At 63.0% G+C, this 57671-nt stretch carries 45 protein-coding genes, 4 tRNA genes, 4 pseudogenes and 1 riboswitch (1 of these 54 running past the window's edge); of the genes and pseudogenes, 19 read left to right on the forward strand and 34 right to left on the reverse strand.

Features of this window, described 5'->3' with window-relative positions:
- From N430_RS20905 to N430_RS20925, 5 genes are all read left to right on the forward strand, one after another.
- A partial coding sequence (locus N430_RS20905) for a type VI secretion system Vgr family protein (RefSeq protein WP_116583656.1) occupies positions 1 to 895 on the forward strand: 895 nt, incomplete at its 5' end.
- Entirely contained in the window at positions 892 to 1806 is a 915-nt protein-coding gene (locus N430_RS20910; protein WP_110638766.1) for a hypothetical protein, read from the forward strand. The genes N430_RS20905 and N430_RS20910, both read left to right, overlap by 4 nt.
- On the forward strand, positions 1803 to 4988 hold the full coding sequence (locus N430_RS20915; protein WP_110638767.1) for a T6SS effector BTH_I2691 family protein: 3186 nt from the start codon (positions 1803 to 1805) through the stop codon (positions 4986 to 4988). Before N430_RS20910 ends, N430_RS20915 begins: the two co-directional genes overlap by 4 nt.
- Entirely contained in the window at positions 4988 to 5818 is an 831-nt protein-coding gene (locus tag N430_RS29760; RefSeq protein WP_256592163.1) for a DUF6708 domain-containing protein, read from the forward strand. Before N430_RS20915 ends, N430_RS29760 begins: the two co-directional genes overlap by 1 nt.
- Entirely contained in the window at positions 5815 to 6072 is a 258-nt protein-coding gene (locus N430_RS20925; protein WP_110638768.1) for a PAAR domain-containing protein, read from the forward strand. The genes N430_RS29760 and N430_RS20925 overlap by 4 nt, the downstream gene beginning before the upstream one ends.
- A 47-nt stretch (positions 6073 to 6119) precedes the next feature.
- Here the strand turns inward: N430_RS20925 and nirD are convergent, their stop codons facing one another.
- The 3 genes from nirD to N430_RS20940 form a co-directional block, all read right to left on the reverse strand.
- Entirely contained in the window at positions 6120 to 6482 is a 363-nt protein-coding gene (gene nirD, locus N430_RS20930; RefSeq protein WP_110638769.1) for a nitrite reductase small subunit NirD, read from the reverse strand.
- Complete coding sequence (gene nirB, locus N430_RS20935) at positions 6482 to 9031, reverse strand: nitrite reductase large subunit NirB (RefSeq protein ID WP_110638770.1); 2550 nt, start codon at positions 9029 to 9031, stop codon at positions 6482 to 6484. The genes nirD and nirB overlap by 1 nt, the downstream gene beginning before the upstream one ends.
- A 282-nt stretch (positions 9032 to 9313) precedes the next feature.
- A complete protein-coding gene (locus N430_RS20940; RefSeq protein WP_110638771.1) occupies positions 9314 to 13324 on the reverse strand; it encodes a bifunctional nitrate reductase/sulfite reductase flavoprotein subunit alpha in 4011 nt (1336 codons plus the stop codon).
- Between the two features lie 339 nt (positions 13325 to 13663).
- Between N430_RS20940 and map the strand changes: the two genes are divergently transcribed.
- Positions 13664 to 14434: a type I methionyl aminopeptidase gene (map, locus tag N430_RS20945; protein WP_110638851.1), complete on the forward strand. Its 771-nt coding sequence runs from the start codon at positions 13664 to 13666 to the stop codon at positions 14432 to 14434.
- A gap of 151 nt (positions 14435 to 14585) precedes the next feature.
- Here the strand turns inward: map and N430_RS20950 are convergent.
- The 4 genes from N430_RS20950 to N430_RS20965 form a co-directional block, all read right to left on the reverse strand.
- Positions 14586 to 14662, reverse strand: a tRNA-Asp gene (locus N430_RS20950).
- 13 nt (positions 14663 to 14675) lie between these two features.
- Positions 14676 to 14751, reverse strand: a tRNA-Val gene (locus N430_RS20955).
- 170 nt (positions 14752 to 14921) lie between these two features.
- Positions 14922 to 14998 (reverse strand) — tRNA-Asp (locus tag N430_RS20960).
- 13 nt (positions 14999 to 15011) lie between these two features.
- Positions 15012 to 15087 (reverse strand) — tRNA-Val (locus N430_RS20965).
- Positions 15088 to 15303: 216 nt separating this feature from the next.
- Here N430_RS20965 and rdgC point away from each other — a divergent pair.
- The 3 genes and pseudogenes from rdgC (at position 15304) to sugE (ending at position 17779) form a co-directional block, all read left to right on the forward strand.
- Positions 15304 to 16224 carry a recombination-associated protein RdgC gene (gene rdgC, locus N430_RS20970; RefSeq protein WP_103449541.1) on the forward strand — a complete coding sequence of 307 codons (921 nt, stop codon included), beginning with the start codon at positions 15304 to 15306 and terminating at the stop codon, positions 16222 to 16224.
- 186 nt (positions 16225 to 16410) lie between these two features.
- Positions 16411 to 17366: pseudogene (locus tag N430_RS20975) on the forward strand (bile acid:sodium symporter family protein).
- A 95-nt stretch (positions 17367 to 17461) separates the two neighbouring features.
- Complete coding sequence (gene sugE / locus N430_RS20980; protein WP_103449539.1) at positions 17462 to 17779, forward strand: quaternary ammonium compound efflux SMR transporter SugE; 318 nt, start codon at positions 17462 to 17464, stop codon at positions 17777 to 17779.
- A gap of 9 nt (positions 17780 to 17788) precedes the next feature.
- On the opposite strand, the gene N430_RS20985 is transcribed toward sugE, so the two are convergent.
- Positions 17789 to 19666 carry an MFS transporter gene (locus N430_RS20985; protein WP_110638772.1) on the reverse strand — a complete coding sequence of 626 codons (1878 nt, stop codon included), beginning with the start codon at positions 19664 to 19666 and terminating at the stop codon, positions 17789 to 17791.
- 266 nt (positions 19667 to 19932) lie between these two features.
- Between N430_RS20985 and N430_RS30055 the strand changes: the two are divergent.
- Together N430_RS30055 and N430_RS30060 are read left to right on the forward strand one after the other, a co-directional pair.
- A pseudogene (locus N430_RS30055) lies at positions 19933 to 20997 on the forward strand (methyl-accepting chemotaxis protein); the annotation flags it as partial.
- Entirely contained in the window at positions 20989 to 21852 is an 864-nt protein-coding gene (locus tag N430_RS30060) for a methyl-accepting chemotaxis protein (RefSeq protein ID WP_371922787.1), read from the forward strand. The pseudogene N430_RS30055 and the gene N430_RS30060, both read left to right, overlap by 9 nt.
- Before the next feature lie 159 nt (positions 21853 to 22011).
- Here N430_RS30060 and N430_RS20995 read toward each other — a convergent pair whose 3' ends face one another.
- From N430_RS20995 to N430_RS21005, 3 genes are all read right to left on the reverse strand, one after another.
- Positions 22012 to 22845, reverse strand: coding sequence for an amidohydrolase (locus N430_RS20995; RefSeq protein WP_110638852.1), 834 nt, complete (start codon positions 22843 to 22845; stop codon positions 22012 to 22014).
- A gap of 21 nt (positions 22846 to 22866) precedes the next feature.
- Positions 22867 to 24141, reverse strand: coding sequence for an MFS transporter (locus N430_RS21000; protein ID WP_110638774.1), 1275 nt, complete (start codon positions 24139 to 24141; stop codon positions 22867 to 22869).
- Between the two features lie 140 nt (positions 24142 to 24281).
- Entirely contained in the window at positions 24282 to 25013 is a 732-nt protein-coding gene (locus N430_RS21005; RefSeq protein ID WP_110638775.1) for a GntR family transcriptional regulator, read from the reverse strand.
- 219 nt (positions 25014 to 25232) lie between these two features.
- On the opposite strand from N430_RS21005, the gene N430_RS21010 reads away from it, so the two are divergent.
- A complete protein-coding gene (locus tag N430_RS21010; protein ID WP_133248867.1) occupies positions 25233 to 26264 on the forward strand; it encodes a hypothetical protein in 1032 nt (343 codons plus the stop codon).
- 65 nt (positions 26265 to 26329) lie between these two features.
- Positions 26330 to 27526, forward strand: a complete 1197-nt coding sequence (locus N430_RS21015; protein ID WP_110638777.1) for an MFS transporter — start codon at positions 26330 to 26332, stop codon at positions 27524 to 27526.
- Here the strand turns inward: N430_RS21015 and N430_RS21020 are convergent.
- Positions 27467 to 28051 (reverse strand): annotated as a pseudogene (locus N430_RS21020) (type II secretion system protein GspD); the annotation flags it as partial. The gene N430_RS21015 and the pseudogene N430_RS21020 overlap by 60 nt on opposite strands.
- A gap of 1216 nt (positions 28052 to 29267) precedes the next feature.
- Between N430_RS21020 and N430_RS21030 the strand changes: the two are divergent.
- Positions 29268 to 32744: a hybrid sensor histidine kinase/response regulator gene (locus tag N430_RS21030; protein WP_110638779.1), complete on the forward strand. Its 3477-nt coding sequence runs from the start codon at positions 29268 to 29270 to the stop codon at positions 32742 to 32744.
- Here the strand turns inward: N430_RS21030 and rmuC are convergent.
- Together rmuC and N430_RS21040 are read right to left on the reverse strand one after the other, a co-directional pair.
- The gene (gene rmuC, locus N430_RS21035; RefSeq protein ID WP_165837372.1) at positions 32716 to 34089 is read right to left on the reverse strand and encodes a DNA recombination protein RmuC; all 1374 of its coding nucleotides are present in this window, start codon (positions 34087 to 34089) and stop codon (positions 32716 to 32718) included. The genes N430_RS21030 and rmuC overlap by 29 nt on opposite strands.
- A gap of 172 nt (positions 34090 to 34261) precedes the next feature.
- Positions 34262 to 34603 (reverse strand): annotated as a pseudogene (locus tag N430_RS21040) (sel1 repeat family protein); the annotation flags it as partial.
- 953 nt (positions 34604 to 35556) lie between these two features.
- On the opposite strand from N430_RS21040, the gene N430_RS21045 reads away from it, so the two are divergent.
- From N430_RS21045 to N430_RS21055, 3 genes are all read left to right on the forward strand, one after another.
- Entirely contained in the window at positions 35557 to 35781 is a 225-nt protein-coding gene (locus tag N430_RS21045) for a hypothetical protein (RefSeq protein WP_012313162.1), read from the forward strand.
- Between the two features lie 248 nt (positions 35782 to 36029).
- Positions 36030 to 36512, forward strand: a complete 483-nt coding sequence (locus tag N430_RS21050) for a hypothetical protein (RefSeq protein WP_110638781.1) — start codon at positions 36030 to 36032, stop codon at positions 36510 to 36512.
- A 146-nt stretch (positions 36513 to 36658) separates the two neighbouring features.
- On the forward strand, positions 36659 to 37939 hold the full coding sequence (locus N430_RS21055; RefSeq protein WP_110638782.1) for an OmpP1/FadL family transporter: 1281 nt from the start codon (positions 36659 to 36661) through the stop codon (positions 37937 to 37939).
- 43 nt (positions 37940 to 37982) lie between these two features.
- Here the strand turns inward: N430_RS21055 and N430_RS21060 are convergent, their stop codons facing one another.
- Complete coding sequence (locus N430_RS21060) at positions 37983 to 38912, reverse strand: LysR family transcriptional regulator (protein WP_110638783.1); 930 nt, start codon at positions 38910 to 38912, stop codon at positions 37983 to 37985.
- 114 nt (positions 38913 to 39026) lie between these two features.
- Between N430_RS21060 and N430_RS21065 the strand changes: the two genes are divergently transcribed.
- On the forward strand, positions 39027 to 39287 hold the full coding sequence (locus N430_RS21065; RefSeq protein WP_110638784.1) for a DUF2798 domain-containing protein: 261 nt from the start codon (positions 39027 to 39029) through the stop codon (positions 39285 to 39287).
- A gap of 122 nt (positions 39288 to 39409) precedes the next feature.
- Here N430_RS21065 and N430_RS21070 read toward each other — a convergent pair whose 3' ends face one another.
- From N430_RS21070 to cobO, 15 genes are all read right to left on the reverse strand, one after another.
- Positions 39410 to 39961 carry a glutathione peroxidase gene (locus N430_RS21070; protein ID WP_110638785.1) on the reverse strand — a complete coding sequence of 184 codons (552 nt, stop codon included), beginning with the start codon at positions 39959 to 39961 and terminating at the stop codon, positions 39410 to 39412.
- A gap of 46 nt (positions 39962 to 40007) precedes the next feature.
- The gene (locus tag N430_RS29765) at positions 40008 to 40130 is read right to left on the reverse strand and encodes a hypothetical protein (RefSeq protein WP_256592168.1); all 123 of its coding nucleotides are present in this window, start codon (positions 40128 to 40130) and stop codon (positions 40008 to 40010) included.
- On the reverse strand, positions 40127 to 41329 hold the full coding sequence (locus N430_RS21075; protein ID WP_110638786.1) for an MFS transporter: 1203 nt from the start codon (positions 41327 to 41329) through the stop codon (positions 40127 to 40129). The genes N430_RS29765 and N430_RS21075 overlap by 4 nt, the downstream gene beginning before the upstream one ends.
- Positions 41330 to 41392: 63 nt before the next feature.
- On the reverse strand, positions 41393 to 41797 hold the full coding sequence (locus N430_RS21080) for a MarR family winged helix-turn-helix transcriptional regulator (RefSeq protein ID WP_110638787.1): 405 nt from the start codon (positions 41795 to 41797) through the stop codon (positions 41393 to 41395).
- Between the two features lie 42 nt (positions 41798 to 41839).
- Positions 41840 to 42952, reverse strand: a complete 1113-nt coding sequence (locus N430_RS21085) for a glycoside hydrolase family 5 protein (protein WP_256592170.1) — start codon at positions 42950 to 42952, stop codon at positions 41840 to 41842.
- A 212-nt stretch (positions 42953 to 43164) separates the two neighbouring features.
- Positions 43165 to 43893: an adenosylcobinamide-GDP ribazoletransferase gene (locus N430_RS21090; RefSeq protein ID WP_110638789.1), complete on the reverse strand. Its 729-nt coding sequence runs from the start codon at positions 43891 to 43893 to the stop codon at positions 43165 to 43167.
- Position 43894: 1 nt separating this feature from the next.
- A complete protein-coding gene (locus tag N430_RS21095; protein ID WP_110638790.1) occupies positions 43895 to 44452 on the reverse strand; it encodes a histidine phosphatase family protein in 558 nt (185 codons plus the stop codon).
- Positions 44449 to 45504: a nicotinate-nucleotide--dimethylbenzimidazole phosphoribosyltransferase gene (cobT, locus tag N430_RS21100; RefSeq protein ID WP_110638791.1), complete on the reverse strand. Its 1056-nt coding sequence runs from the start codon at positions 45502 to 45504 to the stop codon at positions 44449 to 44451. The genes N430_RS21095 and cobT overlap by 4 nt, the downstream gene beginning before the upstream one ends.
- Positions 45501 to 46022, reverse strand: a complete 522-nt coding sequence (gene cobU, locus N430_RS21105) for a bifunctional adenosylcobinamide kinase/adenosylcobinamide-phosphate guanylyltransferase (RefSeq protein WP_110638792.1) — start codon at positions 46020 to 46022, stop codon at positions 45501 to 45503. Before cobU ends, cobT begins: the two co-directional genes overlap by 4 nt.
- A gap of 1 nt (position 46023) precedes the next feature.
- A complete protein-coding gene (locus N430_RS21110) occupies positions 46024 to 47478 on the reverse strand; it encodes a cobyric acid synthase (protein WP_110638793.1) in 1455 nt (484 codons plus the stop codon).
- Complete coding sequence (gene cobD / locus N430_RS21115) at positions 47475 to 48467, reverse strand: threonine-phosphate decarboxylase CobD (RefSeq protein ID WP_110638794.1); 993 nt, start codon at positions 48465 to 48467, stop codon at positions 47475 to 47477. Before cobD ends, N430_RS21110 begins: the two co-directional genes overlap by 4 nt.
- A complete protein-coding gene (gene cbiB / locus N430_RS21120) occupies positions 48460 to 49368 on the reverse strand; it encodes an adenosylcobinamide-phosphate synthase CbiB (protein WP_110638795.1) in 909 nt (302 codons plus the stop codon). The genes cobD and cbiB overlap by 8 nt, the downstream gene beginning before the upstream one ends.
- On the reverse strand, positions 49365 to 50015 hold the full coding sequence (gene bluB / locus N430_RS21125; RefSeq protein WP_110638796.1) for a 5,6-dimethylbenzimidazole synthase: 651 nt from the start codon (positions 50013 to 50015) through the stop codon (positions 49365 to 49367). The genes cbiB and bluB overlap by 4 nt, the downstream gene beginning before the upstream one ends.
- Entirely contained in the window at positions 50012 to 51307 is a 1296-nt protein-coding gene (locus tag N430_RS21130) for a cobyrinate a,c-diamide synthase (RefSeq protein ID WP_110638797.1), read from the reverse strand. Before N430_RS21130 ends, bluB begins: the two co-directional genes overlap by 4 nt.
- Positions 51304 to 51915 carry a cob(I)yrinic acid a,c-diamide adenosyltransferase gene (gene cobO, locus N430_RS21135; RefSeq protein WP_110638798.1) on the reverse strand — a complete coding sequence of 204 codons (612 nt, stop codon included), beginning with the start codon at positions 51913 to 51915 and terminating at the stop codon, positions 51304 to 51306. Before cobO ends, N430_RS21130 begins: the two co-directional genes overlap by 4 nt.
- Before the next feature lie 118 nt (positions 51916 to 52033).
- Positions 52034 to 52254: riboswitch (cobalamin riboswitch) on the reverse strand.
- A gap of 165 nt (positions 52255 to 52419) precedes the next feature.
- On the opposite strand from cobO, the gene N430_RS21140 reads away from it, so the two are divergent.
- Entirely contained in the window at positions 52420 to 52998 is a 579-nt protein-coding gene (locus N430_RS21140) for a hypothetical protein (protein WP_110638799.1), read from the forward strand.
- A 69-nt stretch (positions 52999 to 53067) separates the two neighbouring features.
- On the opposite strand, the gene N430_RS21145 is transcribed toward N430_RS21140, so the two are convergent.
- The 4 genes from N430_RS21145 to hda all read right to left on the reverse strand — a co-directional run.
- Positions 53068 to 55614: a dermonecrotic toxin domain-containing protein gene (locus N430_RS21145; RefSeq protein ID WP_110638800.1), complete on the reverse strand. Its 2547-nt coding sequence runs from the start codon at positions 55612 to 55614 to the stop codon at positions 53068 to 53070.
- A 96-nt stretch (positions 55615 to 55710) separates the two neighbouring features.
- On the reverse strand, positions 55711 to 56244 hold the full coding sequence (locus N430_RS21150; RefSeq protein WP_110638801.1) for a C40 family peptidase: 534 nt from the start codon (positions 56242 to 56244) through the stop codon (positions 55711 to 55713).
- 135 nt (positions 56245 to 56379) lie between these two features.
- Positions 56380 to 57018, reverse strand: coding sequence for a C40 family peptidase (locus tag N430_RS21155; protein WP_110638802.1), 639 nt, complete (start codon positions 57016 to 57018; stop codon positions 56380 to 56382).
- 127 nt (positions 57019 to 57145) lie between these two features.
- A protein-coding gene (gene hda, locus N430_RS21160; RefSeq protein WP_003252443.1) for a DnaA regulatory inactivator Hda crosses the window boundary here: on the reverse strand, positions 57146 to 57671 show its 3' portion. 182 nt of this gene lie beyond the right edge of the window; 526 of the gene's 708 nt are visible here — the last part of the coding sequence; the start codon falls outside the window, past its right edge — the gene reads right to left on this strand; it ends in the stop codon at positions 57146 to 57148.

Raw genomic sequence — 57671 nt, forward strand, 5'->3', positions numbered from 1 at the left:
GGTCGGTCCGCCCGGCGAGGAGATCTTTTGCGACCAGTGGGGCCGGGTCAAGGTCAGCTTTCCCTGGGACCGGGAGAGCAAAAGCAACGAGTTCAGTTCCTGCTGGGTACGCGTGTCACAAGGCTGGGCTGGCGGCAGCTGGGGATCGATGGCCATCCCACGCATCGGCCAGGAGGTGATCGTCCAGTACCTCAACGGCGACCCGGATCAGCCGATCATCACCGGTCGCACCTACTGCGGTAACCAGCTGCCGCCATACGACCTGCCGGAACACAAGACCCGCATGACCATCAAGAGCCAGACCCACAAGGGTGATGGCTACAACGAGCTGCGTTTCGAGGATGAACTGGGGCGGCAGGAGGTTTTCATCCATGCCGAGCGGGACCAGAACAATGTGGTCAAGCACGATGAGACTACTCGCGTCGGGCGTAACCGCGTCGAGCAGGTTGGTAATGACGAGCAGCTGAAAGTGGGTAATGACCTGCTCCAGGAAACCGGGCGCGACTGTGCTCAACGGGTCGGGCGTAGTTGCCAGGTGAACATCGGCAAGGATCTGGTCGAGCAAGTCGAAAATGACCATCGCGAGACCACAGGTGCCAACCACCATATCGCCATCGGTGGGCAGAGCGAACTGCACATCAAAGGACGACAGCAAATCACCATCGGCGGGGGCGTGAACCAGCAAACCACCCTCTACCAACTGCAGGCCAGTGAGCGCATCGAATTCAGAAGCCCCGGTGGCAGCATCGTGCTGGATCAGCAAGGCATCACCTTGAACGGCCTGACACTCACATTGCTCGGCCCGACCAAAGCGGCCATCGAGGGATCGGCAAACACACTGGCCCTGGATCTGCTCGCCAATGACAGCGATGGGTGTGAGGAAAAAGGCCGATGAACAGCAAAGCCTTGGTCGAACTCATCAACGAGCACCACCGCCCCGGGCAGTACAGCTATGTGCTGCTGGACCCGCTGGCAGTCTCAGAAGATAGCGAGCACTCAGCACTCGCTAGGCTGAAGTCGGTATTGGGCGACAGTGCGATGACGCGCGTGGTTCGCCCTGACCTGCCCCTTGCACCTGGATTGCATCCCGTGCTCGTGTGCCTTGGCTCACCCGGCAGCTTGCCTGACGCGGCGCTGCTGGCGCTGACAGCACAGGCTGCAGAACACGACATGCATCGGCGCAAGCGCCAGGTCTGTGGCTGGCTGCTCAGCGAAGCGCCGCCCTCTGCTATTGCTTCCCACCTGACGGCGCTGTGCCGTTTGCCCGAGGCATCCGGAGCGACGTCGATTCACCCTGTTTACGAACCGCTGCGCCTGGAACTGCTCGCCGCGTTGTACGAGCGTGCAGAACAGGGTCCGTGGTGGCCGATCGAGCGCTGGGTGTTCGTGACCAGTGGCGGCAGCCTGGCGAGCCTGAAAGGTCAGCCTCGCAACCGGCGTGGTCTGCCTGCAGGCGCCATCGGTGTACAGCAGGACGCCGCGCTGATCGAGGCCGTATTAGCCGCATGGAGGACATTGCCTGCGCTCCCCGGCGCCCGCGAATTCCCTCCTTTTGCCGCCGTGCGTGCGTCCAACCATATCGATGACGCTCGCGGACTCGGCCTGAAGGTTGAGCAGGACATCCTGGTAATGGCTTTTCACCTGCTGCGGCTGCACCCGCGGCTGCACACCCAGAAAGCCGTGCGCGAAATGATCGAGGTGGCCATCCGTCAGCAACGGCCACTCGCCGAGATGTTTGCGCATTTTTCCGATTCGAGCTGGCAACGCCTGGTTGCAGCCACACCCCAGCCAGAGGCCTATCCATGAGCATCACTCAAGACATCGCCAATGCAGTCGCTGAAGTCGACTTTCTTCTCACCCCCTGCAAAGCCTGCCAGCGCCAGGGCTTACCCATCCTCCCCCTTCGCCACGCCGTAGTCCCCGATACCCATCCCGCCAGCGACCCCGCCACACAAACCCGGATGGGCCTGCGCACCTTGCGCAGCGGATACCTCTACGTGCTGCTCGACCAGCGCATCTGGCACGCCTATGAAGTCACCGCGCAAGGCCACCTGCGCCGCTTCAACCCCTACGAACCTAATCCAGGACCGCCACCGTCCCTCCCCGAGCACTGTGTACATGAGGATCACGACATCCCCTCGTCCTTCCTCAACATCGACACCGACACCTACGGTTCGGCCTGGCTGGCCTTCTCCAGCGATCCCTGGCCGGTCAGCGTGTTGCAAGCCTACAAAACTGGTCAGGCGCCTGCGCATCGCTTCGAGGGTCTGGACCTGATCCAGGCGCGCAACAATCCCGAACTGCTGGGCCTGGCCATGACCCCGGACAACCTTCAGGTCGACCGCCAGGTGTTCGAATACGCCCAGCAATTGAACGGCCCGTTCGACAGCGCCCATGGTTTTCATAGCCGGTTCCTGCGCAAGACCGCCCTGCGCGGTTATGTGGTCAACGCCATGGCCCGCCACCAGCTGGAAAACGGCGTGCTGGCAGTGGTGCTTGACGACACCGTAGGCCTGATCCAGGAGTACAACCATCAGCGCCTGAACTGGGTGGTCAAGCGCCAGGCCTGGCGCGAAGACCCGCTGCGCGCCTACCAGCTGCAGACCTCGCAGATCCTGCAGATCATCCGAGCGACCCAGCGCGAATGGGCTGCGCAGAAAGTGTTCACGTTCGAAGCACAGACCGGTGATGGTCCGCCTGTGTTCACCGATCCCGAAAAGCAGCGCCAGACGGTGGTCGAGATGCGCCAGCAAGAGAGCGACGAAAAGCTCGAGGAGCGCTATGACGAGCCTCGGCGTGCGGCGTTCCAGGCGGAGTATGAACAAGAGGAAGCCCGGTTTCAGGCCTACATTGATCGGCATGCTGGCACCTATGCGCAACTCTGCGAGAGCGCGGCCTTCGCCCTCATCGAACGGCACGACTACGACGGCCGGAACCGCGAATCAGGCATCGCTTACAGCAAGACCATCGCTGCCTGCCTCTCCGGTGGCATCACCGAGGCGCCCGCCGCCAGCGCCGAACCGTCCCCGCCTGCCCCCGGTACCAGCGAAGCGCTGTGGCTGAGGTGGCTGCAGGACCCGAACAGCCCACCTTACCGCGCTTTGATGCTGCGCGATGGCCCTCTGATGGCAGCGCTGCTGCCAAGTTTCTCGGCGACCGAGCCGACCCACTGGAACGACAGCGAAAAGCTCTACAACGCGTTGAGCAAGCTCATCGCCAGTGATGACGTCGGCTTCAAGCTGCGTGACTCGGTCAAGCAAGCCATCACCGAACTGCAGGGGTCGGTCAACGCCGCCAGCCAGCGCCTGCAAACGCTGCTCGATCCTGGCATCCAGCAAGCCGTGCGGCACCTGAACAATGCCAGCCAGCGGGTCTACAACGGCGTGCATCTCATCGAATTACAGGTGCAGATGAAGCTAGGCGAGTACTACGCCCTGCAGAGCGCGCACCTGCGTGAAATGCAGAACAGCGCCAGCGAAAAACTGGCCAAAGCGCGCGCGGAGATGATGCCGTCTCTCGATGAACTGAAAGCCGGCGTGCAGAACGAAGCGCGCAAGGTAAAACCGATCATCCAGACCGGCCTGCTGAGCCTGGCCGTGCTCGACCCGAAAGTGGCGCATACCGTGATCCAGATCAGCGTCTGGGTCGAGGGTACGGCGCATGAGCTGCATGAACGATTGGCCAGGGAAGTGAAGTTGAACGTCAACCAACTGAATGACGCCGCGAAGATGGCGTTGGTGGAAATCAAGGTGGCAGCGGGGACGCTGGAACTAGATGCGCGGAAATCACTGAATGGCATGAAGATCAGTGCGGGCCAAGCATCGCAGTTGGTGCGGGACAGTTTTAAGGGGCTGCGGGGAACGGGAAAAGGCTGGGAGTTGCTGCTTTCCTTGGGCGGTCTGTATTTACTGAACGATAGTCTTGGCAAGAGCCTGAAGAGTGCAGAAGAGGCGATGGGGCCTAAGGCCGCTGAAGCCATGCTGGCGCTGTATGGAGCCAAGCTGGGAATTATCGGCGGAGGTATAGAGTTGGTTGGGCTTCTGATGCCGCGCAAGGCAAGTACAAACAGTCAAATTTCTCTTGGCCGTAGCGTTGCCAGAATTGGCGGAGTACTTAATGCCGCAGCAGGTATATTTGAGGCTGCGCAGGCATTGACTGCTTACGGCCGCACTGAAAAAGCCGGAGATAAAAGGGCTGCCAGACATTATATTATCGCTTCACTGGCTAGTTCAGTTGCCGCTAGCGCAGGTGCCTTGGGAGTGTTCAACCCACTGGCTCTAAAAGCCATAGGAATCGCCATTATATCAAGCTTGGCTGCATACATATCCAACAAGATAGCCGAGAAAAACGAGTCAACCGCACTGGAGTTATGGGCTCGCCGTTGTTATTTCGGCCATGCTGATGAAACACCTCGCACACACTGGAACTCTCCAAACCACGCAGACATAGCGCTAGCAGCGCTAAACGCAGCAACACTGGGTGCAACGGGCGGACTCAAGTTTGACACCGTCATTGCAAGCGAACTCAGCAATACTAAAATTGGAGTACCCATTGACCTGCAGAGTTTCTTGAAGTTCCGGATAACACTCCCCAATTTCAACAGTTCATCCGCTGGCTATCAATGGGCAGTCCTGATCCACAGACACGGCGACGGCGCCCCTCCCCATTACACTGGCGGCGAAGTTATCGTGTCACAAGAGTACTTCCCTCCAGCACTTACGCCCGCTGCCTCAAAGAGGGTTTCGCTGAACCCCTCAAAATCGACAAACAAAGCGGATTACAAACGTGAAAGCTTAGAAATCACAGAGAGCCATCAACCTCTCCAACCCAGAGCCAACCACTCGATAAAAACCTTTACCGGAAAAATAGAACTAACTCAAGACACAGGCAGACATAACATCCTGTCAGCCTCCTTGACTATTACTTACTGGCCGGACCGCAGCATCCCTCAGGCCTATGCCGAAATTTCGCTTCAGGAGAATAAATAATGGAGAGTCCTGATCGAGGCCTAGGTTGGAAGTACGACCTACCCGCCCCTAATGCCGAAGCGAATATTGACCCTAGCTTTAAAAATCCGCCTCGCGCCTCAATCGAAATAAATGAAAACCATCTCGAACTATCCCGAGTCACCATGAAGCTGAGAGGTGGCTGGATTGTAATAGGCGTGATCATATCAATCATGGCCCTGTACTTCACAATTGATTATTTCAGCCGCTTCCCGCTCAAGCTAAACTCGGCAGGAATAGAAGAGCTCTCTTGGTATATTTTCTTTCATGTCTGCATCTTCTGCCTCCTCACTCCTTACATCCGAATGGATTTTGGCTTTCCTCGAAATGAACCCATCCGTTTCAACAGACAACGTCGAAAGGTCTATTTCTATCAATACAGATTCAACCTCCTAAACCCATTCAGTAAAAAGAACTGGGGCGTGATACCCGTAGCGTATGACTGGGATGATCTCACACTTGAGGCTTACCGAATTTATGCTCCCATGGGTAACGGTGGACTCAAGGAAGAAGTGAAAGTCTCGATCTGCAAACCCGGCACCAACGAAGTAATCGACCGAGTCTTCTTTACCGACGACATAGAGGAAGGCGAGCAGTACTGGGCCATCGTCAGGCTTTTCATGCAACAAGGCCCTGAAGCGCTTCCCGAGTTCCTCCATCCTTCCAATAGCAAGGACGAGACCCCGAGTCCTAGCACTGAGGGAAAAATAGTTTTCCGTAATCCGTTCGACCGCCTGGCCCCCGAAGTCAATTGGCCCGCCGAAATGGACCTGGAATCCCGCACCGCCCCCGCCCCAGGAGAACAACCATGAAACCTGTGGTACTCGTCGGCCACTCCCATGCCTGCCCGATCCACGGCAAAAGCGTCGTGGAAACCGGCAGCCCCAACTACACCTTCAACGGCAAGGCCGTGGCCAGGGTCGGTGACCGGACAAGTTGCGGGGCAGTGATCGTCAGCGGCTCGGCGGCTTACCAGATCGAAGGCAGGGCCGTGGCGCGCCAGGGTGATCGTACTGACCATGGCGGGTATCTGGAAGAAGGCGATGCAGGCTGGCAACTTGAATGATCTGCCTGGCCATACATGAAGGGGCGCAAAGCGCCCCCAGCGATTGATCAGGCCACTGCCAGCTCCACCGCCCCACCATTCAACCGCACCGGCCACACCCGCAGCCGCTGCCCGGCATCTTCCAGGCATTCTCCGCTCTGCAAGCTGAAGTGCTGCTTGTACAACGGCGCCGCCACCACCAGTTCGCCCTGCACACTGCCAACCAACCCACGTCCGATAATATTGGCCCCCGACCGCGGGTCACGGTTGTCCACCGCATACAGGCTCTGCTCCAGGCCCGGCAGGTAGAACAACGCCACCTGCGCCCCCTCAAGCCACACCACCACGCCAGAGTCGGCCACCAGGTCATCGGCCTGGCACACCGCCTGCCAGTTCACTTGGTTCTTCACAGCAGCATTGGACAGGTTCATCAGACAGCCTCCTCGACGGTTGGGATCAGGTGCAGCGCTGCAGCCGGCCGGCGTTGTTCGCGTTCGCGCACGAAGTGCACGTCCGGGTCGGCGCGCTTGTCGTTGACGAAGGTACGGAAGCGCTTGAGCTTCTCGGGGTCGTTGAGGGCGTTGGCCCATTCGCATTCATACTGGTCGACCACATGCTGCATCTGCGCCTCCAGCTCGACCGCCAGGCCCAGACTGTCGTCGAGGATCACCTGCTTGAGGTAGTCCAGGCCGCCTTCCAGGCTTTCACGCCAGACCGAGGTGCGCTGCAGCTTGTCGGCCGTGCGGATGTAGAACATCAGCACGCGGTCGATCAGGCGCACCAGGGTTTCGTCGTCCAGGTCGGTGGCGAACAGTTCGGCGTGGCGCGGGCGCATGCCGCCGTTGCCGCAGACGTACAGGTTCCAGCCCTTGTCGGTGGCAATCACGCCGATGTCCTTGCTCTGCGCCTCGGCGCACTCGCGGGTGCAGCCAGAGACAGCAAACTTGAGCTTGTGCGGGCTGCGCAGGCCCTTGTAGCGGTCCTCCAGGCGCAGGGCCATGGCGACGCTGTCCTGCACGCCGTAACGGCACCAGGTGCTGCCCACGCAGGATTTGACCGTGCGCGTCGACTTGCCGTAGGCATGGCCGGTCTCGAAGCCGGCTTCGATCAGCTCGCCCCAGATCAGCGGTAGCTCATGCAGCTGGGCGCCGAACAGGTCGATGCGCTGGCCGCCGGTGATCTTGGTGTAGAGGTCGTACTTTTTCGCCACCTGGCCGATCACGATCAGTTTGTCGGGGGTGATCTCGCCACCCGGGATGCGCGGCACCACCGAGTAGGTGCCGTTCTTCTGCATGTTGGCCATGAAGGTATCGTTGGTGTCCTGCAGCGGCACCAGCGCCGGGTCCATGATCGGCTGGTTCCAGCACGAGGCGAGGATCGAGCCCACCGCCGGCTTGCAGATGTCGCAGCCGACATGGCCCTTGCCGTGACGTTCGAGCAGTTCATTGAAGGTGCGGATACCCTCCACTCGCACCAGCCCGTAAAGCTCCTGACGGGTGTAGGCGAAGTGTTCGCACAGGCTCTTGTCGACGGTCACGCCGCGGGCGGTGAGTTCGTGCTCGAACACCTGCTTGAGCAGCGCTGCGCAGCCACCGCAACCACTGGCCGCCTTGGTGCAGCCCTTGACCGCAGCGAGGTCGCCGCAGCCACTGTCGATGGCCGCGCATACCGCGCCCTTGCTGACGTTGTGGCAGGAACAGATGGTCGCGCTGTCGGGCAGCGCATCGGCACCGAGCGCAGGCGCACCGCCACTCTGCGGCAGGATCAACGCTGCTGGGTCGGCCGGCAGGGCAATGCCGTTCTGAGCGTACTGCAGCAGGGTGTCGTAGTAACTGTTGTCGCCTACAAGCACCGCGCCGAGCACGTGCTTGCCGCTGGCATCCACCACCAGCCGGCGATAGGCGCTGTTGGCCTCGTCGATGAAGCGGTAGCTGCGCGAACCCGGCGTGGCGCCGTGGGCATCGCCGATGGAGCCGACATCCACGCCCAGCAGCTTGAGTTTGGTCGACATGTCGGCACCGGTGAAGGCGCTGGCAGCTTCGCCCATCAGCAGCGCAGCCAGGTTGCGCGCCATGCTGTAACCCGGAGCGACCAGGCCGAACACGCTGCCATTCCACGAGGCGCATTCACCGATGGCGAAGATGCGCGGGTCGCTGCTGCGGCAGTCGTTGTCGATCACCACGCCACCGCGTGCAGCGATCTCCAGGCCGCAGGCACGGCCGAGAGCATCCTGTGGGCGGATACCGGCAGAGAACACGATCAGGTCGGTTTCCAGGTGCTCGCCGCCGTCGAAATTCATGCGGTAGCGGTAGGCTTCTCCCGCGCTGATCGACTGGGTGGCACGCGACAGGTGCACGCCCACACCCAGCGCTTCGATCTGCGCCTTCAGTGCGGCGCCGCCCTCGCCGTCCAGCTGCACCGGCATCAGCCGTGGGGCAAACTCCACCACGTGTGCTTCCAGGCCGAGGGACTTCAGCGCGTTGGCGGCTTCCAGGCCGAGCAGGCCACCACCGACCACCACGCCACGGCGCGCCTGGCCGGCAGCAGCGCGAATCGCATCAAGATCATCGAGGGTGCGGTAGACCAGGCGGGCGTTGCCGCTGGAGCCTTCGATCGGAGGCACGAACGGGTAGGAACCGGTGGCCAGGACCAACTGGTCATAGCTGTAGCGGCCCTCGGCAGTCACCACCTCGCAGCGTTCGCGGTCAATCTCCAGCACCGCTTCGCCGAGGTGCAGGTGCACGCCGCTGTTGCCGTAGTAGTCCTGCCCACACAGTGCCAAGGTCTCGGCACAGCTGCCGGCAAAATACTCCGACAGGTGCACGCGGTCGTAAGCCCGCTGGCGCTCTTCACCGAACACGTGCAGCTCGAAACGCTCGAGGGCGCCGCGTTCGACCAGTTGCTCCACACAGTGGTGGCCGACCATGCCGTTGCCGACGATGACCAGTCGCTCTCGTTGCCCGCTCGCTGTTGCCTTCATAAGCCGATCCTCGATCAAAAAAAAAGCGCCTGGAGCCGAAGCTCCAGGCGCCTTTGCCTGTATTCATCACGGTGGGTGGCCCGGGTTGATCGCCGTTGATCAGTGGGCTTTGTTGTATCAGGGATAAAGCAGGGACTGTGCCAATTGGTTTGCCTGTACTGGCCTCTTCGCGGGCAAGCCCGCTCCCACAGGGACCGCACAGGGTTCAGCAGCGAGGGCCCGCGAAGAGGCCGGCACTGACAACGCACATTTAAAGTGCAGCGCTCCCCATCCTGGAGCACATCAATACACATCACGCCGGTACCGCTTGGCCTTGCTCAACGCTTCGACATAGGCATCGGCATCCACGCCCCCGTGCACGGCGATGACCTCACGCAACGCCGCATCCACATCCTTGGCCATGCGCTGCGCATCACCACACACATAGAAGTACGCCCCCGCCTCCAACCACTGCCACAGCAGCGCACCCTGTTCGAGCATACGCTGCTGCACATAGACCTTCTCGGCCTGGTCCCGCGAGAACGCCGTGTCCAGGCGCAGATGCCCGCTCGCCTGCCAGGCCTGAAGCTGCTCCTGATAATAGAAATCCGTGGCCGCATACTGTTCGCCGAAGAACAGCCAGTTACCCCCTTTGGCACCCTGCGCCTCGCGCTCTTCGAGGAAGGCACGGAACGGCGCGATGCCCGTGCCGGGCCCGACCATGATCACCGGCACGTCGTTGTCCTCGGGCAGACGAAAGTGTTTCGATACCTGCGGGAAGATTGCCACCTTCAGTGACTGCGCACGATCGGCGAGGAAGGTGGAGCACACGCCCTTGCGCTCGCCATAGCGCACCGTGGAAACGGTCAGGTGTACCTGGTCCGGATGAGCCAATGGGCTTGAGCTGATCGAGTACAGGCGCGGCTGCAGCGGCTTGAGCAGATCGAGCCAGGTGGCCAGCGGCAACTGCTGAGGGAACGCCCGCAGCACGTCAACCAACTGCCGGCCCCACAGCCAGTCCTGCAGTTCGCCCTTGCACTCGGGTTGCAGCAGCCGTTGCAGGTCAGCGGCATGCGTGCTGAACACCTGCAGTTGCTGCGGGGTGACTTTGGCGATTTCCAGATGGCTTTCCAAGGCCTCGGCCAGTGGCATCGCCGGCAGCCCTTTCAATTCCACCGACGCCTGGCCATCGAGATGCATCAGCGCCAGCAGCTCCTCGACCAGCGCCGGGCAGTTGCGCGGCCATATGCCCAAGGCATCACCGGCGGCATAGCTGAAGCCGCTGCCGGACAAGTCGAACACCAGCTGGCGGGTTTCCTTGCTGGCTCCGGGGCCGTTGAGCAGGTGATTTTCCCGCAGCGGGGCCAAAAACGGTTGCTGCTTGCTGTAGCTCGCGACTGGCGCAGGTTCACTGAGCGGTGCTGGTGAGCTTGCGCTGCCGAGCTCCGGCAGCAGGGCTTCGAGCCAACCGGTGAAGGCCTCATCAAAATCCGGCTCGCAATCGACCCGCTGCAGCAAGCGGCGCCCGCCCAGTTCGGCCAGACGCTGGTCGAGCTTGCGGCCAAAGCCACAGAACTGGTCGTAGCTGGAGTCGCCTAGGGCCAGCACCGCGTAAGGCAACTTTGCGCAGCAGGCGCCCTGCTCACTCTGCAGCGCCTGCCAGAATGCCGTGGCGCTGTCGGGCGCATCACCGTCGCCGAAGGTGCTGGTGATCAGTACCACGCTGGCGGCGCCTTGCAACTGGCTGGGGCTGACCGCCGCCATGCAGCTGAGCTGTACCTCCAGACCCGCGCTGCGCAAGCGCTCGGCACAACGCTCGGCAAGCGCCTCGCCATTGCCCGTCTGCGAAGCCCACAACACTTGGTGGCGCGGCGCGGCGATGGCCGGTACGGCGGCTGGCTGCGCAAACAACCCTGCCAGCAAACCATCGACGAACAGCCGCCGCGAAGCAGCCAGTGGCGCGCTGGCCGGCAAACTGGGCACGCCCTCGGCACGCGCCTGGTCGAGGCCGAGCAGGAAACCCTGCAGGTAATGACGCTCGTCATCGGCCAGCACCGGGGCTGGCAGGGTGTCCAGGCCAAGCAGGCGGGACAGGGTCGCGGTCGGCATGCGGGCAGGCTCCGGGATGGCAGTGTTCAGTTCAAGGGCATCGATGCGCTCGCCAACAACCCGTTCCAGCGCCACCGCGCAATGTTTGAACGCCGGCTGCAGCGACAGCGGGTCGACTGCATCGCAGGTGACGGCATTGATCGCCAGCTGTTCGCCGATCAGGTCATTCCAGTGGAACGGCGCAAAGCAGTTGCCGGGCATGACCCGGTCGCTGATGCGCGCCGGCAGCACGGCCTGGCCGCGACGAGAGCGAATGGCGACCTGGTCCTTGTCGGCGATGCCCAGGCGGGCAGCATCTTCAGGGTGGAGCTCAACGAAGGGCCCAGGCTCCAGCTTGTTAAGCGCCGGCACCTTGCCGGTCTTGGTCAGGGTGTGCCACTGGTGTTGCACGCGGCCGGTGTTGAGCACCAGCGGGTAGTCGGCGTCGGGCAGTTCGGGTGCAGGCAGCCAGGGCCGGGCGAAGAAGCGCGCCTTGCCGCTGGCGGTGGGGAATGCCAGGGCAGGCGCATTGCCTTGCGCATCGCGCAACAGAGGCTGGCTGTTGCCGTCGTTGAGGTAACGCAGCGGGCTGCGGTCATCTTCGCGCCCCGGCGCGCAGGGCCATTGCCGTGGGCCCTGGCGCAATTGTTCATAACCGATGCCGCGCAGATCGTAGCCGGTCGCCGGGTTCCAGAAACGCCGAATCTCGTCGTACACCGCCTCGGCGTCGGGGTAATCGAAGGCCTCGGCGTAGCCCATGGCGCAGGCGACCCGGGCAATGATCTGCCAGTCCGCCAGGCTCTGGCCCGGGGCCTGGACCGCACGTGGCATCAGCGTCAGGTTGCGTTCGCTGTTGATCATCACGCCCTCGCCTTCGGCCCACAGCGCGGCGGGCAGGAGGATATCGGCGTAGCGGTTGGTCTCGGTGTCGAGGAAGGCGTCCTGGGTGATCACCAGCTCGGCCTGGCGCAGGCCGTCGATCACCTGCTGGCGGTTGGCGACGCTGGCCACCGGGTTGCTGCAGATCACCCAGCAAGCTTTCACCTCGCCGGCCTTCATCTGCTCGAACAGCGCGATCGTGCCCTCGCCGCCTTCGCTGCGCAGGGTGCCCGGTTGCAGGCGCCATTGCGCCTCGACGAAGGCGCGGTCTGCCGCCACCAGCGCCGAACGCTGGCCCGGCAGGCCGGGGCCCATGTAGCCCATCTCGCGGCCGCCCATGGCATTGGGCTGACCGGTCAGCGAAAACGGCCCGCTGCCGGGGCGGCAGATGGCGCCAGTGGCCAAGTGCAAGTTGCACAGGGCGTTGCTGTGCCAAGTGCCGTGAACGCTCTGGTTGAGGCCCATGGTCCAGCAGCTCATCCACTCCCCGGCCGTGCCGATCCATTCGGCTGCCTGGCGGATGTCGGCTTCGCTCAAGCCGGTGATGGCGGCCACGCGCTCCGGGGTGTAATCGTCGAGGAAGGCCGGCAACTCGTCCCAGCCTTCGGTGTGACGGGCGATGAAGGCGGGGTCGGTGTGGCCGTTGTGGTGCAGCAGGTGCAGCAAGCCGTTGAGCAGGGCCATGTCACTGCCGGGGCGCACCTGTAGGAACAGGTCGGCCTTGTCGGCCGTGGCGGTGCGCCGTGGATCGACGACGATCAGCTTGGCGCCGGCCTTGACCCGGTCGAGCAGGCGCAGGAACAGGATCGGGTGACAGTCGGCCATGTTCGCGCCGATCACCAGGAACACCTCGGCGCGCTCGAAATCCTGGTAGCTGCCGGGCGGGCCGTCGGCGCCGAGCGACAGCTTGTAGCCACTGCCGGCACTGGCCATGCACAAGCGCGAGTTGGACTCGATATGCCGGGTGCGGATAAAACCCTTGGCCAGCTTGTTGGCCAGGTACTGGGCTTCCAGCGACATCTGCCCGGACACATACAGCGCCACGGCGTCCGCGCCATGCTGGTCGATGATGCCGCGCAGGCGCTGGCCGGCCTGGGCAATGGCCTGGTCCAGGCTGCTGCGCGCCGGCTGCTGACTGCGTTGCTGGCGCACGTAAGCGTCCTGCATGCGCCCGGCGGCAGTCAGGGGCAGGTGCGCGGTGAGGCCCTTGGTGCACAGGCGGCCGAAGTTGCTCGGGTGCTGCTTGTCGCCGCTGATCTTGCTGACCTTGCCGTCGGCAACGCTCATGACGATGCCGCAACCGACGCCACAGTAGGGGCAGACGCTGCGTACTTCGCGGGTGGTCATGGGCGGTCTCCCCTTTCAGGAACGCAAAAAGGCGCCGGCTGCCCGGGCTTGCAAAGCAAGCGGGGCAACACGGCGCCTTTGTCGTGAGGTTTCTGGGCTGTCGACGTTGATAGCCCTAGATAGCAGTCAGTCAGCAATTTGTGGGCCAGCTGTACCGGCCCTTTCGCGGGCACGCCCGTTCCCACAGGTACTGCGCAGTCTTCAAACCTGTGGAGGTCCTGTGGGAGCGGGCGTGCCCGCGAAGAGGCCGGTACAGGCAACCGCACCATGCGGTGGCAGCAACAAGGCCCATGGCGCTATGCTGGGGCAATTTCCAGCAAGAGCTACAGCCCGCATTCCATGTCCAAGGTGATCCTCAAGACCCCTGCCCAACTCGAACTGATGCGCAACGCCGGCCAGCTGTTGGCCCAGGTGTTCGCCGAACTCGACAGCTTCATCCGCCCCGGCATCACCACGATGCAGATCAACGACCGCGCCGAGGCCTTCATCGTCGATACCCTCAAGGCCCGCCCGGCCAGCAAGGGCCAGTACGGCTTCCCTTACTCGCTCAATACCTCGGTGGACCATGTGGTCTGCCACGGCATCCCCAAAGTCGATGAAGTACTGAAGGAAGGTTCGATCATCAACGTCGACATCACCCTCGAACAGGGCGGCTACATTGCCGACTCGTCGAAGATGTACAGCATCGGGCCAATCAGCGAAGACGCGCAGCGGTTGGTCGACACTACGTACGATGCGCTGTGGAAAGGCATCGAACAGGTACGCCCCGGGGCGACGCTGGGTGATATCGGCCATGCCATCCAGGCCCATGCCGAAGCGGCTGGCTACAGCGTGGTACGCGAGTATTGCGGCCATGGCATCGGCCAGCAGATGCACGAAGGGCCGGAGGTGTTGCACTTTGGCGCGCGCGGTATGGGCATGAAGTTGCAGCCGGGGATGGTGTTCACCATCGAACCGATGATCAACCAGGGCGGGCGCGGGACGCGGACGCTGAAGGATGGCTGGACGGTGATTACCCGCGACCACTGCCTGTCGGCGCAGTGGGAACATACGGTGGCGGTGACCGAGGATGGGGTCGAGGTGCTGACGTTGCGGGAAGAAGAGCGTTAGAGCTGATACTGCTGGGACCGCTTTGCGGTCCTTTCGCGACACGAGGCCGCTCCCACAAGAAGGGCGCGCATGGCGTAGAAACAAAAAAAGCGACCCGAAGGTCGCTTTCTTTGTGGCTTCCGGGTGTTCAGTGGGCCCTGGAAGCGGAATATGGCGCAGCGGACGGGACTCGAACCCGCGACCCCCGGCGTGACAGGCCGGTATTCTAACCGACTGAACTACCGCTGCGCTATTCAACGAGTGGTGGGTGATGACGGGATCGAACCGCCGACCCTCTGCTTGTAAGGCAGATGCTCTCCCGGCTGAGCTAATCACCCATTCGTCTCGGTGAGGCGCGCATTCTACGGACGAACCAGCAGCCTGGCAAGCCATTGATGCAACTTTTTCGCAAAAATTATCAATCGCAAATTTCAGGCACAAAAAAAGCGACCCTAAGGTCGCTTTCTTTGTTACTTCCGGGTGTTCAGTGGGCCCTGGAAGTGGAATATGGCGCAGCGGACGGGACTCGAACCCGCGACCCCCGGCGTGACAGGCCGGTATTCTAACCGACTGAACTACCGCTGCGCTATACATCGAGTGGTGGGTGATGACGGGATCGAACCGCCGACCCTCTGCTTGTAAGGCAGATGCTCTCCCGGCTGAGCTAATCACCCTTCGTCTCGGTGTGGCGCGCATTCTACGGAGGGCCTGCCACCCTGGCAAGCACTTTTTTAAAATTTCTCAAAAAAAATTCCAAGCCTTTCAAAGACCTAGCGCAGCCGGGGCTTTTCTTCCCTTATAAACGGCTACTGGCCCTCTGACAGGGTTGGCCTGCGGGCACTGCTCGGAGAATAATGCCCGCCTTATGCATTAAGGAGAGATTGCCCCCCATGTGGTTCAAGAACCTGCTGTCCTACCGCCTGACCCAGGAAGTACCGTTCGAGCCTGAAGCGCTGGAAGCCGCGCTGGCCACCAAGCCAGCCCGCCCCTGCGCCAGCCAGGAGCTGACCACCTACGGTTTCATCGCGCCGTTCGGCAAGGGTGAAGACGCTCCCCTGGTGCACGTCAGTGGCGAGTTCCTGCTGGTTGCCGCGCGCAAGGAAGAACGCATCCTGCCGAGCAGCGTGGTCAACGATGCGGTGAAGGAAAAGGTCGAAGAGATCGAGACCGAGCAGATGCGCAAGGTCTATAAAAAAGAGCGCGACCAGATCAAGGACGAAATCATCCAGGCCTTCCTGCCGCGGGCTTTCATCCGCCGCTCGATGATCTTCGCCGCCATCGCCCCGCGCCTGGGGATGATCCTGGTCAACTCGGCCAGCGCCAAGCGCGCCGAAGACCTGCTGTCGACCCTGCGCGAAGTGATGGGCTCGCTGCCGGTGCGCCCGGTCACCGTGAAGATCGCACCGACCGCGACCATGACCGACTGGGTCAAGTCGCAACAGGCTGCCGAAGGCTTCTACGTGCTGGACGAGTGCGAGCTGCGTGACACCGCCGAAGACGGCGGCATCGTGCGCTGCAAGCGCCAGGACCTGACCAGCGAGGAAATCCAGCTGCACCTGAGCACCGGCAAGGTGGTCACCCAGCTGGCCCTGGCCTGGCAGGACAAGCTGTCGTTCGTGCTCGACGACAAGATGGTGATCAAGCGCCTGAAGTTCGAAGAGCTGCTGCAGGAGCAGGCTGAACAAGACGGTGGCGAAGAGGCCGCGCAGCAGTTCGATGCCAGCTTCCAGCTGATGATGATGACCTTTGCCGAATTCCTGCCAGCGCTGTTCGAAGTGCTCGGTGGGGAAGAGATCCCGCAAGGGGTCTGATTCGGTTTGAAATGCCGGTGCTGGCCTGAGAATCATTTTATTGCCTGCACCGGCCCTTTCGCGGGTGAACCCGCTCCCACAGGTACCGCGCCACATTTGAGGCCTGCGCAGTTCCTGTGGGAGCGGGTTCACCCGCGAAAGGGCCCTCGAAATTCATATAGCTATAAATAGAAAAGGAATTGCCCCATGCGTGCCCTCGCCGCCCTCAGCCGCTTCGTCGGCAACACCTTCGCCTTGTGGGTGCTGGTGTTCGCCGTGCTGGCCTTCCTGATGCCCCAGTGGTTCATCGCCCTCAAGGTCGCCATCGTGCCGCTGCTGGGCCTGGTGATGTTCGGCATGGGCCTGACCCTCAAGCTCGACGACTTCGCCGCCCTCGCCCGCCAGCCCTGGCGTGTGGCCCTGGGCGTGGTGGCGCACTTCGTGATCATGCCGGGCATGGCCTGGCTGCTTTCCACCTGCCGGCGGAAATCGCCGTGGGCGTGATCCTGGTCGGCTGCTGCCCGAGCGGCACGGCGTCGAACGTGATGGTCTGGCTGTCCAAGGGCGACCTGGCGCTGGCGGTGGCAATCGCCGCGGTAACCACCCTGCTCGCTCCGCTGCTGACTCCGGCACTGATCTGGTTCTTGGCCTCGGCCTGGCTGCCGGTGTCCTTCATGGACATGTTCTGGTCGATCCTGCAGCTGGTGATGCTGCCGATCATCCTCGGCGTGCTGGCCCAGCGCCTGCTGGGTGCGCGGGTGCAAATGGCGGTGCAGGTGCTGCCACTGGTGTCGGTGGTGAGCATCGTGATGATCGTCTGTGCAGTGGTGGCGGCCAGCCAGGCCAAGATCGCCGAGTCCGGTTTGCTGATCATGGCGGTGGTGGTGCTGCACAACACCTTCGGTTACCTGCTGGGCTACCTCACCGGCCGGCTCTGCAAGCTGCCGCTGGCCCAGCGCAAGTCGCTGGCGCTGGAGGTGGGCATGCAGAACTCGGGGCTGGGGGCGGCACTGGCGGCAGCGCATTTCTCGCCGCTGGCAGCAGTGCCGAGCGCGCTGTTCAGCGTCTGGCACAACATCTCCGGAGCACTGTTGTCGACCTGCTTCCGGCGGATGGAAGAGCCTTCGACCGAGGCTGCAGAGGTTGAGCCGGCCAGGCATTGATGTGTACCCTGATGGCCACGGTGAGGACGACCTCACGACGCACCGCGTGACCATCCCGGGGACGGCCCCATCATTCGCAACGATGGAGACGCATCATGTCCTGGATCATCCTGTTCTTCGCCGGCCTGTTCGAGGTCGGCTGGGCCGTCGGCCTGAAATACACCGACGGTTTCAGCAAACCCCTGCCTACCGTACTGACCGTCGCCGCCATGGCCATCAGCCTGGGCCTGCTGGGCCTGGCCATGAAGGAGCTGCCGCTGGGCACCGCCTATGCCATCTGGACCGGCGTCGGCGCCGTCGGCACGGTGATCGCCGGGATCATCCTGTTCGGCGAGTCGATGGCCCTGGTACGGCTGGCCAGCGTGGCGCTGATCGTCACCGGCCTGATCGGCCTGAAAGTCAGCGCCAGCTGATCCCCTTCCTTAACGCAGGCCGCCGCGCAAGCGGCTGACCTGCTCACGCAAGGCGTCTGGCTGCGCCGCCTCCACCGGGATGGCGGCGCCCGCCACGATGGTCACCCGCGACCACAGGCGCTTGAACAAGCCCTTGGCCGGGTCGCGGCTGAAGAAGCTCCCCCACAGGCCCTGCAGCGCCAGCGGAATCACCGGCACCGGGGTTTCTTCGAGGATGCGGCTGACGCCCCCTTTGAACACATCGATCTCGCCGTCGCCCGTCAGCTTGCCTTCCGGGAAGATGCACACCAGTTCACCGTCCGCCAGGTATTCGGCGATGCGGGCGAAGGCTCGCTCGTAGGTGGCCTGGTCCTCGTTGCGCCCGGCAATCGGGATGGCGCCCGCCGTGCGGAACACGAAGTTGAGCACCGGCAGGTTGTAGATCTTGTAGTACATGACGAAGCGGATTGGCCGACGGATCGCCCCGCCCAGCAGCAGCGCATCGACGAAGGACACGTGGTTGCACACCAGCAGCGCCGCGCCTTCGTCAGGGATGCGCTCGAGGTCGCGGTGCTGCACGCGGTACATCGAATGGCTGAGCAGCCAGATCAGGAAGCGCATGGTGAACTCGGGCACGATCCTGAAGATGTAGGCATTGACCAGCACGTTCAGCAGCGACACCACCAGGAACAGTTGCGGGATGCTCAGCTTGAGCACACTCAGCAGGACAATGGTAAAGATCGCCGAGACCACCATGAACAGGGCATTGAGAATGTTGTTGGAGGCGATCACCCGAGCCCGCTGGTCCTCGGCGGTGCGTGCCTGGATCAGGGCGTACAGCGGCACGATGTAGAAACCGCCGAACACGCCAAGGCCGACGATCGACACCAGGATCCACCAGGCCTGGTGCATGCCCAGCAGCGCCAGCCAGTCGTGCGGCTGGGCGCCAGCCGGCACGTCACCCGAATGCCACCACCAGAGCAGGCCGAACAGGGTCAGGCCGAACGAGCCGAACGGCACCAGGCCGATCTCCACCTTGCGCCCACTGAGTCGTTCGCACAGCAGCGAACCGAGGGCGATGCCCACCGAGAACAGGGTCAGCACCAGGGTCACGGCGGTCTCGTCGCCGTGCAGCCACTCCTGGGCGTAGGTCGGGATCTGGGTCAGGTAGATGGCGCCGATGAACCAGAACCACGAGTTGCCGACGATCGAGCGCGACACCGCCGGGGTCTGCCCCAGGCCCATGCGCAGGATCACCCACGACTGCTTGAAGATGTTCCAGTCCAGCGCCATCTGCGGCGACGCGGCTGCGGCACGTGGAATCCAGCGGCTGGCCAGGTAACCCAGCATGGCGGTGCCGACCACCCCACCGGCCACCACCGTGGCGTAGCTGTCGTGGGCCATCATCACCCCGGCGCCGATGGTGCCGACCAGGATGGCGAGGAAGGTGCCCATCTCCACCAGGCCGTTGCCACCGACCAGCTCTTCTTCACGCAGGGCCTGGGGCAGGATCGAGTACTTCACCGGGCCAAACAGCGCCGAGTGGGTGCCCATGCCGAACAGCGCCACCAGCATCAGCGTGAGATGGTTGGTGACGAAGCCGACGGCGCCGACCGCCATGATGCCGATCTCGGCCAGCTTGATCGCGCGGATCAGTGCGTCCTTGGCGAACTTCTCGCCGAACTGCCCGCCCAGTGCCGAGAACAGGAAGAACGGCAGGATGAACAGCAGCGCGCAGAGGTTGACCCAGATCGAACGGTCGCCGTCGCCCAGGCTGAGCTTGAACAGGATCGCCAGGATCAGCGACTGCTTGAACAGGTTGTCGTTGAAGGCACCCAGCAGCTGGGTGACGAAGAACGGCAGGAAACGCCGCTTGCCGAGCAAGGTGAATTGCGAGGGGTGACTCATCGTCCTTGTTCCTGAGTGTCTTTTGTCATTGGAGGCACGTGGAGCGTTGCAAGCCACAAATCTGCATGGGAATGCCTGCGCCTGGCAAGGAACACGGGGCAATACAGGAACCCGCTCACAATTTGATATCACAGTGACATTAATTTCAGCCAAACCACTGTTCAGATTTTGTTACATGCGCCGATAATTCATATAGATGACTATATCTGACAGAAGGAACAGACCTCAGGTCTCCTCCAACGCATAAGAAAAGGAGCTCGGCAGTAATGTTTACCTGGTTTGGCGACCTCAGGATCGCCCACAAACTCTTCCTCGGTTTCGGCCTGGTGCTGTGCCTCACACTGGTGCAGTCGCTGATCAGCTGGGACGGCCTGGGCAGCCTGGTCCGGCGCAGCGAGGTGGTCAGCGATGTGTCGCGCCTCAACGACGCCCTCGGCGACTTGCGCGAAGCGCGCTTGCGTCACGCCATGGCCAACGGCGCACCCGCCGAGAGCAAGCAGCTGCAAGCTGCGCTGGACGCCTTCAAGCCGACACTGGCAAAGCTGCGCGAAGTGATGATCAGGGCGCAGAGCCATGCGCTGCTCAATACCGCCGACCAGGCACTGCAGGGCTACAGCGGCAACCAGGCGGCCAGCTTCCGTTCCTATGAAAAGATGCGCGCCGCGCAGAAGGAAATGGGCGTGCTGGCCACCCAGTCGTTCGCCAGCATCGAGCAGATCCGCAACCAGGTACGCGCCTTGCCCGATGCCGAGCAGCGCTTCGTGCGCATCGAGGCGATCAACCAGATTCGCGAAAACCTGATTCTGCTGCGCTACCACGTGCGCGGTTATACCGGGAACACCAACGCCGAGACCGAAAAGCTGATGAACGCTCAGATCGCCACCACGGTGAACGAGCTGCCTGGGCTGGTCGCCCGCTTCAACGGCAATTTCCCACAGCAGTTCCAGCAGCTGGAGCAGCAAGTGCAGGCCTATGCCAAGGCCGTCGAGGCGTTCCGTGGCGAAGTCAGCCACTTGGTGGAATACCGCGCCGCCATGGCCAACGACATCGAGACCCTCAACGGTGTCATCGGCCAACTGCTGGACGACCAGGCGGTACTGGTCGCCAAGGACAGTCATTTCGCCCGCACCCTGCAGATCGCCACCACCCTGCTCGCCTTGCTGATCGGCGCCCTCGCTGCGGTAGTGATTGCCCGGCAGATCAGCCAGCCGCTGCGCCAGGCGCTGAAAGCCATGGAACAGGTGGCTGCCGGTGACCTCGGCGAACAACCGACCAGCCGCCGCCGTGACGAAGTCGGCCAGTTGCAGAACGCCCTGCAGGGCATGACCCGCAACCTGCGTGAGCTGATCGCCCAGGTGCGCGATGGCATATCGCAGATTGCCAGCGCCACCGAGGAGCTTTCGGCGATCACCGAGCAGACCAGCGCCGGTGCCAACAACCAGAAGGTGGAAACCGACCAGGTGGCCACGGCCATGCAGGAAATGGCGGCCACTGTGCATGAAGTCGCGCGTAATGCCGGCGAAGCCTCTACAGCCGCCAGCGCAACTGATGAAGAAGCCCGTGAAGGTGACAGCGTGGTCAGCCGCGCCGTGGCCCAGATCAGCCGCCTGGCCAGCCAGGTGGACGCCACTGGCGAAGCCATGGGCGCGCTGCGCAGCGAGAGCCAGCGTATCGGCAAAGTCATGGACGTGATCAAAGCCGTGGCCGAACAGACCAACCTGCTGGCGCTCAATGCCGCCATCGAAGCGGCGCGGGCCGGTGAAGCGGGCCGTGGTTTTGCGGTGGTGGCCGATGAAGTGCGCAGCCTGGCACAGCGTACCCAGGCATCGACACTGGAGATCGAGTCGGCGATCGGCAGCCTTGAGGACGGTACCCGTTCGGTGAGCGAGCTGATGGAGCAGAGCCAGAGCCTGACCGAAAGCAGCGTGGCGTTGGTGCGTGAAGCCGGGGTCGCGCTGGAAGGGATCACCCAGCGTGTGTCGGCGATTCAACTGATGAACCAGCAGATTGCGGCGGCTTCGGAGCAGCAGAGCGCGGTGGCTGAAGAGATCAGCCGCAGCGTGGTGACGGTGCGGGACATTTCCGAACAGACCGCCGAGGCCAGCCAGCAGACTTCGGTGTCCAGCGTGGAGCTGGCGCGGCTGGGTGGGCAGTTGCAGCAGATGATCAGCCGGTTCCGGTTCTGATTCATTGATCAGAAAGCTGCACTGACTGTAGGAGCGGCCTTGCGTCGCGAAAGGGCTGCGTAGCAGCCCCGGCAATTGCTGCATCGCCGCAGGAATCTGGGGCCGCGTTGCGGCCCTTTCGCGACGCAAGGCCGCTCCTACAGATAATGCAGCGCCAGATTACTCGAAGCCGAACAGCGCCTGCGCAGTATCCACCAGCAGCGCCCGGCGCAGTTCAGCCGAGCAGCCCAAGGCATCGAACTGCTCGACAACTCTGGTAAAGCTCACCGCTGACTCATGCTGGGTATGCGGCCAGTCACTGCCCCACATCAACCGTTCGGCACCATAGTGAGCCTCAAGCGCACACAGGGCCTGCCGTGCAAACGCCAGGTTCTGCTCAGGCGTGCCCTCCAGCCGGTAGATACCCGACACCTTGACCCACACCTTGCCCTTGCCGCCCAGCGTCAACAGCTCGGCAAACCCCGGCTGCCCAAGCCCCAGACGGGCATCGGGCCGACCGAAATGGTCGACCACAATGTTCAGCCCGTAAGGCTCCAGGGCCCGTACCAGCGCCGGAATGTCCGCGACATGGCGGTGCAGCTCCAGGTGCCAGCCCTGTTCGCCGATGCGCTCCAGCAGGGGCCGCCATTCGGTGCCTGTCAGGTCAGGCAGGCCCTGGCCCATGAGGTTCAGGCGCACGCCCCTGACCCCGAGCCGATCCATCTCTTGCAAGGTCTCGCGCTCGACGTCCCGGTCAAGCATCACCACCCCGCGCAGTTGCCCCGGCACGGTCTGCAGGGCGCTGAGCAGGTAACGGTTGTCGGTGCCCAGGAAACTGGGCTGCACCAGTACGCCATGGCTGAAACCATGGGTCAGCAACTGGCCCAGGTAGTCGCCCAGCGGCGCATCGTAGCTGGGCGCATAACGCCGCTCGCTGGCCAGGTTCAGCCCACGGCTGAACACGTGGGCATGGCTGTCGATGGCGGTCAGGTGTGAAACAGGAACGTCGGGCATGGTCATCACAGGACAGTCAGGTTACTTGGCAACAGCGCCAGCCATTGCCGGCGCTGGCGTGGCCTCAAGGTTGCGGCCACGGGTTTCCGGCAGGCACAGCGCTGCGAGCATGGCCACGCCGTAGGCGATGCCGGCATCGATACCGATCGCGCTACCCAGCGACATGGATTCGCTCATGTGGCCGACCAGGAACGGGAACACCGCCGACAGCACGCGGCCGAAGTTGTAGCAGAAGCCGACCCCGGCACCGCGCACGTCGGCCGGGTACAGCTCGTTGAAGAACGCTCCCAGGCTGGCCGGAATGCCGGCGGCGAAGAAGCCCAGCGGGAAGCCGAGGAACAGCATCTGGGTATTGGTCAGCGGGAAGAACACATAGGCCTGCACGGTGAGCACGCAGCACAGCGCGAACAGCAGGATGTTCTTGCGCCGGCCGATGCGGTCGATCAACAGGCCGCTGGCCACGCAACCGCACCAGAAGGCGAAGATGATCACCGCCAGGTAGCCACCGGAGTTCAGTACCGACAAGTTGCGTTCGGTCTTGAGGAAAGTCGGCAGCCAGGTCATCACCGCGTGGTAACCACCGTGGGCACCCAGGCCCAGCAGGCCGCCGAGCAGGGTCACGCGCAGCAGTTCCGGGCGGAAGATGCCGGACATGGATTTGAAGAAGCTGCCGGGAATGGCCTTCTCCTTCTGCAGCCGCTGAAAGCTGTCCGGCTCCGGCACGTTGCGGCGCACCCAGATGATCAGCAGCGACGGCAGCAGGCCGACGAAGAACATTACCCGCCAAGCGTATTCAGCCGGTACCAGCGAATAGATCAGGGTGAACAGCCCCACCGCCAGGCCCCAGCCCACGGCCCAGGCGCTCTGCACCGTGCCCATGACCTTGCCGCGGTATTTCGGGTTGATGGTCTCGGCCATCAGCACCGCGCCGGCCGCCCACTCGCCACCGATGCCGAAGCCCTGCATGGCCTTGACGAACAGCAGCGGATAGAAGCCGGTGACAAACGCCGAGAGGAAGGTGAAGAAGGAGAACCAGAGGATCATCCACTGCAGGGTCCGCACGCGGCCATAACGGTCCGACAAGGTGCCGCCGAGCCAGCCACCAATCGCCGAGGTAATCAGGGTCAGGCCGCTGATAAGGCCGGCATCGCCCTTGGTCAGGGAGAACGCGGCGATCAGCGCGGGGATGGCCAGGCCGAACATCTGCACTTCCAGCGCATCGAGCGACCAGCCACCGAAACAGGCCCAGAACGTCTTGCGTTCCCGTGAAGTGATCTGGCGATACCAGCTGAACATGATTGTTATCCTTCTTAGTCGTGTGTGTTACGGCCGGGCGTACCGAAGCTCTAGGCACGCTGACGACCGGGCAGGCGAAGCCACTGCGCCGTGGCAGAACGGCGCAGACGGGTAACGGGTAACGCGGCCGGTTTAACGGCTCAGCGAATGTCGACGCGGTAGCGGAAGTGCTGCGCGTGGCCGCGCGAGCGGCGCCATTCCAGCGGTTTGCCGGCGTAGTCGCGGGCCAGGCGCTCGATCACTACCACCGGGCTGTCGGCCGGCAGTTGCAGCAAGCGACCATGGGCTGCATCGACCGCTTCGGCGGTCAGGGTCTCTTCGGCGTAGGCGACCACCTGGCCGCACAGCTCCTCGTAGATCGGGTAGAGCAGCGGGCCTTTGCTTTGCAGCTCGACGTCGAGCAGCGGCTGGAAGGTCTGGCGCGGCAGCCAGATTTCCTCGGCGAGCACCGGCTGGGCACCGAGCAGTCGGGTACGGATAATGCGAATGACCTCGGCCTCGGCGGCCAGGCCAAGCGCTTCGGCAACGGCCGACGGTGCCGGTACCGGCTCGATGGAGAGGATGCGGCTTTCCGGCATCAGTCGCTCGCCGGTGGCGCTTTCGAAGCGGAAGAAGCGGAACAGCGAAGACTGGAACTGCGGGCGGCGGATGAAGGTACCGCGGCCCTGCTGACGCTCCAGTACGCCTTCGGCGACCAGCACGTCCACGGCCTTGCGCACCGTGCCGACGGACATGTCGAACTCGGTAGCCAGGGCGGCTTCGGTCGGAATGGCTTCGCCCGGGCGCCAGCGGTTGTTGGCGATCTGCTCGATCAGGTGATCGCGCAGTTGTTGATAGCGGGGCAGTCGAGCATCACCGGACAGTGGGTGCATGGGTCGGCTCTCGTCTTGTTATGTAAACATATATATGAATTTTTCCGAGAGTATTCCCCGCAGGGGGAGGACTGTCAATCCTCCGCTGGTCACCCTGATGCGTAGACAAAAAGGCCGGGGATGGCAGAATGCCTCCAACCTGTGCACTGAAGGAGCAGTTCAACCGTGTCGAAAAGCCATAACGAGCGCCTGGAAGCGACCATCAACACCGCCAGGGAAATGACCGAGGCCGCCACCAGCAAAAATGAACTGCTGCGAGCAGTGGCGTCCTTGCGCGACTTTCCGGGAGGGCTGCACTTCGACAACGTGGACGATCGGCGCAAGGCGTTGATGTATGGCGCGCTGGCGATTAGCGCAGCGCTCCTGTGGGTGTCCTGGACCCTCGGCTGGGTTGAGTTCGGGCTGGGTCGAAAGATGCCCGGCGTAGTGAATTTCAGCATCGCCGGGGTTCTCGGATGGACAGCCGTCAGCTGGTGGATGTACACGTTCAACAGCGACACCCGCGATGAATGGCTGTCGGAGCTTTCATATGACATCGCCCAGCGGGCGGGCATGATCGAGGCAGGAATACGCCCCATCACCACGCCCCCCGAGGATATCCTTTCGCGCCTTTCCGACCACTTCGCCGATTACCTGAGGGGCGACCACGGCTGTGAAATCGTCGGCGCCTTCGAGGGCCGCTATGAAGGGGAACGGCATGCCTTCCATTTCAGCTACTTCAACCTGGCGTACGTCGATGCACGGCAGGAGCGGCACAGCACTGGCGGGGGCAACTACGAAACCAGGACCGTTCACGACCATTACAACCGTTTCAGCCTGGTCGTCGAGTTCCCCTGGGTGCGCGGCATCGCGGCACGCACTGACGAACAGGAAGATGTCGACTTCGACTACCTGTATGAAACGACATCCAGCGAATTCGAGGATACCTTCTACCTGACCGGAATCACCCGCAAGGTCTGCGCCCGCTTCGCCAAGCCCGAGACGATCCAGCACCTGCTGGAAATGGAGGCCAACCTGATCGACATGAACCTGGAGTTTTCCGAGGAAGGCGGCGAGCTTTGCATCAGCTTCGAGGATGACGACCTGATGGGTGTCGAACTGCCCTGTGATCTGAGCACCCCAGAACAGTTCTACGCCCACATTGAAGCCGGGGTCAGCCTGGAGGAGCTGGAATGGCTGCTGGATGCGTTGCACACACTGGCCTGCCAGCACGACAACCAGCTCGAAAGCCCGGCGACGGCGATACACTGAGCAGGCGCGGCAATGGGTTCGTGCCATATGCTTGCACCAGCCCATGAATGCACAAGGACGTGGCAATGCTCGCCGCCCTCAAGCGCTACCCCGCCAGCATCCGCCTATTGCTGGCCACCACCTTCACCCTGACCGTGGCCCGCGCCCTCACCCTGCCCTACCTGGTGGTCTACCTGGCCGACAACTTCCAGCTGTCGGTCGGGCAGATCGGCCTGCTGATCGGTGGCGCGCTGATCGTTGCCTCACTGCTGAGCCTGTACGGTGGGCACCTGGTCGACACCGTGCGCAACCACACCCTGGTCAGCGCCAGTACGCTGGTCTTCGCCCTCGCCTTCGTGGCAGCCATCGCCAGCCGTTCGGTGTGGCTGTTCTTCACCTGCCTGGTGCTGATCAACCTGGCTCTGGCAGTGGTCGACATCGCCGCCAAGGCCGGCTTCTGCGCGCTGCTGCCGGTGGAGCAACGGGCCGAGGTGTTCGCCATCAAGTACACCCTGAGCAACGTCGGCTATGCCGTCGGCCCGCTGCTCGGCGTGGCCATGCTGGAGCTGGACGATCACCTGCCTTTCATTGCCTCGGCGCTGACCGGCCTGGGCATGTGCCTGGCCTACTGGCGGCTCGGCGATCGTGGCCTGCAAGCAAGCGCACAGGAGCAGCCGAGCGCCGGGTTCAGCCAGGTGGCGCTGGGACTGGCGCGTGACCGCCGGCTGGTGTGCTTCACTTTGGGCGGCGTGCTGAGCGCGGTAGTGTTCGGCCAGTTCACCGCTTACCTGTCGCAATACCTGGTGGTGACCAGCAGCGCCAGCGAGGCGGCGCGGCTGGTCGGCTACCTGGTGACCACCAACGCGGTCACGGTGATTGCCCTGCAGTACCTGATCGGCCGGCGCATTGGCCGCCAGCAGCTGATGCCCTGGCTGCTGGCCGGCATGGCGCTGTTCATCGCCGGGTTGCTGGGGTTTGCCCTGGCCGGGTCGGTGGTGGCCTGGTGCCTGGCGATGCTGGTGTTCACCCTGGGCGAAATCATCGTCATCCCTGCCGAGTACATGTTCATCGACCTGATCGCCCCGGAGCACCTGCGTGGGGTGTATTACGGGGCGCAGAACCTGTCCAACCTCGGGGCGGCGCTGGGGCCGGTGATGGTGGGGTTTGCCCTGGGGCTATGGTGGCCGGGGGTGATTTTCTACCTATTGATCGCAGCCGTGGTGCTAGCTGCCGTTTTTTACAGCCGAGGGCTTCGCGAGGGTATCCGGACGAATCAACTGTAACTGCTGCCGGTACTCATCCGTCACCTGTCTCGCGGTACCCGCGTCGCTCACCACCTTAGGCGTTATAAGAACAATCAATTCGGTACGTGCATGACTACGCTGGATGTCACTGAACAGCCAGCCTAACCCCGGCACCCGCCCCAGCCAAGGCACACGCCTCTGGCTATCGGCCTCATTCTGCTTGATCAAGCCTCCCAGCAGCACCGTCTGACCACTCTGGACCGCAACCTGCGTCGATACTGCCCTCGTGGAGATACTTGGGTTGCCATTGCTGTCCAGCAATTTGCTGGCATCGCTCACCTGTTGCTGAATGTCCATGTAGACCAGTCCACCAGGGTTGATCCGGGGTACCACGTCCAGAATCACGCCCGTCTGCACATATTGCACGCTGCTGGTTGTGACCGAGGTATTGTCCAGATTGATGGTGGTCTGGTTGATTGGTATGTTGTCACCCACCTGAATTTGCGCATTCTGATTGTTCATCCCGGTACTCAGGCGGGTGCTGGAGTGCAATGTGCAGTTGCCGCGCATGCCCCAGCACGCGTTAGTCAAGGTTGTCGCCCATGAGATCGACCGGTATACGCCCTTCACTGGTGATGAGGTGTATTACGCCGTGCGGTCAAGAGCGCTGGTATGGGTCGGACGGACTTCCTGTTAAAGACGTAGATTGGGACCATGACCATGGCCAGGGAATTCCACACGTTCACGAATGGGGGCGAAGCGACGGTGGAGCTCCAGTCCGAGGCAAGGGACGCCCTTTCGACCCTTCGATAGATAAATGAGGATTATCAAGTGCTGAGCGAAACTCTGAACGGACTACATGATGCCGAGCTAATTGGCCTAGACTCCGGCGATGCCCCTGCCCGCCTAAAAATTAAACTTAGAACCACTGAGGACATTGACCTTAGCATTACATTCGAACAATGCATCCATTATCGCGCAACCGACTTCACCCGCCAAAATATAATATCTCGCGTCCTTGTCTTTAATGAAAAATCTCCCCCAGACGAGGCGATCGGGAGCCTCATAAGATGGCTGACAAGCCTTTCTGATTCGACGTCATTCTTGACGGAAAGCAAATTGGCGGAACTGATCCAGGCCGTCTATTCCGGAAAGCTGAGTCTTGTCTACGTGGAGCCAAGCTGCGGCGCTGAGGTTGCTATCTTATGTCAGAAATTCCATAGGGATTAAAAACGCCTAGCCAGGGAGCAGAGACTGGCCTGCTTGCATTGTGCCCATACCGAAATGGCAAGCAACTGTAGCCGCGATCAGTTCAGACGGTGCACTGCACCGAGCAGGATTCTTCGCGGCAGCTTAACGTCTGGATTGATACGCTCCTGAACTGTGCGCTGGTCATTGCCAAGTCACCTGACTTCTGCCAGATCCAGTTCGATGCTGGGCACTTGAAGAAATTCACCAAAGCGCCGCACGGGGCTCTGGCATGCCAGTTCCTCTGTACTTTGACTGGCCTAGATCCACGTTAGTACAGGTTGAATTATGTCTCCCTCTGCCGAGAGGATAAGTACTTAGGGGCGGTGTTGGCTAGGGGTAGTCTTCATACCTGCTATTGATGTCGGTGATACTCGCCGGACTGTTCTACTGGCGGGGTACCTACATAGGCCAACACAGGAGAAATCTGCGACGACTCGCCGCTGCGACCATCGTCGGCGCTGACGAACCGCCGCCCGCGTGCCAGACTGATTGATCGGGACCGCGTTATCTTTTTTGCTCCGGAGTTTTCATGTCGTTGTCCAGCGGGCTGATCGCCCTGGTCGCCCTGGCCTATATGGCCGTCATGTTCGCCATCGCCTTCTACGGCGACCGCCGCAGCACACCGTTGCCGCCGCGCCTGCGTGCCTGGGTGTACAGCCTGTCGCTGGCGGTGTACTGCACCAGCTGGACATTCTTCGGCGCGGTCGGCCAGGCCGCCGAACAGCTCTGGGCGTTCCTGCCGATCTACCTTGGCCCGATTCTGCTGCTGATCTTCGCGCCGTGGGTGCTGCAGAAGATGGTGCTGATCAGCAAGCAGCAGAACATCACTTCGATCGCCGACTTCATCGCCGCCCGCTACGGCAAGTCGCAGTCCCTGGCGGTGGTGGTGGCGCTGATCTGCCTGGTCGGCGTGCTGCCTTACATTGCCCTGCAGCTCAAGGGCATCGTGCTTGGCGTCAACCTGCTGATCGGCGCCAACGCCGACGCCACCGGCACCCGCGTGCAGGACACCGCGCTGGTGGTGTCGCTGGTGCTGGCGCTGTTCGCCATCGTCTTCGGTACACGCAGCCTGGACGTCACCGAACACCACCGCGGCATGGTCCTGGCGATTGCCTTCGAGTCGCTGATCAAGCTGCTGGCATTCCTCGCCGTGGGCGTGTTCGTGGTGTTCAACCTGTACGACGGCTTCGACGACCTGCTGACCCAGGCGCGCCAGTCGGTGCAGCTGGACAGCTATTGGCAGGAAACCATCAACTGGCCGTCGATGGTGGTGCAGACCGCCGTGGCGATGATGGCGATCATCTGCCTGCCGCGGCAGTTCCATGTCACCGTGGTGGAGAACATCGAACCCCAGGACATGCGCCTGGCGCGCTGGGTGTTCCCGCTGTACCTGGCCCTGGCCGCGCTGTTCGTGGTGCCGATTGCCCTGGCCGGGCAGATGCTGCTGCCGGGCACGGTGATCTCCGACTCCTTCGTCATCAGCCTGCCACTGGCCGAGGCGCATCCGAGCCTGGCCCTGCTGGCCTTCATCGGTGGTGCTTCGGCCGCCACCGGCATGGTCATCGTCGAGGCCGTGGCGCTGTCGACCATGGTCTCCAACGACATGCTGCTGCCTTGGCTGCTGCGCCGCAATAACGCCGAGCGGCCGTTCGAGGCGTTCCGCCACTGGATGCTGTCGGTGCGCCGGGTGACCATCGTGGTGATCCTGCTGCTGGCCTATGTCAGCTACCGCCTGCTCGGCTCCACCGCGAGCTTGGCCACCATCGGCCAGATTGCCTTCGCCGCTGTCACCCAGCTGACTCCGGCCATGCTCGGCGCGCTGTACTGGAAGCAGGCCAACCGCCGTGGCGTGTTCGCTGGCCTGGCAGCGGGCATCTTCCTGTGGTTCTACACCCTGGTGCTGCCGATCATCGCCCATAGCCTGGGCCTGTCGCTGGGGCTGTTCCCGGGCCTGGCGTGGCTGCACGGTAACCCGCTCGACCTGCCGATCAGCCCCTTGACCCAGGGCGTGGTACTGTCGCTGGCGGGCAACTTCACCCTGTTCGTGTGGGTGTCGATGCTGTCGCGCACCCGCGTGTCGGAACACTGGCAGGCAGGCCGCTTCATCGGCCAGCAGACTAGCGCCCGGCCCAGCAGCAAACCGCTGCTGGCGGTGCAGATCGAAGACCTGCTCACCCTCGCCTCGCGCTTCGTCGGCGAGGAGCGCGCGCGACAAAGCTTCATCCGCTTCGCCTACCGCCAGGGCAAGGGCTTCAACCCCAACCAGAACGCCGATGGCGACTGGATCGAACACACCGAACGCCTGCTGGCCGGCGTGCTCGGCACCTCCTCGACTCGTGCCGTGGTCAAGGCCGCCATCGAGGGCCGCGACATGCAGCTCGAAGACGTGGTGCGCATCGCCGACGAAGCCAGCGAGGTGCTGCAGTTCAACCGAGCCTTGCTGCAGGGCGCCATCGAGAACATCAACCAGGGCATCAGCGTGGTCGACCAGAACCTGCACCTGGTGGCCTGGAACCGCCGTTACCTGGAGCTGTTCAACTACCCCGAAGGGCTGATCAGCGTTGGTCGGCCAATCGCCGATATCATCCGCTACAACGCCGAGCGCGGCCTGTGCGGCCCTGGCGAGGCGCAAGTTCACGTGGCGCGGCGCCTGCACTGGATGCGCCAGGGCCGCGCCCACTCTTCCGAACGGCTATTCCCCAATGGCCGGGTGATCGAACTGATCGGCAACCCGATGCCCGGTGGCGGCTTTGTCATGAGTTTCACCGACATCACCCCGTTCCGCGAGGCCGAACAGGCGCTGCGTGACGCCAACGAAGGCCTGGAACAGCGCGTGGCCGAACGGACCCACGAGCTGTCGCAACTCAACCAGGCGCTCTCGGAAGCCAAGAGCCAGGCCGAAGCGGTAAGCAAGTCCAAGACCCGCTTCCTGGCTGCCGTCAGCCACGACCTGATGCAGCCGCTGAACGCTGCGCGGCTGTTCTCCGCTGCCCTGTCGCAGCAGGCCGAAGGCATGAACGAAGAGGCCCAGCAGCTGGTGCAGCACATGGACAGTTCGCTGCGCTCGGCCGAGGAGCTGATCAGCGACCTGCTGGACATTTCGCGCCTGGAAAACGGCAAGATCACCCCCGACGCCAAACCCTTTGCCCTCAACGAACTGTTCGACACCCTCGGCGCCGAGTTCAAGGTGCTGGCAGCTGAAAAGGGCCTGGAGTTCCGCCTGCGCGGCAGCCGCCTGCGGGTCGACAGCGACATGAAACTGCTGCGCCGGGTGCTGCAGAACTTCCTCACCAATGCCCTGCGCTACGGCAAGAGCCCGATCCTGCTGGGTGTACGCCGCCAGGGCGAGCACCTGTGGCTGGAGGTGTGGGACCGTGGCCCGGGCATTGCCGACGATAAGCTGCAGGTGATTTTCCAGGAGTTCAAGCGCCTGGACAGCCACCAGACCCGCGCCGAAAAAGGCCTGGGCCTGGGCCTGGCGATCGCCGACGGCTTGTGCCGGGTGCTTGGCCACAAGCTTGAGGTACGCTCCTGGCCCGGCAAGGGCACGGTGTTCCGCGTCAATGTACCGATAGCCCACCAGGCGGCGGCAGCGCCGAGCGCTACGGTGGAAGCCGCGAGCCAGCCGCTGGCCGGCTTGCAGGTGCTGTGCGTGGACAACGAGGACAGCATCCTGATCGGCATGAACAGCCTGCTCAGTCGCTGGGGCTGCCAGGTGTGGACTGCACGCAACCGCGCCGAATGCGAAGCGCTGCTGGCCAAGGGCATGCGCCCGCACCTGGCGCTGGTGGACTTCCACCTGGATGACGGCGAAACCGGCACCGGGCTGATGGGCTGGTTACGTGCACGCCTGGGCGAGCCGGTGCCCGGCGTGGTGATCAGCGCCGACGGCAGCAAGGAAACCTTGGCCACCGTGCATGCCGCAGGCCTGGACTACCTGGCCAAACCGGTGAAGCCAGCGGCTCTGCGCGCCTTGCTCAATCGCCATCTGAGCCTGGTTCAGTAACCGCCTCGTCGGCTAGCGCTTCGTCAGACAGTGCCCGTTCCAGCAGCTCGGCAGGCAGGCTCTTGCTGGCGCGGGCGCCGAGCAGCTTGAGCTGTTCGCTGCGGCTGACCAGGTTGCCGCGCCCTTCGCACAGTTTGTTGCGAGCTGCAGCGTAAGCCTTGTCGACCTGCTGCAGACGGTTGCCGAGTTCGTCCAGGTCCTGGATAAACAGCACGAACTTGTCGTACAGCCACCCGGCACGCTCGGCGATCTCACGGGCGTTCTGGCCCTGGCGCTCCTGCTTCCACAGGCTGTCGATGACCCGCAGGGTGGCCAGCAAGGTGGTCGGGCTGACGATCACGATCTGCCGGTCGAAGGCTTCCTGGAACAGGTTGGGCTCGGCCTGCAGGGCCGCCGAGAAGGCCGCCTCGATCGGCACGAACAGCAGCACGAAATCAAGGCTGTGCAGGCCTTCGAGGCGGTTGTAGTCCTTGCTCGACAGGCCTTTGACGTGGTTGCGCAGCGACTGCACGTGCTGCTTGAGCGCGGCGTCGTCGTTGCTGCTGACAAATTGCTGGTAGGCGGTGAGGCTGACCTTGGCATCGACCACCACCTGTTTGTCACCAGGCAGCATGATCAGCACGTCAGGCTGGAAGCGCTCGCCATCGGCGCTCTTCAGGCTGACCTGGGTCTGGTATTCGCGGCCTTTCTCCAGGCCGGCATGCTCGAGCACCCGTTCGAGAATCAGCTCGCCCCAGTTACCTTGGGTCTTCTGGCCCTTGAGGGCTTGGGTGAGGTTGGTGGCTTCGTCAGACAGGCGCAGGTTGAGTTGCTGCAGGCGCTCCAGTTCCTTGCCCAGCGAGAAGCGCTCGCGAGCTTCCTGCTGGTAGCTTTCCTCGACGCGCTTTTCGAACGCCTGGATGCGCTCCTTGAGCGGGTCGAGCAACTGGCCCAGATGCTGCTGGCTGGTCTGGGCGAAACGCTGCTCACGCTCGTCGAAGATTTTCGTGGCCAGGTCGGCAAACTGGGCGCGCAGGGTGTCACGGGCCTCCTGAAGGTCTTCCAGGCGCTGCTGGTGGCTGTCCTGTTGTTCGCGCAGCTCGGCTTCGAGGCGCGCGGCCTGGGCTTCCAGGCGACGCAGTTCGGCTTCGCGGGTGGCGCGCTCGAGGTGCCAGGCGTGGGCTGCATCACGGGCGTTGTCGCGGTCGATCTGCAGCAGTTCCAGTTCACGGCCCTGGGCGGCCAGCTGGGTCTGCTTGACGGTGTTGGCTTCGCTGAGGTCGCTGACCTCGTCGCGGCTGGCGTCCAGTTGCGCCTGCAAGCCGGCCTGAGCCAGTTGCGCGCTGCTGAGCCGCTCTTCGAGCAGGGCCTGCTCGCCCTGCCGGGCGCCCTGACGGCGCTGCACGTGCATGACCCACCCCAGGCAAGGCACGGCGCCCGCCACCAAGCCCAGCAGAATGCTGGTCAGATCCACTGCCATGCTTACCCCGATCACGCTATTGCAAGTTGTGTGCAGCTTATCAGTCTGCTGGATCGGGCGCCTGTTCCGACTGATCGGCCTGGAACAGCCGCGCATATTCCAGTTGCGCCCGCGTGTCCCCGGCCCTCGCCGCCTGCCGCAACAGCTCATGGCCGATGCGACGGTCCCGGGCATTGCCGCAATCACGGCAGAGCATCTGCCCCAAGCGGCTCTGCGCCACCACCACCCCTTCACGTGCGGGTTGCTTGAGCAGGCGCCCGGCGATGTGCTTGACCTGCTGCTTGTCACCCAGGCGCGGGCTGTCGAGCAGCCAGAGGGCCACTTTCAGGGAAAAGCGTTTGGGCGAAGGGGCTGTCGAGGCAACAGCGAGGCTGACGAGGGGTTTACCGCGAAACTTCATGACCGACAGGGATGGCAACTCGAAAGGCGCGCCACTCTACTCCTTTTTTTTGTGCCTGACCTGTCGATTTCCGGAGGATTGAAATTTTTTTCGATGATTTTTTCTTGACGTTTCCGGGTGGATGACTGGCGGGTCGGCTGGTGCCTGTCGATTGTCGGACAGTTCTCTAATTTGCTGGCACGCCCGTCCTAGAGCAAGCGCTCGGGACAATCCACAGTTCCTGTGGATAACTCGGTGGACAACCCCTCCAATGAGCCCGCAAACCCCCGTGAAATGGGGCCTACAGTCAAACTGACGATTTTTTCACCAGCAAAAATTAGTGTTTTTTTTCATTGACTTAAGGTGCCAGTCAAGTCATTGGCGAGCCTTTGGAGGGCTGTTGCCGGGTTGTTACAAGTCACGCCTCGAATGTGAACAAGTGCACCGAAAGCCTGCGTTTGGATGCACAAAATTGGCACATCGGGCCGATTGGCGGCCAGTTGCCCCCTCTTCCCATCAGGCGAAAGACGCGCCATACTGCGCGGCTCGCCTGAAGAAACGTGCAAGGCTTGCAAAGGCCGCACATTTTCGGTAAGGTGCGCCTCGTTAGTACCAAGCTGAAAGTCAATTCTGGCCAGAAGCGTCCTTGCAGCCCATCGCTCTCCCGAACGATCGCTGCTGAAACCAGGACCGGCCCACTCGATGATTCACTCGCCAGCCCAGCGCTGTTCAAGCACGAATCAACCGGAAGATTGATCAGGATTCCACCCCGACGGCCTAGAACCTTGGCCCCGGCGTGCTGCCTGCCTTCTGAAGTACCTACCAGTCAGCCCAAGCGCCCACACTTTGATTGCGCTCTCTCTGGCTGCCCTGTTCCAGTCAGGTTCGTTCGTCCCTTAATAAAGGCGTCACTGGAACGTTTCTATCATGCACGGATCATATCCCCCGTGTTTAAAGCAGGAACCTCCAACAACATGCAAACTCATCATCAAATTCAGGCTGCCATTGGCACCCTCTCCCAGGCCTTCTCGCCGTTGAAGTGCCTGATCACCGCCCCACGCAAGGGCAACTTCAGCTTCACCCTGGTGGACGAACACGGCGTCGCCTGCCACACCGAACGCCTGTACCCTGAACAATACAGCCGCTCGGAACCGCTGCAGGCGGTGATCGCCCGCACCCGCCAATCGCTCACCGCGTGAGTGGCGAATATCGGGGTATTCAGAGGCTGAATGGCACCTGCCACATGCTGCCTGATCGTTCTTGGCCTAAGTGCTGCAAGGCATATAGCGCCGGATGGCAGGCAGCAATCGATTTAAAAACAGCCCTTTACACCACGATTATCACACTACACTTCAACTCGAGCGGTCCTTACCGCTTCCGGCGGGCCTGACCAATTTCCAGCTGCCAAGCTCCAGCGCCCGTCGGCCCTTTACTGCTCGAGGGCATCATGGGTATCGCGGCGAATGAATTGTGTCAGTATGTGATCCGACCAACCCTGGTCTATCTGAATCGTCACTGCGCCAGCGCCGAGGCCCTTCTGCTCGGTATCGCGGCCTGCCAGTCGGCACTCGGTTCAGCCTTGCACGACCGTCGCGGCCACGGCCTCTACCGCATTGGCGAAAGCCGTCACCAGGCCGTCTGGGACCACTTTCTTGCCCGCGATCCGGAGCTGGCCAGCCTGGTTCGGGGCCTTGCCAGCCAACACGCCTTCCTCGGCGGGCCGCACCTGGAGCTCACGGTGAACCTGCGCTACTCCACTGCCATCGCCTGGATGCTCATCGAAGAGCAGGCAACGCCGCTGCCAGCGGCCGACGACCTGCTCGGCCTGGCACGCATCTGGCGGCAGATTTTCCACCCTCAAGGTCGCCTGCGCGACTTCACCCAGGCCTGGCAATCGTGTATTGAACAGAAATTGCCACAGGCATCCTAAGAAGTGTCCTACAGCTTTATCGGAAAAAATGGAATTTTGGTCGGATTGTCCTACAAAACCGCTCTATCTCCTGTGATTCAGGCTATAGCGCGGCGCGTAATTTGTTGGTAGCTTTTCGCCCCGGAGATCACAAGGAGTTTCTAATAATGAAAAAAGCAATGCTCAAAACCTCCCTCGGTGTAGCCGTTGCCCTGGCATCCAGCCAACTGTTCGCTGCCGGCTTCGCACTCAACGAACAAAGCATCAGCGGCATGGGTACCGGTTTTGCTGGTCGTTCTTCTTCTGCCGATGATGCCAGCACCGTGTATGGCAACCCGGCCGGTATGTCCCGCCTCAAGCGCGAACAAGTCACTGTGGGTGGTGCGGCTGTCATCGCAAAAACTGACATTTCGGGCCCAGGCAGTAGCTTCGGGGGGGAAACCGATGGCGACATGGTTCCGACTGTCGGCGTGCCGATGGGCTACTACGTCAAACCGATCGACGACCACTGGAGCGTAGGTTTCGGTGTGTATGTGCCATTCGGCCTGGTTACAGACTATGGCAACGGTGACGCTGCACGTTACTGGGGCAAGAAGAGCAAAGTCGAGGTCATTACTTTCCAGCCAACTGTTAGCTATGCCTTCAACGACAAAGTGTCGATCGGCTTTGGCCCGACCATCAACCACATCAAGGGTGAGCTGGGCTCGAACCTGGCCAGTAAAGCCCTGCTCGGCCCCAACGGTCCTGATGGCGAAGTCAAGATCAAAGGCGACGACACCGCTGTCGGTTACAACATCGGCGTACTCGTTCAGGCAACCGACCGTACCCGCCTCGGCCTGACCTACCACTCCATGGTCGATTACAAGCTTGAAGGCGATACCCGCGTTTCCTACCCGGTCCCACAGCTTGGCCTCAGCGGCAAGTTCGACGCCAGCCTGAAAATCAAGACGCCAGAGTCAGTTGACTTCTCGATCACTCATGAACTGGATGACAACTGGACACTGTACGCGGGTAGCACCTGGACTCGCTGGAGCCGCCTGGAAAACATCACCGTCAAGAACGATGCTCCGGCAAACTACCCACTTCAGACCATCACCGAAGAGCAGAATTGGCATGACACCTGGGCTCATGCCATTGGTGCAGCATACAAGGTAAACAAAGAGTGGACCCTGCGTGCCGGCTTCTCGGTCGACCAGTCGCCAACCAACAACCATGATCGCTCGCCGCGCATCCCTACCGGCGATCGTAAAGCGGTAAGCATTGGTGCTGGCTGGAGCCCGAACGACGACATGACCATCGATGTTGCCTACTCCTACCTGTGGGAAGAAGACACCAAGGTAAACAACCTGCCTGATTCGCGTCAGGAAGCTCTGCTCAAAGGCAGCTACCAAGCCAAGTACGAGAATAGTGCCCACGGTATCGGTGCTTCGCTCACCTACCGCTTCTGAGTCGTACCTGCCCCATCAAGAAACCGCCCTCGTGGCGGTTTTTTCATGCCTGTAATTGCCAGTTATCGCCCAACGACTCACGCAGGTAGTCCATGAACGCTCGCACTTTTGCGGTCATGGCGAAGCGGTCGGCCACGCACAGGTAGATATCCATTGGCTCGGTCTGGGCATAGGCCTGGCCACCGTCGCTGTATTCGAACAGCGGCACCAGTGCTCCCGAGGCCAGGTGTGGCCTGACGATAAATTCGGCCAATCGGGTGATGCCGCCATCGTTGAGGGCCATCTGGGTCAGGGCATCGATGTCGTCACTGATCAATACAGTGCCGAATTCCGCCTCGAAACGCATGCCATCACGCACAAAGCCCCAACGCAGGAAACGGCCATCCACCGGATAACGGAAGACCAGGCAGCGATGATCCCGCAATACCTCCGGAGTGGTCGGTAAACCGGCACTGGCGAGGTAACCCGGTGACGCGCAGCAGATGAACGGAATGCGGGCAATGTGCCGCGCCAGCAGTTGGTCTTCCAGTTGCGGGGTGATGCGCAGGCTGACATCGACATCTTCGCGCGCGTGATTGACCTTGCGATCAGTCGTTATCAACTCTATCGAAAGCAGCGGGTAGCGGGCGCTGAAGGCCGGGATCAGCGGCGCCAGCACATGGCGACCAAAAGCAGAAGTCGAGGCGATGCACAGCCGCCCTTGTGGCTCACTGTCGGGAGTGGTGACCGCTTGTTCGGCCAGGGCCAAGTCGCGCTCGATGTGCCTGACCCGTTCGTAGTACTGGCTACCCGCAGGCGTCAGCGCCATGCTGCGGGTGGTGCGGCTGAGCAGGCGCACTTGCAGGTGCCCTTCCAGGCGCGCCAGGTTCTGGCTGACCGCTGCCGGGCTGAGGCCGAGGTTACGGGCGCCGGCGGCGATGCTGCCGGCTTCGACCACTTTAATGAAGCTGCGAATGGCGTTGAGCAGATCCATGGCAAGCTCTTCGATTCGTAAGAATCTCTTTATAAAGAACTCAATCCAGCGGGTCTACAGCCGCTACCGGAGGCATTGCTAACCTGCGCCCTCAGCCAACCTTCAGGAGATCGCATGAGCAATCTGTCCCACACCCGCAGCCGGCGCAAACTACGCCCGAGCGCTACGCCGTACGTATTCGCGTTCTACATGTCGTCGATCATGGCGCTTCTGATGTGCTTCGTGATCACTGCGGCGAATGCCGGGGTGAATCCGGATTACCTGAGTAATGTGCTGAAGGCTTACCAATTGGCGATGCCAGTGGCATTTGTGTGCGTGCTGATGGTGAGGCCAGTGGTGCTGAAGCTGGTGGCGATTACGGTGCATCCACACTGACAAAAGCAGCCGCAATGCAATTGCGTGAGGGCTGAAAGGTGCTCGCCGACAGGCGCTGCATGATTATCGGCAAACCCCTGCCAGCCTCTACGCGAACACCTTCCGCCCTTACAAAGCATCACTTAGGGGTGCGAGGCTATCGCCTTCTCGATCGCGGCCCTGAAGGCGGGATCATCGGGCTTGGTCAAGCTCGAGAAGTTGCCAATCACCTTGCCCCGGCGATCCACCACGTACTTGTAGAAATTCCACTTCGGCGCGCTGCTCTGGTGCGCCAGCTCGACAAACAGCGGTATCGCATCCTTGCCGCGAACCGGCTGGGTCTTGGTCATGGTAAAGGTCACACCGTAGTTGGCGTAGCAGACCTTGGCAGTCTTCTCGCTATCAGCGTCTTCCTGCTTGAAGTCATTAGACGGCACGCCCAGCATTTCCAGGCCCTGCTCGTGATATTCCTTGTACGTCGACTCCAGACCTTCGAACTGCGGTGCAAAACCGCAGTAGCTGGCCGTGTTGACCACCACCAGCGGCTTGCCGCCGAAGCGTTGGCACAGGTCGACCTGCTCCTTGCCACGCAATTCAGGCAAGCTGCCCTGCAACAGCGCCGGGCAATCGGCAGCCCAGCTGGAACTGGCGGCCAGCAGAGCCAGCAACGGCATCGTCAACCATTGAGCACGCATGATTCATTCCTCCTGCAAGACAATCCTTGAACTTGCAGGGTAGCGCTTAACAAACGCTCATGCCCAGCTGCATCAACGCCATCCCGCCCCGCTGCCAGCCCCACCACACCAGCGCCAGCAACAACGCCGCAGCCGCCAGCAGCAGCCCGCGGGCCAGGTAGCGGTTCATGCCGCTTGCACCTGCAGGCGGGCGACCGGCCGTTCACGTACCGGCCAGTTGAGCGCAGCAGCCAGCACACTGAGCAGAATCGAAATCTGCCAGACCAGGTCGTAGTTGCCGGTCTGGTCGTACACCACGCCACCCAGCCAGCCCCCCAGGAAGGCGCCCAGCTGGTGGAACAGGAAGACAATACCGCCGAGCATCGACAAGTTGCGCACGCCGAAGACCGTGGCCACGGTGCCATTGGTCAAAGGCACGGTGGAAAGCCACAGCAGCCCCATGGCAATACCGAACAGGTAGGCACTCACCTGAGTCACCGGCACCCACAGGAACAGCGCGATCACCACCGCACGCAGCAAATACAACGCGGTGAGCAGGCGTGGCTTGGACATGCGCCCACCCAGCCAGCCGGCGGTGTAGGTACCCACGATGTTGAACAACCCGACCAGCGCCAGCACCGTGGTGCCGGTGGTCGCTGGCAGGTGCTGGTCAACCAGATAGGCCGGCAGGTGCACGCCAATGAAGACCACCTGGAAACCACAGACGAAGAAACCCAGGGCAAGCAGCCAGAAGCCTGAGTGCGAACACGCTTCGCGCAGGGCCTCGCCCAACGTCTGCTCCGCACCATGACTGGGCAGCGGGCGGTCACGCAGGAGACCGACAAAGGGCACGATCAACGCCACCAGCAAGCCAAGCACCAACAGCGCCGACGACCAGCCCAGCCACTCGATCAGGCCAAGGGTACCGGGGAGCATGGCGAACTGGCCGAAGGATCCGGCAGCGCTGGCGATACCCATGGCCATGCTGCGTTTCTCTGCCGGCACGGCGCGGCCGACCACACCGAGGATCACCGAGAACGAGGTGCCAGACAGACCGATACCGATCAACAGGCCGGCACTGAGCGACAGCGACCAGGCCGAATCGGCGGTGCTCATCAACAGCAGGCCAGCGGCATAGAGAATGCCACCGATAATCACCACCCGCGCTGCACCGAGGCGGTCGGCCAGCGCACCGGCAAACGGCTGCGCCAGGCCCCAGATCAGGTTCTGCAGGGCAATGGCAAAGGCGAACACTTCACGGCCCCAGCCAAAGTCGGCACTCATCGGCGCCAGGAACAGGCCAAAACCGTGCCGCACACCCAGGGACAGCGCCAGGATCAACGCCGCCCCCACAAGAACCCACCCGCTGGTTCGCCACACCGAAGTCATTGTCGTTATCTCCAGCACATCGCAAGGTTGTACGGGTATATACCCGCTTCTAGTCGTAATGATTCAGGCAAGCCGCTCCAGCAAGCGCACAAGCTCGTCACGCTGCCCTTCGCCCAACTGCTCGACCAGCATCAATTGCGCCTGCTCCCAGGCTGGATGAGCCGCTTGCAAGCGTGCCGCACCCGCTCCGGTCAGCAACACCACACGATTGCGCTGGTCATCACCATCGGCAAGGGCTACCAAGCCCTCGGCCTCCAGCACGCGCAGGTTACGGCCCAGGGTACTGCGCTCCAGGCCCATGGCCTCGGCCAGCGTGGTGATACTGGGGCGATCAAGCCGCTGCAGGTGGCGCAACAGGGAAAACTGGGCGACATTGATGCCGAAGCCGGCAAGGGCCTCGTCGTAATGCCGGCTCACCCCGCGGGCGGCGCGACGCAAATGGGTGCAGATGCATTCACTGGTCAACATGGATACGTGTATATACCCGCACCCACGGTGTTGCAAGAAGTTTCAGTCTGCCAGACGTCGCCGGATCGGCTCGAATTCCGCTGTGGCCTTGCGCGCCAACGGGTCCGGCTTACCTTGCTCGATCGCTTGCCAATAGCGCCATGGCACCTTTGCCGATCCCAGTTCGTAGTCCATGCCATCCCAGTTGTCTTCGCGGAAGCTGTAGAACGCCCAATGCAACCGATGCCGGTCCATGACCGAGAGGACATCCTCCAGGTATTCGCTGCAACCGGGCAGTCGGCGCATGCACCCGAACTCCCCCACGACCAGCCGGGAAGACGGCAGCTTCATGCGCTCCATCCAGGCCAATGGCAGGCTCAGATACTGACGGACCCGTTCGGCATCCCACTGCTGACTTTCACCACCGAACGGCGCCGGGCCGGGGTAATCGATGGGGGCCTTGCGCAACAGGTTCGGCGCACTGGTGGCCGAATAGGGCTCATACATGTGCACGCTATAAAGCACCCGGTCATCCTGCAAGGGCGCCTGCCAGTAACCGAAGGCATCGGCACTGGCGAACCAGCCTGCATCGACCATGACCGGGGTCTTGGCATCCACCTCGCGTATCGCCGCTATCAACTGCGTGTAGAGCGCTGGCAAGTCACGCGCCCCACCCCGCTGCTGTGCGTACCACTGCTGCATGTGCTCAGCCGAAGCATGCTCGGCCAGGCCGCCAAGTTTCTCGGGGGCAGGTTCATTGATCAGGTTGTAGGCGGCGATGGCAGGATGGTCTTTCAGTTGCCGGGCCAGATCTCGCCAAAAGTTGGCCGCTTGCCGGGCGTAGCCGTTGCCTTGCCACAGACGGTCATCGAACTGCCCCTGGTTGTTTTGTGACCAGCGCATGCCAGGCAGCGATAGCGGCGTAATGACCACCTTGAGCCCTGCCCTGTGCGCACGATCCAGGGTATCGCGCAACTGCTTGAGATCAGCGGCGGGCAGTTGTTCATACCGGTCCGCATTGCCCAACAGGAAGTCACGCTGCGCCGGCTTCCACTTGTCGTAGGACAGCCGTACCCAGCTCGCGCCGTACGCACTCAACGCATCGAAGTAGGCCTGGTCCGGCGGCAAGCGATTGAAGCTGTTGCCGCCGTGGCGCGGGGTGTTCCAGAAGTCGATCAGGTCGGCTGCCGTAACGGGGCCGATGACGGTGACCAGCAACCAGGCCAGCAGGAGTTGTCGCATTGCCCATGCCTTCGCGGTGTAAGAGAAACCGCGAGCATAGACAGCTGCAGAAAATGCGTCATTTCCTGAATTTTTTCAGGGATTTTCCGAAAATTTGCAGCCAGTTTTATGCGAAAGAAATTTCGCCAAGCACTGTAGGGCTATTACTAAATTGCCAAGCCCAGCAGCACGGTCAGTTCGAGAATCTCCAGCATGGCACCTGCGGTATCACCCGTGGTCCCACCCAGACGCTTGCACATCAACCGGCGCAAACCGATGAACACAGCGATCGCCGCAAGCATCGGCAAGATCGCGTGGGCGCCACCCACCAGCAAACACAGCAGCAGACTGGCCAGCAGAACCCACACGGCCGTACGCCGCGGCAGGTGCTCGGCCAGGGCCTGCCCCAGGCCCCCGCGACGCACGTAAGGTGTGCCGAGAAACAAGCCGAGCATCGCCGCCCGCCCCACCACCGGCGCCAGTAGCAAGGCCATGCCCGCGCCCTGCTCCACCAGCACCCACAGGGCACAGAATTTCAGCAGCAACAGCAGCACCAGTGTGACCACGGCTATCGGCCCGCTGCGCGGATCTTTCATGATCTCCAGCGTGCGCTCCCGGTCGCCGAAGCCACCTAGCCAGGCATCGGCACTGTCGGCCAGGCCATCCAGGTGCAACGCGCCACTGAGCAACACCCACAGCGTTAGCAACAGGGCCGCGTGCAACGGCGCCGCAGCCCCTTGCAGCAGGTGGCTAACCAGCCACAGCAACAGGCCGAACAGCAACCCTACCAGCGGGTAGCACAACAACGAGCGGCCCATTTCACGTGGCTCAGGCATCCCCGGCAAACGTACCGGCAAGCTGCTGAGGAACTGCAGGGCAATCCAGAACGGCAACATGTCAAAGCACCTCGTGCATCGCGCCAGCTTCGTCCACCGCCAGGCGCATCAGGGCACCATGGCCAACCTCGACCTGCAGCAACTGCTCTCTGGGCAGCCCGCGGGCAAGTGCCAGCAGCAGCCGCATGACGCCACCATGGGTGACCAGCAGCACGCGCTTGCCGGCATGCTGCTGGCGCAGGCGCCCGACGGCAGACAGTACACGCTCGGCAAAGGCAGCGACGGGCTCCCCTGCCGGCGGCGTGTAGCTGTATGGGTCGGCCCAGAAACGCCCAAGCTCGTCAGCCTGGGTTTGCATGATCTGCAAGGCACTGCGCCCTTCCCACTCGCCAAAATGCAGCTCTTGCAGATCGGCGTCGAGCTGTACCGGCATGCCCAGCTGCTCGGCAAACCGCGCGCAGCGCTGCAACGGTGAGCTGACCAGCACATCCCAGGGGCCTGCACCTGCCAGCGCTTCACGCATCTGGCTCCAGCCCTTGTCGGTCAGGGCATCGTCCAGGCTGCCGCGCAGGCCGCCGCCCTGCTCGGTTTCACCGTGGCGCAGCAGGTCGAGGATCATGCCGGGCGGTCCGCCACCGCGGCTTCAGCGAAGGTCGCCATCTGCCCGTGCAGGGCGCAGGCCAGGCGCATCAGCGGCACCGCCAGGGCGGCGCCACTGCCCTCGCCCAGGCGTAGGCCCAGCGCCAGCAATGGCTGGGCCTCAAGTGCCGCGAGCAGGGTCTTGTGCCCAGGCTCGGCGCCCTGGTGAGCGAACAGCAGCCAGTCACGGCTCTGCGGATTGAGGCGCACCGCCAGCAATGCCGCGACGCTGCAGATGAAGCCATCCACCAGCACGGCAATGCCTTGCTGGGCGCAGGCCAGGTAGGCACCGGTCAGCGCTGCGATCTCGAAGCCGCCGACACAGGCCAGCGCCTGTAGCGGCTCGTCGGCGCGCAGGCCGTGCAGCAGCAGGGCGCGCTCGATCACTTCGGCCTTGTGGCGAACACCGGCGCTGTCCAGGCCGGTACCCGGCCCGCTCAGCTCACGCGCCGGGCAGGCCAGCAAACTGCTGGCCAGCGCGGCGGCGGCAGAGGTGTTGCCGATGCCCATCTCGCCACCGATGAACAGCTGCGCACCATTGGCCGCTGCGCGCAAGGCGCTGTCGCGACCGGCCTGCAAGGCAGCCTGCAGCTGGGCATCGGTCATGGCCGGCTGGCGGGCGAAGTTGGCGGTGCCGGCGCCGAGGCGCAGGTGCAGCACCCCTGGCAGTTCCAGCTCAGGGTCGATGGTGCCGAGGTCGACCACTTCAAGGCTGGCCTGCAGTTGGCGCGCCAGCACGCTGATCGCCGCGCCACCGCCAACAAAGTTGCGCAGCATCTGCCCGGTAACCGCCTGCGGATAGGCCGAAATGCCCTCTTCGACCACGCCATGGTCGCCCGCGAAGATGGTGATGGCGACCTGGTCCAGGATGGGCCGCTCGCAGCCTTGCAGGCCAGCCAGCTGCACGGCCAGGCCTTCCAGCTGGCCGAGCGAGCCGGCAGGTTTGGTCAGCTGCTGCTGACGGGCGCGGGCCTGGTCCATGGCGGCGTTGTCGAGGGGTTGGCAGGCATCACGCCACCAGGCTTGGTTCATAGAGCGGGTCCTTTGAGCATGAGAGGTAGGCCGGCCACGGTCAGCACCACGCGCTGGCAGCGTTCGGCAACGGCCTGGTGCAGCCAGCCGGCCAGGTCGACGTAACGGCGGGTCAGCTCGCCCATGGGCACTACGCCCAGGCCGGTTTCGTTGCTGACCAGAATGAGGGTGCCGGGCAAGTCCGCCAGGCAGTCGAGCAGCGCATCGCGCTCTGCGGTCAGCCGCTGCGGATCGTCGAGCATCAGCAGGTTGGTCAGCCACAAGGTCAGGCAGTCCACCAGCAGGCAGTGGCCTTCGGCGGCTTCTGCACGCAACACGGCAGCCAGGGCCAAAGGTTCTTCGATCAGCGCCCAGTCGTCGGGCCGGCGTTGGCGGTGCAGGCGCACGCGCTCGTTCATTTCGCCATCGAGCGGCTCGCTGGTGGCGATGTAGGTGACTGGCAGGCCGCTTTCACTGGCCAGCTGCTCGGCCAGGCGGCTCTTGCCCGAGCGGGCGCCGCCGAGGATCAGGTTGCGCATGTCAGGCGACTCCACACAGCGTGCGCAGGTGCGCGGTATCCAGGTGCTTTTCCACCAGGTCGGCCAGGCGCTCGATGTCACGCTCGCGCAGGGCCTCGTAATCGATGATCTGCACATTTTCCAGGCCCGCCCAGCGCAGCAGCGCGGCACACGACTGGCTGCCCTCGAACAGGCCATGTAGGTAGGTGGCGAGGATCTGGCCATCGGCACTGACCGCGCCGTCACAACGACCATCAGCGAGTTGCACGGCGGGCTGCTCCAAGGCAGGCCCTGTGGTGACGCCGGCATGAATTTCATAACCGGCGACCGGTGCGGCTTCCAGGTTCAGGGACCCGGCCACGTTGCGCAGTTGCTTGTCGGCTTCAAGCACCGTCTCGTAATCGAACAGGCCAAGCCCGGTACTGGAACCGGCGGCGCCTTCGAGGCCAAGTGGGTCGTGAACTTCACGGCCGAGCATCTGCAGGCCGCCACAGATGCCGATCAGCTTGCCGCCGTAGCGCAGGTGCCGCTCGATGGCTTTGTCCCAACCCCGCTCGCGCAGTTGTGCCAGGTCACCACGCACGCTCTTCGAGCCAGGCAGGATGATCAGGTCGGCGGCCGGAATCGGCTGGCCCGGGCCGATGAACTGCAAGTCGACCTGCGGGTGCAGGCGCAGCGGGTCGAAGTCGGTGTGGTTACTGATACGCGGCAGCACCGGGACGATCACCTTAAGCACCCGCTCCTGCTTGGCGCCCTGGCGAATGTCGATGCCATCCTCGGCTTCCAGGTGCAGGTCGGTGACATAGGGCAGCACGCCCAGCACCGGTTTGCCGGTGCGTTGCTCCAGCCAGTCCAGACCCGGCTGCAGCAGCGCGATGTCGCCGCGGAAGCGGTTGATGACGAAGCCCTTGACCCGCGCCTGCTCGCTTGGCGACAGCAGTTCGAGGGTGCCGACCAAGTGGGCGAACACCCCGCCACGGTTGATGTCGGCCACCAGGATCACCGGGCAGTCGACCGCCTCGGCAAAGCCCATGTTGGCGATGTCGCCGGCACGCAGGTTGATCTCGGCCGGCGACCCCGCACCTTCGACCATCACCACCGGGTAGGCGGCGCTGAGGCGCTGGTGCGAGGCCAGCACCGCCTGCATGGCGATGGCCTTGTAGTCGTGATAGGCCACCGCGTTCATGCTGGTGACGGCGCGGCCGTGGATGATCACCTGGGCGCCCGTGTCGCTGTTGGGCTTGAGCAGCACCGGGTTCATGTCGGTGTGAGGCGCCAGCCGGCAGGCCTGGGCCTGCACCGCCTGGGCGCGTCCGATTTCGCCACCGTCGGCAGTCACGGCGCTGTTGAGCGCCATGTTCTGCGGCTTGAACGGCACCACGCCAACGCCCTGGCGCAACAGCCAGCGGCACAAGGCGGTGACCAGCGTGCTCTTGCCGGCATCGGAGGTGGTGCCTTGCACCATGAGGGTGGTCATGCCGTTTCCTTCTGGTAATCAGTCAGGGCCTGGGCCAGGCGCTGCTCGTCCGCGGCCGTTGCCGGCAGGCCAAGGCGCACGGCGGCCGGCTGCTCGAACAGGCGCACGAGGATGCTGCGGCGGGCGAGAAAGTCATGCAAGTGAGCTGCGCGCTCGCTGCGCACGTACTGGAACAGGTCACAGCCACCCGTGGGCGTCAGGCCGCAGCCTTGCAGCAGGGTAGCCAGGCGTTGGCTGGCCAGGGCGCAGCGCTCGATCTGCGCCTGATGCGCCGCTTGGTCGGCAAAGCACGCTTGCGCCAGCACCCGGGTCGGGCCACTGACGGTCCAAGGCCCGAGCAGCTCGGCAAGGCGCTGCAACAGTGGCAGCTCGGCCACTACGCAGCCCAGGCGCACGCCGGCCAGACCAAAGAACTTGCCGAACGAACGCAGCACGATCAGGCCCGGACGCTCGGCGCAGTCAGCCACGCTGTGTTCGGGTGAGTTGTCCATGAACGCTTCGTCCACCAGCAGCCAGCCGCCGCGCTTAGCGAGCCGCGCATGCCAGGCCAGCAACTGTTCACGGGATACAAGCCGCCCGGTCGGGTTGTTCGGATTGACCAGCACCAGCACGTCGAGCTGATCGAGTTGCGCCTCGACCTGGCTTTCATCCAGTTCGATCAGCTGATGCCCCGCCCGCTGCCAGGCATGCGGGTGCTCGGCGTAGCAAGGCGTCAGCACACCCACGCACCCCAGCGGGCGCAACAAGGGCAAGGCCTGGATGGCCGCCTGGGAGCCTGCCACCGGCAACAGTTGCTGCACACCGTAATAGCGTCGCGCGGCCTCTTCGAGACCGTCGTCGGCTTCCGGCAGTCGTGCCCAGGCGTCCAGCGGAATCGCGGGAATCGGGTAAGGCCAGGGGGCAATGCCGCTGGACAAATCCAGCCAGTCTTCGCGGGCGATCCCGTATTGCCGCACTGCCCGCAGCAGGCGGCCACCGTGTTCAAGCATTCAGATAGGCTCCCACGCAGATCAGCAGTACCCACAACCAGACGCCACGCTGTACCAGGCTCCAGCCGCGCTCGATGGCATCGGCATCGGCCATTGGCCCCTCACCCAGGCGCGGGCGCTCGTGCAGTTCGCCGTGGTACACCGCCGGGCCGCCCAGCTCGACACCCAGTGCACCGGCACCGGAGGCCATCACCGGCCCGGCGTTGGGGCTATCCCACAGCGGCGCCTGCTTGCGCCAGCAGGCCAGGGCCAGGCGGGTCTTGCCGAGTAGTGCGTAGGTCAGCGCCACGAACCTGGCGGGAATATAGTTCAGCACATCGTCGATGCGTGCGGCACACCAGCCGAAGCGCTCGAAGCGTTCGTTGCGGTACCCCCACATCGCATCGAGGGTATTGCTCAGGCGGTAGAGCACCACCCCCGGCGCACCGGCCACGACGAACCAGAACAGCGCGGCGAACACTGCATCGCTGCCGTTCTCCAGCACCGATTCGGTGGCGGCGCGCGCCACGGCAGGCTCGTCCAGTTCGCGGGTTTCGCGGCTGACCAGATAACCGACTCGGCGCCGCGCCTCCTCCAGGTCACCCTGGCGCAAGGCGTTGGCCACCGGCAGCACATGTTCGCCGAGGCTACGCAAACCCAGGGCGCAATAAAGCGCCAGCACGTCCACCAGCCAACCGACATAGGGCAGCCAGGACAGGATCAGCGCCACCAGGGTCAGCGGCACCACGGCCAGGAACCAAGCGCTCACGCCATGGCTGCGCCAGCCGCGCCCACCGGCATTCAGGCGGCGCTCCAGGCTTGACGCCAGGTTGCCGAAGCCCACCAGCGGGTGCCGGCGCTGCGGCTCGCCCAGCAGTGCATCGAGGGCTACGCCGGCCACAGTCAGCAAGGCCACGCTCATGGGCGTTCTCCCCATTGGTTTTCGAACAGCATTTCACTCAAGGGGCGTTCTTGCGCCCAGTTTTCCTGCACCAGCATCGGCTGCGCATAGAATTCGCTGACCGGGCCCAGGCACAGCACTGCCACCGGCTTGGCCCCGGCGGGCATGCCCAGCAGCGCGGCCAGGGCTTGCGGGTCGAACAGCGACACCCAACCCAGCCCCAGGCCCTCGGCACGGGCAGCCAGCCACAGGTTCTGGATGGCGCAGGCCAATGAGGCCAGGTCCATTTCTGGCAGGGTGCGGCGGCCGAAGATGTGCGGCTCGCGGTTGTCCATCAACGCCGCGATGAGCACTTCGGCGCAGTCGCTGATGCCCTCGACCTTGAGTTTCATGAAGTCATCGGCGCGCTCGCCCAGGGCTTCGGCGGTGCGCACCCGCTCCTCTTCGACCAGGCCCTGAATGCGCCCGCGCAGATCGCGCTGAGTGATGCGGATGAAGCGCCAGGGCTGCATCAGACCGACACTGGGCGCCTGGTGCGCGGCAGCCAGCAGTCGACCGAGCAGCTCGGGCGCGACCGAGCCACCGGCAAAGTGGCGCATGTCGCGGCGTTCACCGATCGCTCGGTAGACCGCGGCGCGCTCGGCGGCGCTGTAGGCGTGATCAGTCATGGTCGCAACAGCGCCGCCGCCGCATCAGGGTTGGACGGGAAGTAGAAGTGCACATAGGAGGCGGTCAACCGGCCCAGGCGATACACCGCTTCGTTGCCGCGCCCGCCATTGGGGCTCAGGCCCCGGGCAATCGGCTCCAGCCCGGTGCTGGTCAGCGAGTGGTGGTAGGTGTGCCCGCGCAGGGTACCTTCTGGCAGTTCCACGGCCTGCAGGGCCAGGGCCGCCAGGCGCTTCTGCATGGTTGCCTCGCCCGGCAGCAGGCCCAGCAGTTCGGCACGCTCGCCAGCGACATCGGTCAGCGCATCGAGCAGGTACAGCATGCCGCCGCACTCGGCCAGCAACGGCTTGCCTTGGGCGTGATGGGCACGGATCGCCTCGCACATAGGCGTATTGGCCGCCAATACGTGGTGATGCAGCTCTGGATACCCCCCTGGCAGATACAGGCTGTCCACCGCCGGCAATTCGCGATCGTGCAGCGGCGAGAAGAAGGCCAGCTGAGCACCCAGGTCGCGCAACAGATCAAGGTTGGCGCCGTAAGTGAAGGCGAAGGCTTCGTCACGTGCCACGCCGATGCGCACACCGCTCAGCGACCCAGCATGGGGCTGCGGTTCAGGCGCGGCAAACACCACTGGCGGCGGCAAGGCAGCATCGCAGCTGGCGCCGAGGGCTTCGGCAGCGGCATCCAGGCGGGCATCCAGGTCATTCAGTTCACTGGCCTGGACCAGCCCCAGGTGGCGGCTGGGCAACTCGATGCCGCGCTCGCGCGACAAGCCGCCATACCAGCGCAGGCCTTCGGTCAGGCTGCCTTCGAGCAGTTGCGCGTGGCGCAGGCTGCCGACCCGGTTGGCCAGCACGCCGGCGAACGGCAGGTCGACCTGATAACGTGCCAGGCCCAGGGCCAGGGCGCCGAAGGTCTGGGCCATGGCCGTGCCGTCGATCACCGCCAGTACCGGTACGCCGAAATGGCGGGCCAGATCGGCGCTCGAGGGGGTGCCGTCGAACAGGCCCATCACCCCTTCGATCAGAATCAGGTCGGCTTCTTTTGCGGCCTGCCACAGCAGTCGACGGCTTTCCTCGGCACCGATCATCCACAGGTCGAGCTGGTACACCGGCGCGCCACTGGCCCGCTCCAGGATCATCGGGTCGAGGAAATCCGGGCCGCACTTGAACACCCGGACTTTTCGTCCAAGGTTGCGGTGCAGGCGGGCCAGGGCTGCGGTCACGGTGGTCTTGCCCTGGCCGGAGGCGGGTGCTGCGATCAGCACCGCCGGGCAGCTGCGCGTTTCACTCACAGTTCGACGCCCTTCTGCGCGCGGATACCGGCCTGGAACGCATGCTTGAGCATGCCCATCTCGGTGACGGTATCAGCCAGCTCGATCATTTCGTCCTTGGCCGCACGGCCGGTGACGATCACGTGCTGCATGGGCGGCCGGGCCTGAATGTCGCTCAGCACCTGGTCCAGGTCGAGGTAGCCGTGCTTGAGGGCGATGTTCAGCTCGTCGAGCACCACGAACTGCACGCTGGGGTCTTGCAGCAGCTGGCGCGATACCGCCCAGGCAGCTTCAGCGGCGGCGATGTCGCGCTGACGGTCCTGGGTCTCCCAGGTGAAGCCCTCGCCCATCACGTGGTAGCGCACCTGCTCGGGGAAGCGGCGGAAGAACAGCTCTTCGCCGGTGCTGCTGCGGCCCTTGATGAATTGCACCACACCGCACTGCATGCCATGGCCCAGGGCGCGGGCCAGCATGCCGAAGGCCGAGCTGCTCTTGCCTTTGCCGTTGCCGGTAAGCACCAGCAGCAGGCCGCATTCGTTAGGGGAATTGGCGATGCGCTCGTCGATGACCGCCTTCTTGCGCTGCATGCGCGCCAGGTGGCGTTCGTCGCGTTCGGTGGATTCGCTCATGAAAGGTTCTCCGCAGGCTGTCGCCATATGAACAGCGGCGACAGGTAATAGGCGGGCAGACGGAGAACGCGCAGGGGCCATGGCCGCAGCCACGGTGCACCGCGCATCACCCTCCGTGATGCCGTTGGCAGTTCCAGGCCGGTCTCCGGGCTCGTGAGCGGGCAAACGCCCTGGCCTGCGCGCCTTCCCGGGTAGTCGTACCCAGTGGCCCTGCGCGGCCGCTACTCACCTACCGTTGCGGGGGCAGCGCCGGAATCGCGCCATGCTGGCGACCACCGGCTTCCCAGTTTCACCCTGCCCAGTCGGGGCTGGCAGGGCACCTGAAACACGCCGCGAAGGTTAGAGGGTTGCACTGGGAGCGTCAATCGAACGGGGCCTTTTACTTCGGCAGAACTGGCCTGGGTCAATGGCCGATCCGCCAGGTTGTGCCACACTGAGCAGAGTGATATCACATAGCCATCATTTGCACTGAACGCGATCACAACGATAACAGGAGTGCGCAGCATGCAAGGCCAGATCATCAACAACCCGCACCTGGAATTTCTGCAACCGGTACTGGAGCGCTGGGTCGACTGCATTGACCGCTTCAACCGGTTCAATGGTGATGCCGAGGCCCCCTACTGGCACGGCACCGCCGCCAACATCGGCATGCTCGCCGCAGCCGCGTGGCAGGCCGAACTGACGGCACTGGCGCAATTTTCCAGCAAAAAGCACCGAGACGAGGGCGACCAGGAGGGGCGCTGCGACTTGTCGATCTGCAGCGCCGACGAGGCGCTCTACCTGAGCGTGAGCCAGCGCTGGCCAAAAATCACCCAGCTGGACATGGCAGCAGCCCTGCAGGAAACCGCCACACTTGCCCGCCAGGTGGCCTACCCCAGCCAGCTGAAGGCCGGGGCGCTGTTCATCACGCCCTGGAAGGCAGGCCAGCATGCCAGCCCGGAAGAACTGCAAGACCTGGTCGATGACCTGCAAAAACACACAGCTTGTGCCATTGCCTGGTACTTCCCTTATGCCTATCGCAAGCTGCACAACGAACTGGGCCAGTATTTCCCTGGGGTGGCGCTGCTGCTGAAGCAGGCCTGAGCTTAACGGCGGATCAGCGCCAGCACCGCAGCGACCACCTCGACCTGGAGGATGTCGAGCAAGTCGCAATCAGCCAGGAAAGAAACGCTCGACCAGGGCCGGTGTACGAAAGCGACTCCGGTAGTCTGCTTCGTTGAACAGCAACCCGGAACGCAAGTCGTACACCACTCCGTCAGCGGGCTTGACGGTTTGCTTCAGGGTCACCTTGATAAACTGGTAGTGCTCGCCCTTGACCTCCTCCAGGCCCTCGATGCGGAAGTAATGCCCTGGCAGGAACAAGCTCTCCGCCTCATCCCAGTACAGGGAAAACGCACTGACCGGCGTGGCATCACGGTATTGCCCGACCGGCAGCTCGAATACCACCGAACTGTCATCGAAGCTTCCCGACAAACCGTCTGGAATTTGCTGGCTCTGCACTGAGGCGAATTCGGCAACCTTGTAGGGGTTTTCGGTAAAAGATGTCAGGTCGGTATTGACCAGCACATCACCAACCTGCAATTGACCAGTCCTGTAGGCGCCTCCGCCGGTGCCACGGGAATGGTTGCCACCTCGGTAGAGCGTCACTTGGTTATTTTTGGGCAGCAGCCCCAGACTGTCCGCCAGGTCGGCGATGTACGCGTCTTCATCACCGTATTTGTAAGTACCCCAACGGAAAACGTCATTCACTTGCGATTCATCGCTGGTGTAGTACTCGATCAGGGTATTGAAGTACTGGTTACCGTAGCGGTAGGAATAGTAGCGCTTGCCGCCGACCATCACGCAGTCCAGGCCCAGCGCATCGAGGTCGGGGACCCGGCCGCGCGGCAGCTCAGCCACTGGCCATTTCGCCAGCAACGCTTTTTGCCGGCGCAATGCCCTGGCCGCCAGCCGCCCAAGCCGCGCACCATCACTGACCGTGTAGGTATCCCAGAAGGATGACCGGGTAATGGGCAGGCCCGGCTCCTGCGGACCCATCCCGCCCTGCAGCCGTGGCGGCGCCAGTAGCTCCCACTCGCCCGCCTCATTCAAGCGCACTGGCTGCAACGCAGCGAAAGCGAACGGGTTGTCAGCAGGCACCACCAACCAGGCCGACACTTCGTGGCTATAGCGCACGCGATAGCTCAGGCCACTGAGCATGATCCAGCAGCTGCCGTCATGATCAACACGTATGTCCCGCAAACGCCCGCTCTGCGCCAGCTCACCGTCAAGCACCGCATTGCTCTCCTGCCCCTCCACCGCCAGGCTGGCTGACGCCACCGGCTGCCAATCATCGAGACTGACGCTGACCTCGTGGGGCGGAGTTTCGTAAGCCAACGAGGCATGCATCGATGCGAAGCCGAGGTCCACCATGTTGAACGTCGCATAGATGCTTTCGATCATCGCCGAACGCAACGCCTGCTTGCGTTCCTGCTCATCGGTGGCGTGCAGCGCCGCGTCTACATCCAACCCGACCTTGGCGACAGTGGCCCCGAGCAGCATGAGCGACATCGGCCACCCCAGCGGTGCAAGGCTACCGAAGACATTCAGGAAAGCCGAGAGGTAGCCAGTGCACATGGCCTTGCGCAGCCCTGCATTGTCTTGCAGAAGCTGCCCGTTGCGGCGCATTTCCCCGGCAGCCTGGTCGCACAGCCAGGCAAAAAGATCGCTGCCGAGCGAACGCTTGAACAGCGACAACGCGATCAATCCGGCTTCATCGTCTCGGCTATCGGCGATGCCTTGCAGATGCACCCTGATCAGCTGGTTGATCGACCTGTCGCGAGGGTTGTTGTGGGCCGCCATGACGAATTCTTCCAGCGTTCCCTTGGCTTGCAGCTGCATACGCAGCCAGGACGCCATCGCCTGCGCCGAATCGAACCCCCGCAATGCCTCGTCCGCCCACGGTAAATAGGCGATTACCCGGCCATCAGCTGCCTGCATTGATAACAGGCAGCCCCGGTCTCCCTCACCGAAGGTATAACGGCTGACGACCAAGTTGCTGTCAGTGGATTGGCGCTCCAGCATGGCAAGCGAAGGCATGGCAATGTTGGCCAGCTCCGGTGACACCAGCCTACGCAGACGATGGGCGTCCTGTGCCGTAATGCGCTTGTCGAGCAAGGCGGCGGCCGCTTGCCCCAGCAGGTTGATCTTGGACAATGCCCGGAAATGCCTGGCGTTGTTAGACCAGAAGCGCTCGACCGATTCGCGATACAGTACTGCCAGGTCCAGGGCCCACAGATCCTTCTGCACCTCGCTGCCCAACATCGGCACTTCATTGCGTTCATTGTAGGTAGAGGCGTGGGGCCCCTGCAGGTAGAAGCCGCCGCGCTGGTCGAGCTCATCGGCCGCTTCCTGGTAGTACAGGTCGAACCGATCAATCATCAACTCGGTCATCACCATCGACTTCTGCGGTGGACCGCTGTGCTGCCAGCCAGTGAAGCTGCGCGCACTGCTGTGTTCGTTGTTGAACTGGTGCCACCAGACGAACCGTGGGTTCATCCATTTGCCGGTGTGCTTGTGCAGAATCTGCGCGGCATGGTGATGTGCCAGTTCATACAGGTCAGGGAAGTCCGTGAGGATTTGGTCCACCAGGCGCACAAGTGGGCGCGCCTCATCCAGGGTATCCAGGCTGCGGTTCATTCGTTCATTGAGGGTATTCATGGCCCACTCCAGCGCGTTGCTATCGGAGGCGCATACTGGCGACCTCGGGGCAACGCGGAGTGGTAGATGTTTGCCGCGTGAGGGGAAGGCGCGAAATCAGCGGTTTTGCGCGAGGTTGCCTTGGGGGATCACACGCTTGGCCTGCAGATAGGCCTTGGACCAGTAGCTGTTGGACAGGTAATCCAGGCGTACCGTACCGCCTGTGCGGGGCGCATGCACGAAGCGCCCCTCGCCCACATAGATGCCGGCATGGCTGACCTGTGAACCGCCACCGGTGGCGAAGAACACCAGGTCACCCGACTGCAGCGAGTTGATGTCCACGGTGGGCGCGCGCATGACGATCATTTCGCGCGTCGAACGCGGCAGGCTGATGCCCGCCGCATCGCGGTATACATAACCGATCAGGCCGCTGCAATCGAACCCGGAATCCGGTGTATTGCCACCCCAGCGATAAGGTGTGCCGACCAGGCCGATGGCGCGCATCAGCACGTCGTCCGCCAGCGGCGAGCCCTCGGGCTGGTTGTAGGTAATCTGTGGCTGCACCACAGGGGCCGGTGCCGGGGCACGGCTGGAGCAGGCGGCAAGCAATGCCACCAGGGAAAGAAATGCGAAGCGCGCCATCATCGCCATGGCCAGAACTTCCTGTCTGAGACCGAACGGCCGCAGCCGAAAAGAGTTGAGAATTTAGATTAGACGCTTTCTGTAAATGCGCACGGCGGCGAGCTTTTCAGCTACGCCGCCGCGGGATGATATATCATTTTGATATCAGTTGCGCGCGATATTGGTGGTCGGCGCCATGGCCAAGGCACGCTTGGCTTCGATGAAGGTCTTGCTCCAGTAGCGATCACCGAGGCTGTCGATGCGCACACCACCGCTGCGGCGGCTGCTGGAGTGGATGAACTGGTTGTCACCCAGGTAGATGCCAGCATGGCTGACACGGCCACGGCCGTTGGTGCTGAAGAACAGCAGATCGCCTGGCTTGAGCTTGTTGCGGGCAACCTTGGGCGCATCGACGTTGATCATTTCGCGGGTCGAGCGCGGCAGGTTCATGCCGGCCTCTTCGCGGAACAGGTAGCCGATGAAACCGCTGCAGTCGAAACCGGAAGCTTCCGAGGTGCCGCCGAAGCGGTAGCGGGTGCCGATCAGCGACATGCCGCGCTCAAGGATACTGTCTGCCAGCACCGGGAGCTGATACGGCTTGCTGCTGGAGAAGGCCTCCAGATCATCTTCAGTGGCCTGCTCTTCTTCGCCGAAAACGGACGAAGGCGAAGCCTTGGCCTTGTTGACCGATTGCGAGGCAATCGGGGTGTGATCCTGTGGCTGGGAATCCGGGCCGTGGGCCGCGCAGCCAAAAAGCAGGGTCACGAGTGCGAGTGGCACGAGGGGTGCGAAGCGCTTCAGCATGGGCACGACCGTGTCTGTAATCCTTTAGAAGGGTGAAACTATGCCCTCTATCATGGCCATTTGCAAATTTTATCGAAAAAGATGTGACTTTTTCGTTTTGCACCTCAGAGCCCAGTGTTTACGGGCGTTACCAGCCGAGGGTTTCCTTCAGGAAGGGGATGGTCAGCTTGCGCTGGGCTTGCAAAGAGGCCTGGTCGAGGCGCTCGAGCAGGTCGAACAGCGCGCTCATGCTGCGCGCGCCACGGGTCAGGATGAAATGGCCGACTTCGTCGGTCAGGTGCAGGCCGCGGCGCGAAGCACGCAATTGCAGGGCGCGCAGCTTGTCTTCGTCGGACAGGCCGCGCATCTGGAAGACCAGCGCCAGGGTCAGCCGTGACTTGAGATCGGGCAGTTTGATCGGCAGTTCGCGAGGTGAAGCGGAGGCCGCCAGCAACAGCCGCCGACCGCTATCGCGCAAGCGGTTGAACAGATGGAACATCGCCTCTTCCCAGTCCGCCTTGCCAGCGATCACGTGCAGGTCGTCGATGCACACCAGTTCGTATTGAGCCAGGTAATCGAGCAGCTCCACGCCGCGATCGAGCAATTGCGCCAGTGGCAAGTACACGGCGGGCTCGCCGCGCTGCTGGAAACGATGGGTGGCCGCCTGCAGCAGG

The sequence above is a fragment of the Pseudomonas sp. CC120222-01a genome (assembly GCF_003097235.1).
Lineage (GTDB): Bacteria > Pseudomonadota > Gammaproteobacteria > Pseudomonadales > Pseudomonadaceae > Aquipseudomonas.

Bases quoted from the DNA above. Each gene is read 5' to 3' on its own strand.
- N430_RS20910 (WP_110638766.1), top strand. From the start codon at position 892: ATGAACAGCAAAGCCTTGGTCGAACTCATCAACGAGCACCACCGCCCC.
- N430_RS20915 (WP_110638767.1), top strand. From the start codon at position 1,803: ATGAGCATCACTCAAGACATCGCCAATGCAGTCGCTGAAGTCGACTTT.
- N430_RS29760 (WP_256592163.1), top strand. From the start codon at position 4,988: ATGGAGAGTCCTGATCGAGGCCTAGGTTGGAAGTACGACCTACCCGCC.
- N430_RS20925 (WP_110638768.1), top strand. From the start codon at position 5,815: ATGAAACCTGTGGTACTCGTCGGCCACTCCCATGCCTGCCCGATCCAC.
- nirD (WP_110638769.1), bottom strand. From the start codon at position 6,482: ATGAACCTGTCCAATGCTGCTGTGAAGAACCAAGTGAACTGGCAGGCG.
- nirB (WP_110638770.1), bottom strand. From the start codon at position 9,031: ATGAAGGCAACAGCGAGCGGGCAACGAGAGCGACTGGTCATCGTCGGC.
- N430_RS20940 (WP_110638771.1), bottom strand. From the start codon at position 13,324: ATGACCACCCGCGAAGTACGCAGCGTCTGCCCCTACTGTGGCGTCGGT.
- map (WP_110638851.1), top strand. From the start codon at position 13,664: ATGTCCAAGGTGATCCTCAAGACCCCTGCCCAACTCGAACTGATGCGC.
- rdgC (WP_103449541.1), top strand. From the start codon at position 15,304: ATGTGGTTCAAGAACCTGCTGTCCTACCGCCTGACCCAGGAAGTACCG.
- sugE (WP_103449539.1), top strand. From the start codon at position 17,462: ATGTCCTGGATCATCCTGTTCTTCGCCGGCCTGTTCGAGGTCGGCTGG.
- N430_RS20985 (WP_110638772.1), bottom strand. From the start codon at position 19,666: ATGAGTCACCCCTCGCAATTCACCTTGCTCGGCAAGCGGCGTTTCCTG.
- N430_RS30060 (WP_371922787.1), top strand. From the start codon at position 20,989: ATGACCCGCAACCTGCGTGAGCTGATCGCCCAGGTGCGCGATGGCATA.
- N430_RS20995 (WP_110638852.1), bottom strand. From the start codon at position 22,845: ATGCCCGACGTTCCTGTTTCACACCTGACCGCCATCGACAGCCATGCC.
- N430_RS21000 (WP_110638774.1), bottom strand. From the start codon at position 24,141: ATGTTCAGCTGGTATCGCCAGATCACTTCACGGGAACGCAAGACGTTC.
- N430_RS21005 (WP_110638775.1), bottom strand. From the start codon at position 25,013: ATGCACCCACTGTCCGGTGATGCTCGACTGCCCCGCTATCAACAACTG.
- N430_RS21010 (WP_133248867.1), top strand. From the start codon at position 25,233: ATGACCGAGGCCGCCACCAGCAAAAATGAACTGCTGCGAGCAGTGGCG.
- N430_RS21015 (WP_110638777.1), top strand. From the start codon at position 26,330: ATGCTCGCCGCCCTCAAGCGCTACCCCGCCAGCATCCGCCTATTGCTG.
- N430_RS21030 (WP_110638779.1), top strand. From the start codon at position 29,268: ATGTCGTTGTCCAGCGGGCTGATCGCCCTGGTCGCCCTGGCCTATATG.
- N430_RS21045 (WP_012313162.1), top strand. From the start codon at position 35,557: ATGCAAACTCATCATCAAATTCAGGCTGCCATTGGCACCCTCTCCCAG.
- N430_RS21050 (WP_110638781.1), top strand. From the start codon at position 36,030: ATGGGTATCGCGGCGAATGAATTGTGTCAGTATGTGATCCGACCAACC.
- N430_RS21055 (WP_110638782.1), top strand. From the start codon at position 36,659: ATGAAAAAAGCAATGCTCAAAACCTCCCTCGGTGTAGCCGTTGCCCTG.
- N430_RS21060 (WP_110638783.1), bottom strand. From the start codon at position 38,912: ATGGATCTGCTCAACGCCATTCGCAGCTTCATTAAAGTGGTCGAAGCC.
- N430_RS21065 (WP_110638784.1), top strand. From the start codon at position 39,027: ATGAGCAATCTGTCCCACACCCGCAGCCGGCGCAAACTACGCCCGAGC.
- N430_RS21070 (WP_110638785.1), bottom strand. From the start codon at position 39,961: ATGCGTGCTCAATGGTTGACGATGCCGTTGCTGGCTCTGCTGGCCGCC.
- N430_RS29765 (WP_256592168.1), bottom strand. From the start codon at position 40,130: ATGAACCGCTACCTGGCCCGCGGGCTGCTGCTGGCGGCTGCGGCGTTG.
- N430_RS21075 (WP_110638786.1), bottom strand. From the start codon at position 41,329: ATGACTTCGGTGTGGCGAACCAGCGGGTGGGTTCTTGTGGGGGCGGCG.
- N430_RS21080 (WP_110638787.1), bottom strand. From the start codon at position 41,797: ATGTTGACCAGTGAATGCATCTGCACCCATTTGCGTCGCGCCGCCCGC.
- N430_RS21090 (WP_110638789.1), bottom strand. From the start codon at position 43,893: ATGTTGCCGTTCTGGATTGCCCTGCAGTTCCTCAGCAGCTTGCCGGTA.
- N430_RS21095 (WP_110638790.1), bottom strand. From the start codon at position 44,452: ATGATCCTCGACCTGCTGCGCCACGGTGAAACCGAGCAGGGCGGCGGC.
- cobT (WP_110638791.1), bottom strand. From the start codon at position 45,504: ATGAACCAAGCCTGGTGGCGTGATGCCTGCCAACCCCTCGACAACGCC.
- cobU (WP_110638792.1), bottom strand. From the start codon at position 46,022: ATGCGCAACCTGATCCTCGGCGGCGCCCGCTCGGGCAAGAGCCGCCTG.
- N430_RS21110 (WP_110638793.1), bottom strand. From the start codon at position 47,478: ATGACCACCCTCATGGTGCAAGGCACCACCTCCGATGCCGGCAAGAGC.
- cobD (WP_110638794.1), bottom strand. From the start codon at position 48,467: ATGCTTGAACACGGTGGCCGCCTGCTGCGGGCAGTGCGGCAATACGGG.
- cbiB (WP_110638795.1), bottom strand. From the start codon at position 49,368: ATGAGCGTGGCCTTGCTGACTGTGGCCGGCGTAGCCCTCGATGCACTG.
- bluB (WP_110638796.1), bottom strand. From the start codon at position 50,015: ATGACTGATCACGCCTACAGCGCCGCCGAGCGCGCCGCGGTCTACCGA.
- cobO (WP_110638798.1), bottom strand. From the start codon at position 51,915: ATGAGCGAATCCACCGAACGCGACGAACGCCACCTGGCGCGCATGCAG.
- N430_RS21140 (WP_110638799.1), top strand. From the start codon at position 52,420: ATGCAAGGCCAGATCATCAACAACCCGCACCTGGAATTTCTGCAACCG.
- N430_RS21145 (WP_110638800.1), bottom strand. From the start codon at position 55,614: ATGAATACCCTCAATGAACGAATGAACCGCAGCCTGGATACCCTGGAT.
- N430_RS21150 (WP_110638801.1), bottom strand. From the start codon at position 56,244: ATGGCGATGATGGCGCGCTTCGCATTTCTTTCCCTGGTGGCATTGCTT.
- N430_RS21155 (WP_110638802.1), bottom strand. From the start codon at position 57,018: ATGCTGAAGCGCTTCGCACCCCTCGTGCCACTCGCACTCGTGACCCTG.